Source organism: Burkholderia sp. FW306-1C-G01B, assembly GCF_058781685.1.
The window spans coordinates 115,344-171,593 of sequence record NZ_JBYSWZ010000007.1 but is presented as its reverse complement, the minus strand read 5'-3'; the positions used below and the strand labels follow the sequence as shown (position 1 = coordinate 171,593).

The window sequence follows — 56,250 nt, the reverse complement described above, 5'->3', positions numbered from 1 at the left end:
GGTACAGGATCCCGCGGCGCAGCCGCGAGCACAGCGAGCAGGTCGTCTTGCCTTCGGGCACGAGCCGCTTGACGATGCTGTAGGTGTCCTGGTTCTCGATGTGGAACGGCACGCCGACCTGCTTCAGGTATTCGGGCAGCACGTGCTCGGGGAAGCCCGGCTGCTTCTGGTCGAGGTTCACCGCGACGATGTCGAAGTCGATCGGCGCGCGCTCGCGCAGGCGCAGCAGCACGTCGAGCATCGCGTAGCTGTCCTTGCCGCCCGACAGGCAGACCATCACCTTGTCGCCGTGCTCGATCATGTTGTAGTCGCCGATCGCCTGGCCGACCTGGCGCACGATCCGCTTGAACAGCTTGTTGTTCTCGTACGCTTCCTTCTGCTCGCGGCGCGTCAGCGCCTGGCGGCCGGCCGGGGCGGCCGCGTCGAGGGTGGCGGCGTCGGCCGCCGTGTCGTTCATGTGGGGGGCGTTCATGCGCGCTCCTCGTCCTTGATGCGAAAGACTTCGACGCCGACGGCGTCGCAGTCCGGATAGGCGTCCGGTTTCTCGGTACAGACGCGTACCGCGCGCACGGCGTCGTGCGCCAGCAGGTGCGCGGCGATCGCGTCGCACAGCGTTTCCTGCAGGTGGATGTGGCCGCGCGCCATGCATTGCGCGACGCTCTGCTTCATCAGGTCGTAGTCGACGACTTCATGGAGACGATCGTCGACGGGGGTGGACAGCGCGAGCGGCACGAACAGGTCGACGTTGATGACGACGCGCTGCTCGCCGCGCTTCTCGTGTTCGAAGGCACCGATGTTGATGTGCACCTCGTAATCGCGCAGGTAGAGCCTGCGGCAATCCGCGAGGCGGGGGTGCAGGAGAGCGGAAAACATGGTCGTCCCAGTCAAATTGGCGTGCGCGCACGCAAAGCGGCGCGGGCGGCGGCAGTCAGGCCGCGCGCCCGCGGTTCATTCATTCGGGCCGGCGGCGGGCGGCACGAGGTGCTCGCCGCCGTCGACGGTCAGCGTCGCGCCCGTGACGCCGGGCGCGCTCGCGAGATAGCAGGCGGCCGCCGCGATGTCGTCCGCGTGTGCCGCGTGGCCGCGCACCAGTGCCGCGACCCGCACCTTCGGCGCGAGCGCCAGCGCCAGCGCCGACGTCGCGCGGTTCAGCGCGGCCTGCATCAGCGCGTGCGACAACTGCGCCGGCGCCGGGTGAAACAGCGCCTGGTCCAGCACGTGGATCGCGCACGCGCGCAGCGCTTCGTGCTCGCGCGCGGCGTCGGGCGTCGCATCGGCGAGCGCGCGGGCCAGCGCGAGCGGCGCCGTCACATTGCGCGCGAGCGCGCCGGCGAGCGACGCGCCGTCCACCGTGTGCGCGTCGTCGGCGCCCGCACTGGCGCTCACGAACACCGCGCACGCGGGCCGGCCGAGCGCCGCGCCGCACGCGGCGACCAGCGCGGCCGCGTCGGCTTCCAGGGCCAGATCGGCGTCGAGCACGGCCGCATGGCGGCCGAGCGCCGCGACTTCGGCGACGATTGCATCGGCGGCCGCGCGCGGCGCGCCGTGGCTGCGCTGCAGCGCGACGTCCCAGCCGCGGCGCGCGAATTCCGTCGCGAGCGCACGACCGATCGACGCGGCGTCGGCCGCGCTGCCCAGGGCGCCCGCGACGAGCACCACGCGCAGGGTCGACGTATCGGCTGAAACGGTCATTTACAATGCCGGGATGAACCCGAAAGCTCACGAACCCGCTAGTTTACCTGCTCCCGGCCCTGACGCGCTCGCGCAGTCCGAAACCCTTGCCGCGCAACTGCGCGACGAGATTGCGGCGGCCGGCGGCTGGCTGCCGTTCGACCGCTTCATGGAGCGCGCGCTGTACGCGCCGGGCCTCGGCTATTACAGCGGCGGCGCGCGCAAGTTCGGGCGCCGCGCCGACGACGGCAGCGACTTCGTTACCGCGCCCGAGCTGTCGCCGCTGTTCGCGCAAACTCTGGCGCAACCGGTCGCGGAAGCGCTCGCGGCGAGCGGCACGCGCCGCGTGATGGAATTCGGCGCCGGCACGGGCAAGCTCGCGGCCGGGCTGCTCGCGGCGCTCGACGCGCTGGGCGTCGAACTCGACGAATACCTGATCGTCGACCTGTCCGGCGAGCTGCGCGAACGGCAGCGCGATACGATCGCGGCCGCCGCGCCGGCGCTCGCCGCGAAGGTGCGCTGGCTCGACGCGCTGCCCGAGCGGTTCGAGGGCGTCGTGGTCGGCAACGAGGTGCTCGATGCGATGCCGGTGCGGTTGTTCGCGAAGGCGGACGGCGCGTGGCACGAGCGCGGCGTCGCGCTCGACGCGCGGCACGCGTTCGTGTTCGAGGACCGGCCGGCCGCGCCGGCCAGCCGGCCGCCGGTGCTCGCGGCGCTCGACGCCGAGGTCGCCGACGGCTACGTGACCGAGACGCACGAGGCCGCGCTGGCGTTCACGCGCACCGTCTGCACGATGCTCGCGCGCGGCGCGGTGCTGCTGGTCGACTACGGTTTTCCCGCGCACGAGTACTACCATCCGCAGCGCGACCGCGGCACGCTGATGTGCCACTACCGCCACCACGCACACGACGACCCGTTCCTGTACCCGGGCCTGCAGGACATCACCGCGCACGTCGAATTCACCGGCATCTACGACGCGGCCGTCGCCGCCGGCGCCGACCTGCTCGGCTACACGTCGCAGGCGCGCTTCCTGCTGAACGCGGGCATCACCGACGCGCTGGCCGCGATCGACCCGTCCGACATCCGGCAGTTCCTGCCGGCCGCGAACGCGGTGCAGAAGCTGATCTCCGAAGCCGAGATGGGCGAGCTGTTCAAGGTGATCGCCTTTTCGCGCGGCATCGACGGCACGCTCGACGCGTTCGCGCGCGGCGACCGCTCGCACGTGCTCTGAGGCCGGCATGCTGCGCTGGCTGATGGCGTCGTTCGTCGCGGTGATGATCCTGACGCGCTGCTGGCCGTGGCTCGGCAAGCTCGGCATCGGGCGGATGCCGGGCGACGTCACGCTGACGCTCGGCGGGCGGCGCTACCCGTTCCCGTTCATGTCGACGCTGGTGCTGACGATGCTGGTATCGATGGTGGCGCGGCTGCTCTGAGCCGCGCCGGAAAGGGCGGTGCGCGTTACAGCTCGATCTCGCCGAGGATCCGGTGCGCGAGCGCCTTCGCCTCGTCGAACGCTTCTTCCTCGCTGGGGCTCGTCGAGTGGACGTCGTAGCGCGTGTTCTCGGTGTCGTCCCCGTCGTCCTTCGAGAGAATCACGTAACCCTGGAACTGCCCGTTGGCCGAATGCTGGGTATGCGCCTTGGCCGTGTAGATGCCCTTCGTGAACGTGTTGGTGTCCATCGTGCCTCTCCCGCAAAAGGACACTTCATCGTAGCACTGCGGCGCAGCATGTACAGCGCGGCTTATCGGTGACCGAACGGTGTCCGGTCGCGGCGCTCGGTCACCGTTCGATCAGCCCTCGACGATCAGCCCTCGATCAGCGCGACGACTTCGTCGAGCGTCGGCGCGTGCGCGCCCGTGTGCCGGCATGCGGCGGCGCCGGCCGCCAGCGCGAACGCGAGATGCTCGCGCCACGCTCGCTGCGGCGCGGCCATCAGGCTGAACAGCATGCCGCCGATCGACGCGTCGCCCGCGCCGACGGTATCGACCACCTCGACGCGCGGCGGGCTGGCCTCGTGCACGTCGCCGTCCGCGTAGAGCGTCGCCGCCTGCGCGCCGCGCGTGACGAGCACGGACGCGCGCGGGTTCAGCGCGCGCACCGCCGCGACCGCGTCGGGGCCGTCGCCGCCGAACAGGTGCCGCAGGTCCTCGTCGGACACCTTGATCAGGTCGGCGAGCGCAGCCATCTTCGCGAGCGTCGGCCGGTACGCGGCCGTCATCAGGTTCCGGTAGTTCGGATCGAAGCTGATCTTCACGCCGCGCGCGTGCAGGTCGGCCGCGAGCGCGACGAGCGTGCCGGCGAGCGGTTCGCGCACGAGGCTGATGCAGCCGAAATGCGCCCATTTCACGTGGCCGGTCCAGCCGGCCGGCAGCCGCGCGGGATCGAACGCGAGATCGGCGCTCGCTTCGCCGATGAAGAAGTACGCGGGCGGGCGCGTCTCGTGGACGATCGCGAGCAGCGGCGGCCGTGCGACGCGCTGCAGGAAGCGCAGGTCGAGCCCGGCCGCTTCGCTCGTGCGCCACAGCACGTCGGAGAAGCAGTCCTCGCCGATCGAGCCCGCGAGCGCGCTCGGCACGCCGAGCCGCGCGACCGCGCGTGCGACGTTCCAGCCGGCGCCGCCAGGCACCGACGTCCACTGCGCATCGCCCGCGCGCACCATGTCGGTCAGGATGTCGCCCGCCGACACGAAAGCCGGAAACGTGCCGCCGCTCATTGCGTCGGCTCGCTGCGCGCCGTGCGCGCGAGGGTCGCGAGCACGTCGTAGCACGCGCCCATCGTGTGATAGTCGGTCTTGCCGGCCGGGCTCTTCTCGTCGCTGTACTTGCGGTTGTCGCAGGTGAGGATCCGGTACCACGCGCCGTAGCGGTGGTCGACGAAATGCGCCCAGCTATAGCGCCAGATCTCGTCGTACCAGTCCCAGAAGCGCTCGCTGCCGGTGCGCGCGCCGAGCATCGCGGCCGCCGCGAAGGTTTCCGCCTGCACCCAGAAGTACTTGTTGTGGTCGCAGATCGTGAAGTCGGGGCCGAAGCCGTAGTACAGGCCGCCGTGATCGGCGTCCCACGCGTGCGCGAGCGCCGCGTCGAACAGCTCGGCCGCGCGCGGCACGAGCCAGTCGAGCGGGCGGTGCCGCTCGAGGATCAGCAGCAGCTTCGCCCATTCGGTCTGGTGCCCGGGCTGGAAGCCCCACGGACGGAAGATGTTCGAGCTGTCTTCCTTGTTGTAGTCCCAGTCGACCGACCAGTCCGCGTGGTAGTGCTCCCATACGAGCCCGCCCGACAGCGCGGCCTGGCGCTGCGTGATGTGGCTTGCGAGCTTTTCCGCGCGATCGAGGTACGTGAGGTGGCCGGTCGCCTCGTAGGCCGCGAGCAGCGCCTCCGTCATGTGCATGTTCGCGTTCTGGCCGCGGTATGACGACACGATCCAGTTCGGCGTCGCGTCGTCCGCATACAGGCCCGCGGCCGCATCCCAGAAGCGGTGCTCGGCCAGCTCGTAGGTCGCCGCGATCAGCGGACGCGCCTCGTCGATGCCGGCCATCGTCGCGTGCGCGGCTGCGAGCAGCACGAACGCGAGCCCGTAGCAGTGGCGCGTGCCGTCGAGCGTCGCGCGCTTCGCGCCGTCGCGCCAGTCGAGTTCCCAGTCGTAGCCCTGCAGTTCGTCGTCCCAGTGCGCGTCGCGCAGGAAGCGCAGCCCGTGGCGCGCGTAGTCGAGATGACGCGGGTCGCCGAAATGCCGGTACGCCATCGCGTAGTTGAAGACGAACCGGCAGCTGCTGACGAGGTGGCGCGACGTGCGGTTGTAGATGCTGCCGTCATCGCGGAAGTAGTGATAGAAGCCGCCCGTCGGGTCGTACGCATTCGTCGCGTAGAAGCGCAGCGTGTCTTCGATATGCGACAGCAGGAACGACGGATCGCGGAAATTCGCGACGAGCGGCGCGGCTTGCGTGTGGGCGGCCGGCGCGGCCGTGCAGGGTTGGACCGGGGGCATGTTCATGATTCGGTGACCGTGGCGGTATCGAGTGCCGGAGAGCCGGCGGGCTGGCTGCTGGCCCGCACGATCAGCTCGACGGGCAGGGAGATCTCGGTGCGCTCGGGCGCTTCGGCGAGCAGCAGTTCGACGCCGCGGCGGCCGAGCGCTTCCTTGTCGACCGCGAGCGTCGTGAGCGGCGGGCTCGCGTGCGCGGCGGCCGGGATGTTGTCGAAGCCGACGATCGCGATGTCGTCCGGAATCCGCAGGCCGCGCGCGGTGCACACGCGCTGCGCGGCCAGCGCGGCCGCGTCGTTGTATGCGAAGACGGCGTCGGGGCGCGGGCCCGGCGCGTCGAGCAGTTGCTCCATCGCACGCGCGGCGCCGGTGTCGGGGTCGAGCCCCGCGTCGATCGTCACTTCGTACGCGGGATCGAACAGCCGCCCGGCCTCGAAGAACGCGCGCCGGTAGCCGATCGCGCGCTGCGCGATGCTGTAGTGCGCGGGCGAGCCGCCGATGAACGCGATCCGCGAGCGGCCGGTGGCGAGCAGGTGGCGCATCGCGAGTGCGGCGCCCGTCGCGTTGTCGATGTTGACCGAGCGCAGCCCGGGCGCCCACAGGTCGATCAGCACGAGCGGCCGGCCGGTCGCGGCGAGCGCCTCGATCGTCTCGGGCTCGATGAAGCCGGCGACCGCGATCGCGTCGGGCGCGTGCGGGCGCATCTGGCGCAGCACGTCGTCGTTCGGGCCGACCGTGAGCAGCGTCGGCACGATGCCGCGCTCGCGGCATGCGTCCTCGACGCCGTGCAGCACGTGCGAGAAGAACGGGCTCGCGGGAAAGCGGTTGTGCTGGCGGTGCAGCAGGAAGGTGAGCCGGCGGATGCGCGGCCGCAACTGCGCGGGATCGTAGCCGAGCTGCTGCGCGATCTCGACGATGCGCGCTCGCGTTGCTTCCGACAGGCCCGGCTGGTTTTTCAGCGCGCGGGAGACGGTGCCGATCGAGACCTCTGCCGCCCGCGCGACATCGCGAATGGTGGTGCCCATCGTTCGGGGTTCGGTTTGTTTAGGGTGAAAGCGATTGTATAGTAAAACATATCGCGAAATTCGGGCCGGATAACCGGGGAATACCCGTGAATAACGGCTTTTTAAGCGCTAATCTGCGAAAACGCCGTTACTAAAAATACTAAACAAAACGCGAAAAAGGCAAGGTGGTCGTGCGTGCGCCCGGCGGCGCGGGCGGCGGGCGGCAAAGGGGCGGGAATATGCTGGAAAACGGGCTGTTTCGAGCGTCCGCGCAGCGTACCCGGCGGCCTGCACGGGCGGCCGGCAGCCGATGCGCAACGATTCGGCTGGTTGACGGGCGGATGCCCGTCTCCGTCGCCCGGAGCGCAGCCGTATCCGCGCTCGACGATTGCCCGCCGTTCAGTCCGCCGCGACCGTCGCCGCCACCGTCGGCGGTTCGCCGCGATTGCGCAGCGCGGCGCGGCCCGCGTCGAGATCGACGACCGCGAGTCCGCCCGGCTGCTGTTTCGCGCGCCGCTTCGCGAGCGCCGCGACCGACGCGATCTCGTCGCTGCCGTAGCGCTTCGCGCCGTGCGCGCCGGCCGGCACGCCGACGGCACCGATCGCCATCGTCACGAAGCCGAAGAACGCCGGGTTGCCGTGGCGGTCCTCGCCGCGCAGCCCGCCCGCCTGCCGGTCGGCCTGCGTGTAGAAGCGCTGCGCGCCGTCGTTGAAGCGCGCGATCGCGTCGGTCGCGCGCAGGTGCCAGTCGTCGCGCTGGAACAGCACGAGGAAATCGTCGCCGCCGACGTGCCCGAGAAAGTCGCGCTGCGGGTCGCACACGCCGGCCAGCACCGTCGCGGCGAACTTCAGCACCTCGTCGCCCTGCCAGTAGCCGTACTGGTCGTTGAACGGCTTGAACTGGTTCAGGTCGACATAGCACGCATGAAAGCCGGCATCGCGCTGGAGCAGGCGGTCGATATGCGCGCTGATCGGAATGTTGCCGGGCAGGAACGTCAGCGGGTTCGCGTAGCGCGCGGCTTCGATGCGCATCTCGGTCACCGCGCGCACGAGGCTCTCGCCGGTGCCGAGCCCGACGTAGCGGCCGTGTTCGGTGATCACGAAGCCGTCCGCGAGGTAGCGCTGGTCGTGGCTCGCGAGCAGCATCGCGAGCTGCTCGAACGTCGTCGCGTTGTCGATCATCAGCGGTGCGTCGTTCGCGAACTGCAGGCACGGCTTCTTCCCGAACACCTCGCGGTGATACGGCAGCGCGAAGCGGTCGATGAAGCCGCGGCGATTCACGAGCGCGACCGGCCGCCCGCGTTCGACGAGCGCGACCGCGTGCAGGTCGGGCATCCGGTTGAACAGGTCGAGCACGTCGTTGCTGGTCGCGTCGCGCGGCAGTGCCGGCGCGGCGACGAGCATTTTCGAGGCGATCGTGCCGGCCGGCCGCACGGTGCGCGTCGCGCCGGGAAACACCGCGATGTGCGGCGCGCGGATCGCGTCGCGCGCGGCCGGCGCGACGACCCGCGACGGCTGCGCGTCCGGCCGGCCGAGCAGGAAGCCCTGCACGCAGCAGATGCCCATGTCGCGCACGACGATCAGGTCGCACTCGTTCTCGATCCCTTCCGCGATCAGTCGCGCGCCGCTCGCCTGCGCGAAGTGCTGCATCGCCTTCACGGCCTCGAACTTGAGCGGGTCGCGGGCGATGTCGTGGATGAAGAAGCGGTCGATCTTCACGACGTCCGGCTGCAGGCGCAGCCACAGGTTCATGCTCGCGTTCGCGGTGCCGTAGTCGTCGAGCGCGAACTGGATGCCCGCATCGCGCAGCGACGCGACCGCCGGCCCGAAGTGCGCGACATCCGGTATCGCGTTCTGCTCGGTCAGCTCGATCACGATGCGCTCGGCGCCGATCCGCGCGCGGCCGAGAAAATGGCGCGCGCGCTCGCGTTCGCTGGCGAGCTGCAGGATCGTGCCGGCGCTGAAATTGAGGAACAGCTTGCCGTCGCAGCCGAGCGCCGCGAACGCGTCGAGGCAGGCGAGCGCGGCGGCCTGTTCGAGCGCGATGGTCGCGCCTTCGCGCGCGGCCTGCGCGAACAGCGCGGCGGGCGCCTCGAGGTCGGTGCCGCGCGGGCCGCGGATCAGTCCTTCGTAGCCGACGACCGTCCCCGACCCGAGATCGACGATCGGCTGGAAAACGGCGGCGAGCGCGCGATCCGCGATCAGGCGCGCGGTACTGGCGGCAGCGGAGTCGGAGTGGAGCGCGGGCATGGGCGAGGGCAGCCGAATCGACGGGATATCCGGCTTAACGGCACCGATCGCGGGGAATTGAATGAAGATTTCATGACGCGATGGGCGCTGATGGTGCATCGCGTCGGGCGCGCCTCGGTGCGCGTTTGGAAGGCGGGAAGGCGGGAAGGCGGGAAGGCGGAAAGGCGGAAAGGCGGAAAGGCGGAAAGGCGGAAAGGCGGAAAGGCGGAAAGGCGGAAAGGCGGAAAGGCGGAAAGCGCCACCATCCAGTGACCGTCCCGCCTCCCGTCCCGTCAGCGCTTGCCCGCGTTCAGCGCGCCGGGCGCCGATGCCGCGCCATCCTGCCCGCCGCGCTCGCCGCTCGTGTCGCGCGCGCCCCAGCGCTGCGCGAGCGCCGCGCACGCCATCAACTGGATCTGGTGGAACAGCATCAGCGGCAGCACGATCGCGCCGACCGCGTTCGCCGAGAAGATCACCTTCGCCATCGGCACGCCGGCCGCGAGGCTCTTCTTCGATCCGCAGAAGATGATCGTGATCTGGTCGGCCCGGTTGAAGCCGAGCCGCTTGCCGACGAACGCGGTCAGCAGCAGCGCGATCGCGAGCAGCACGAGGTTGGCGATCAGCAGGCCGCCGAGCGCGCGCGCCGGAATCTGGTGCCACAGGCCCTCGTTGACGGCTTCGCTGAACGCGACGTAGACCACGAGCAGGATCGAGCCCTGGTCGACGAAGCGCAGCACGCCGCGGTTGCGTTCGATCCAGCGGCCGATCGCGGGCCGCAGCAACTGGCCGGCGATGAACGGCACGAGCAACTGCATCACGATGCTGCCGACGGTGCTCCACGGCGACGCGGCGGCGGCCGACTGCGACGTGATCATCAGCCCGACGAGCGCCGGCGTGACGAAGATCCCGAGCAGGCTCGACGCCGATGCCGCGCACACGGCGGCCGGCACGTTGCCCTTCGCGATCGACGTGAACGCGATCGACGACTGGACCGTCGACGGCAGCGTGCACAGGAACAGCACGCCCGCGTAAAGCGCCGGCGTGACGAGCGGCTGCAGCACGGGTTTCAGCGCGAGGCCGAGCAGCGGGAACAGTGCGAACGTGCTGAGCAGCACGACCGCGTGCAGCCGCCAGTGCGTTGCGCCCGCAACGACCGCTTCCCGCGACAGCTTCGCGCCGTGCAGGAAGAACAGCAGGCCGACGGCGATGTTGGTCGCCCAGTTGAACGCGTGGGCGGCCGGGCCGCGGCACGGCAGGAGGCTCGCGAGCACGACGGTGCCGACCAGGGCGAGCGTGAAGTTGTCGGGAAGAAAACGGGGACGGGCCATCGGGAACTCGATTCGGAAACGACGGAGGCGCGCGTCGCGCGCGCGGATGGCGCTATTGTCCCGGTTGGCCATTCACTACACAAATTCATTGTGAGAATCGATTGATGAATCGACTGCATGCGACAACGGCCGCCGCACCCACCACGGCCATGCGCAAAACGGCAGAAGAATGTTCTGTCGCGTTCGCGCCCTGAAGTGAAAAAACCTAGCAGTAACATGGTGTTACACCGATGCCGGCGACCTAACACTTTTTGGCTCGACACAGTTTCGGGCCGCTCATAAATTACTGCTGAAAGCCTTGCGTCGGCCGAAAGGAGCCGGCGGCAGGCGTGGACAGGCACTGAACGATGACGGAACGTGTGAAACGGAAGATCGGACGATGGGTGGCAGGCGTGCTCGGCGCGCTGCTGATGCCGCTTGCGCTCGCGCAGCCGCCGCACGGCGGTCATGGGTTCGGCGGCCACGGTTTCGGTGGCGGCGACATGCGTGCGTACGGTCAGCAGGCTGGCGGCGGGTTCGGTGGCGGGCCCGTCTGGCGCCGCGTTCCGCCCCCCGCCGGTGCACGCGCCGGCGGCGTGAGCAGCTACGGCTCCCGCTGGGGGCTGCGGCCGACGCCGTCGTACGGTCATTACGCCGCGCAAAGCCCGTATCGCCCGATCAGCGCCGACGCGCGCCAGATGCCGCGCCCGCCGGGCGGCGGCAACGTGCCGCTGCGCGCCGGTTCGATCCGAGCCGACGTCGCGCGCTACAACGAGGAGCGCGGCGGCCGTCCGATGCCGCCGCCCCGTTCGCAGGAAGAGCCCTCGCACTCGCCGTATTTCTCCCCGTTCTATCGAAACTGAGCGCCCGCGCGCTCGTCCCCCGCCGGCTGATGCGAATTCGCCACAGTCGCGCGCAGATTTCCGCTGATTTTCCCGTCGCATTGCGCTATCTTTCGCGCCCGGCTCGCGTGCACCACGCCGCCGTCCCGTCGCGCAACCGCTTTTGCGCGGGGCCACCGCGGTGCATCCCGCCACGTATCGATTCCGCGAAGTTAATGCTGGCGCTATACCGGCAATAAGTGTGCGCAATTTTGACCGGACAAATGATCCGTAAAGATGGCTGCGCCCCATACGACGCAAGCACTCGGCTCCAAAAAACAACGCTCGCGCCACTTATCGACCATTCGACAAAACCTGGAGATCCCATGAAAGCATTCGCTCGCCGTACGTCGCGCACGTCCGTCAAGCTGATCGCCGCGGCCGCCTGTGCGGCGGCTGCCGCACCCGTTTATGCGCAATCGAGCGTGTCGCTCTACGGTCAGGTAGACGAATGGGTCGGCGCGACCAAGTTCCCGGGCGGCGATCGCGCATGGAACGTGTCGGGCGGCGGGATGTCGACGTCGTACTGGGGCCTGCACGGCGCAGAGGATCTGGGCAACGGCTACAAGGCGATCTTCACGCTGGAAAGTTTCTTCCGCGCGCAGAACGGCCAGTTTGGCCGCTTCCAGGGCGACACGTTCTTCGCCCGCAACGCGTACGTCGGCATCAGCTCGCCGTACGGCACGGTGACGGCAGGCCGCCTGACGACGCACCTGTTCCTGTCGACGATCCTGTTCAACCCGTTCTACGATTCGTACACCTTCTCGCCGATGGTGTACCACGTGTTCCTCGGCCTCGGCACGTTCCCGACCTATCCGAGCGACCAGGGCGCGGTCGGCGATTCGGGCTGGAACAACGCGGTGTCGTACACGTCGCCTTCGTTCGGCGGGCTGAATGGCAGCGCGATGTACGCGTTCGGCAACCAGGCCGGCGACAACGGCTCGAAGAAGTGGAGCGCGCAGTTCAACTATGCGAACGGCCCGTTCGCGGCGACTGCCATGTATCAGTACGTGAACTTCAACAACGGCCCGCGCGACCTGAGCGCACTCGTCGCCGGGATGAAGAGCCAGGGCATCGCGCTGGTCGGCGCGACCTACGACCTGAAGGTCGTGAAGCTGTTCGGCCAGTACATGTATACGAAGAATGACCGGGTCGCGGGCAGCTGGCACGTGAACACCGCGCAGGGCGGCGTGTCGGTGCCGCTCGGCGTCGGCAACGCGATGGCGTCGTATGCGTATTCGCGCGACGCGGGCGGCCTCGACCAGACTCGCCAGACCTGGGCCGTCGGCTACGACTACCCGCTGTCCAAGCGCACGGACGTCTACGCCGCGTACATGAACGACCACATCAGCGGCCTGTCGACCGGCAACACGTTCGGCGCAGGTATCCGCGCGAAGTTCTGACGCGCACACGCGATCGGCGCGCCGGACGCGCGCGGAAATCGCGCGTTCCGGCTACATGTTGTCCCGCCCGAAACGGCGCCGCCTCCCCGCGGCGCCGTTCGTTTTGCCTTTGTTGACCTTTCTGTTTCCTCGCCTTTGTTACCCTATCTCGTAATTGGACCATTCCCCCGTCATTACGAGCTAGTTCGATGGATACCCTCGTCAGCATGAATGTGTTTCGCTACGTCGTCGAAGTGGGCAGCTTCGTCGGCGCGGCCGAGCGCATGCAGATGTCGGCTGCGATGGCGAGCAAGCACGTGATGCATCTCGAGCAGCAGCTCGGCGCGCGGCTGCTGCATCGCACGACACGCCGCGTCGCGCCTACCGAGGCGGGACGCGAATATTACGAGCGCCTCGTGCAGGCGCTGTCTGAACTCGACGAAGCCGGGCAGGCCGTCGGCGCCGCGAGCGTGGTGCCGCAGGGCCGCCTGCGCGTGACGTCGCTGTCCGCGTTCGGGCTGCGGCACGTGATGCAGGCCGTCACCGATTACGCGGGCCGGTTCCCGGACGTGACCGTCGACATGACGCTATCCGATCGCGTGGTCGACCTGATCGAGGAAGGCTACGACGTCGCGGTGCGCGCGGCGCCGAACGGATTGAAATCGTCGTCGCTGGTCGCACGGCAGATCGCGACCGCGCACATCCTGCTCGTCGCGTCGCCCGAGTATCTCGACAAGCACGGCACGCCCGCGACGATCGCCGATCTCGCGCATCACAACTACCTGCGGCGCGACTCGAATTCGACGATGCTCGACTCGCTCGTGATCGACGCGGCGGCCGCGTCGCGCGTGACCCTCAACGGCAACCTGATCGTGAACCATCTCGAAGGGCTGCGCGCGGCCGTGCTCGCGGGCGCGGGCATCGCGCTGCTCGGCACCGAGGTGGTCGGCGACGACATCGAATCCGGCCGGCTCGTACCGGTGCTGCTCGATTCGGTGCCGCCGCACGAGGCGCCGATCTATGCGGTGTACGCGAGCCGCCGTCACGTATCCGCGAAGGTGCGTTCGTTCGTCGATTTCCTCGCGGCGCGTTTCGAAGGCCAGTCGCTGTGCCCGTCGATCGAGTCGCGCCTGCGCGTGCTGCCGATCACACGGATCAAGCGCGCGGGCTGAGCCGTGTCCCGCGGCGGCGGGGCGATGAAACAAAAAGCGCGAACCGTTCGGTTCGCGCTTTTTGTTTGGTCCGACGGGATTGGCGGCGGCGGCGGCGGCGAATGCGGCCGCAATGGCCGCCGCATCCGTCAGCGTGCGATGCCGAGCCGCGCCTTTGCTTCGTCGTACTCGCGCTTCAGGCGCTCGACGAGCGCACCCACGCTCGGCAGGTCGTCCATCAGCCCGACGCCCTGGCCGGCGCCCCAGATGTCCTTCCACGCCTTCGTCTTGTCGCCGCCGAAATTCATCTTCGTCTTGTCGGATTCCGGCAGCGCTTCCGGATCGAGGCCGGCTTTCTCGATGCTCTCGCGGATGTAGTTGCCGTGCACGCCGGTGAAGAGGTTCGTATAGATGATGTCGGACGATTTCGCGTTCAGGATCGCGTGCTTGTAGTCGTCGATCGCGTGCGCTTCCTGCGTCGCGATGAAGCGCGTGCCCATGTACGCGAAATCGGCGCCCATCGCCTGCGCGGCGAGGATCGAGCCGCCGTTCGCGATCGCGCCGGACAGCACGATCGGACCGTCGAAGATCTTGCGGACCTCGCCGACGAGCGCGAACGGCGACGTCGTGCCCGCGTGGCCGCCCGCGCCGGCCGCGACGAGGATCAGCCCGTCGACGCCGGCTTCGAGCGCCTTCTGCGCGTGGCGCAGGTTGATCACGTCGTGCAGCACGATGCCGCCGTAGCTGTGCACTGCGTCGACGATCTCGCGCGCCGGCGCGCGCAGGCTCGTGATGAAGATCGGCACCTTGTGCTCGACGCATACGCGCACGTCGTGCTCGAGCCGCGCGTTCGACTGGTGGACGATCTGGTTGACCGCGATCGGGCCGATCACCGCATCGGGGTGTTTCGCCTTGTGGTCGGCGAGCTCCGACTGGATCTGCGTGAGCCACTCGTCGAGCAGTTCGGCCGGACGGGCGTTGAGCGCGGGGAACGAACCGACGATGCCCGCCTTGCATTGCGCGAGCACGAGTTCGGGGTAGCTGACGATGAACATCGGCGACGCGATGACGGGCAGCGTCAGGTTCTGCAGGACGGTGGGCAATGCCATGTGATGTCTCCAGTCTCCAGGGAGGGCCGGCGCCCGCGCGGTCGCGTTGACGCCGACACCATGCTTTGCGGTCGAACGATGATTCGAGTGTAGCTGCGGAACGAGATCGTACATATTAATACGAACGGTCGTGCGATTCTACGCGAGCTTAACAAAATGCGCGGTGTGGCCGCAATCGAGTGAGTGTTCTCTTTCTACGGATTCTGGCTGCTGCCCCGCTGTGAAGATGCGCGAGCGCTCCTAAAATAGCCGCCATAACAAACCAACGAGAAATAAACCATGTCGTTTGAGGCGTTTGCACCGTTTCGCGTGACGGTGCAGGACACCGACATCTTCGGTGTCAAAGGAGGCGCGGGCCCGCCGCTCCTGTTGCTGCACGGGCATCCGCAAACCCACATGATCTGGCATCGCGTTGCCGCGACGCTCGCGAATCACTTCACGGTGATCGCCACCGACCTGCGCGGATACGGCGCATCGGGCCGGCCGCCGAGCGACGCGCGGCACGCGCCGTATTCGAAACGCGCGATGGCGGCCGATCAGGTCGCCGTGATGCGGCATTTCGGCTTCGAGCACTTCCATGTCTGCGCGCACGATCGCGGCGCGCGTGTCGCGCACCGGCTCGCGCTCGATCACGCGGATGCCGTCGAGCGGATGATGCTGCTCGACATCGCGCCGACGCTCGCGATGTACGAGAAAACCGATCGCGCGTTCGCGACCGCGTACTTCCACTGGTTCTTCCTGATCCAGCCGGAGCCGCTGCCCGAGACGCTGATCGGCGGGCATACCGATGCGTACATCGAGCGCGTGATGGGCAACCGGTCCGCCGGGCTCGCGCCGTTCGCGCCCGAGGCGCTCGACGCGTACCGCGCCGCGCTCGCGCAGCCGGGCGCCGTGCACGCGATGTGCGAGGACTACCGCGCATCGGCGACGATCGACCTCGAGCACGACCGTGCGGATCTCGAGCGCGGCAACAAGGTCGCGTGTCCGCTGCGCGTGCTGTGGGGCGAGCACGGGATCGTCGGTCGCTGCTTCGATCCGCTCGACGAATGGCGTCGCGTCGCGCGCGACGTCAGCGGCCGCGCGCTCGAATGCGGGCACTACATTCCGGAAGAGGCGCCCGTCGCGTTGATCGACGAACTGCTTGCGTTCTTCGAGGCGCGCGACCCGTCCGCATAAGGGCGCGCGGGCGGCGCACGCCGGCCGCTCAGCGCTGTGCGCTGTCGTCGTCGGCGAGCGGCGGCAGGCGGCGCGGCACGGGCGTCGATTTCACGATCGCGGTGCTCGTCTCAGCGCGCTCCGTCACCTTCGACAGGATGTCGTCGAGGTGCGCGATCGTGCGCAGGTAGAGCCGGCAGATGAAGCAGTCGTCGCCGGTCACCTTGTCGCATTCGACGAATTCGGGGATCCGCCGCAGCAACTCCTCGACCAGATGCAACTGGCTGGGCAGCGGCTTCACGCGGACGATCGCCTGCAGCGTGTAGCCGAGCGCGCGCGGGTCGAGCTCGACGGTGAACGCGGCGATCACGCCTTGCGCCTCGAGCCGCCGCACGCGGTCGGCGGTCGCGGGCGCCGACAGCCCGATCTGCCGCGCGAGCTCGCTGGTCGCGATGCGCGCGTCGTCGGCCAGCGCGGCGAGGATCGCGCGGTCGGTCGCGTCGAGCGACGCGACGGCGGGTGGGGAAAGGCGTTTCGGCATGATCGCTTTGCTTTCGAAGGTAAATCGGCTGATTCACTTCAGTTTAGCCGTGGTTTCGGCGAAAGCAAGTTTCTAGAATCGAAGTCATCCACTCTCATCAACGGAGTTCAAGATGGCCTCGAATGAAATTCGCCGCGGTGCCGCCGAGATGGTCGTCGCGATGATGATGTCCGGCACGATCGGCTGGCTCGTGATGTCGTCGCGGCAGCCGCTGACGAACGTCGTGTTCTTCCGCTGCCTGTTCGGCGCCGCGACGCTCGCGATCGTCTGCGCGGCGTTCGGCTTCCTGCGCCGCTCGCTGTTCTCGCCGCGGATGCTCGCGCTCGCGACGCTCGGCAGCGTCGCGATCGTCGCGAACTGGCTGCTGCTGTTCGCCGCCTATTCGCGCGCGTCGATCTCGATGGCGACCGCCGTCTACAACACGCAGCCGTTCATGCTCGTCGCGCTCGGCGCGATCGTGTTCCGCGAACGGATCACCGCGTCGACGATCGCGTGGCTCGCGCTCGCGTTCGCCGGGCTCGTCTTCGTGGTGCGCGTCGAGCCGGCCGTGCTCGCGGTGCCGGGCGAATATCTGGAAGGCGTCGCGCTGTCGCTCGGCGCGGCATTCCTGTATGCGATCTCGTCGATCGTCACGAAGCATCTGAAGGGTACGCCGCCGCATCTGCTCGCGCTGCTGCAGGCCGGCCTCGGGATCGTGCTGCTCGCGCCGTTCGCGCACTTCGATACGCTGCCCGCGACTGCCGGGCAATGGCTCGACCTCGTCGTGCTCGGCGTCGTGAACACGGGCCTGATGTATGTGCTGCTGTACGGCGCGATCCAGAAGCTGCCGACCGCGATGACCGGCGCGCTGTCGTTCGTGTATCCGGTCGTCGCGATCGTCGTCGATCGAGTTGCGTTCGGGCAGACGCTCGCGTGGACGCAGGTGTTCGGCGCGCTGCTGATCCTGCTCGCGGCGGCCGGCGTGAATCTCGGCTGGCGCATCGTGCCCGCGCGTCGCACGGCGGTCGGCAACTGAAACAGTCGTACGATTCGGCGCCGCGACGGGGTACCGCCGCGGCTCGCCGGGGGATTTCAGGAACGCGGATTGCGCTTGGATTGCGTTCGAAATGGGCCCGCGCGCACGTGCGAAAGACGCTGTAAGAAGTTGTAGGGAAACACCCGATGCGATGCGGCCGCGTCGCTCGTATCATGCGGGCTGTGACGTTGATCACGTTCACTGGATTCCGATCTCGACGCCGTTCGCCCGTGAGGCTGAACGGCTCTTTTTTTATGTGCCGCTCCCGGCGAGCATGCGCCGCCGCGCATCGAGCCGCGCGAGCAGCGCGCGCCTCGCGTCGTCGTCCGACGCACGCCATCCCTTGATCTCGTCGCGCGTGCGCAGGCAGCCCGCGCACCAGTCGGTGCGCGGATCGATCCTGCAGACGTCCGTGCACGGCGATGCGACTGTGCCGACCGGCACCGACACCGGTACGTCGCTCATGCGTTGTCCCGCAATGCGACGTCCGCGACCGGCGCACCCGTCAGCGACACGAGTTCGTGCGGAGACAGGTTGAACACCGCGTGCGGATGGCCGGCGGCCGCCCACAGGCTGTCGAGCTCGAGCAGGTCGGCGTCGATCAGCGTGACGGGTTCGACGAGATGGCCGATCGGGCAGACGCCGCCGATCGCATAGCCGGTGTTGTCGCGCACGAACTTCGCGTCCGCGCGGCCCACTGCGCCGACCTGCGCGGCGACCTTCTTCTCGTCGACGCGGTTGACGCCGCTCGCGACCACGAGCACGGGCGCGCCGTCCGACTGCCGGCGAAACAGGATCGACTTCGCGATCTGCGCGACCGAGCAGCCGAGCCCGGCTGCCGCCTCGGCCGACGTCTTGCCGGTTTCGGCGAGCATCACGATGCCTTTCGCATGGCCGCGCTCGCGCAGCAGCAGCGCGACTCTTCGCGCGGAATCGGGGAGGGAATCGAATGAAGCAGGTGTCGTCATATTGAGGAATCCATGAAATGCCGGGGTCAGACGCAGGTCGCGGCGTCGTCCGCGCTCTGCGCCTTGGCGAGCAGTGCGCGACCGGCGCGCGACACGTTCGTGCGGCCGATCGCGTTCGAGATGAAGTCGCCGGCGGCGACGACTTGCGCGAGATCGACGCCGGTGTCGATGCCGAGGCCCTGCATCAGGTACAGCACGTCCTCGGTCGCGACGTTGCCGGTTGCGCCCTTCGCGTACGGGCAGCCGCCGAGGCCGGCGACCGACGCGTGGAAGATCTCGATCCCTTCGAACAGCGCAGCGTAGATGTTCGCGAGCGCCTGGCCGTAGGTGTCATGGAAATGGCCCGACAGGCGTTCGCGCGGGAACACGCGCGTGACGGCCGAGAGCACTTCGCGCGTGCGCTTCGGCGTGCCGACGCCGATCGTGTCGGCGATGTCGATTTCGTCGCAGCCGAGCGCCGCGAAGCGTTCGACGACGTCGACGACCGACGCGACCGGCACCTCGCCCTGGTACGGGCAGCCGAGCGTGCACGACACGCTGCCGCGCAGTCGCAGGCCCGCGTCCTTCGCGGCCTTCGCGACGGGCTCGAAGCGCGCGATGCTCTCGGCGATGCTGCAGTTGATGTTCCGCTGGGAGAATGCCTCGCTCGCCGCGCCGAAGATCACGACTTCGTCGGCGCGCGCGGCGAGCGCATTCTCGAAGCCCTTCAGGTTCGGCGTGAGCACCGAGTAGACGGTGCCCGCGCGGCGCTCGATGCCGGCCATCACGTCGGCGCCGTCGGCCATCTGCGGCACCCATTTCGGCGACACGAACGACGCGGCCTCGATGTTGCGGAAGCCGGCGCGCGACAGCCGGTCGACGAGCGCGATCTTCACGTCGGTCGGCACGAAGGTCTTCTCGTTCTGCAGCCCGTCGCGCGGGCCGACTTCGACGATCTTGACGGCGGTGGGGAAGCTCATGGTTGTCTCCGGTTTTGTCTGTATTCAGTAGCCGCGCGCGTAGTCGACGATGCCGCCGACGCGCTCGCCGCGCTCGAATGCGCGGATCTTGCCGGCGATCTGCTCGACGGCCTCGGCGCGCAGCGTTTCGGCCGAGCTGTGCGGCGTGATCGTGATGCGCGGCGCGCGCCAGAACGGATGGTCGTCCGGCAGCGGTTCGTGCTGGAACACGTCGAGCGTCGCCGCGGCGATCCGGCCGCTCGCGAGCGCGTCGAGCAGGTCGGCCTCGACGAGATGCGCGCCGCGCGCGACGTTGACGACGTACGCGCCGGGCGCGAGCCGCGCGAACGCGCGCGACGACAGGATGCCGTCGGTGTCGGGCGTGCTCGGCAGCAGGTTGACGAGCACCTTCGCACCGTCGATGCACGCGTCGAACGCACCGTCGCCGGCGAAGGTCGCGATGCCGTCGAGCTGCTTCGCGCCGCGGCTGTAGCCGCGCACCGGCAGGCCGAGCGCGGCGAGCGCGAGCGCGACCTGCGCGCCGAGCACGCCGAGGCCGAGCACGGCGACGGTGAACGTTGCGCGCGGATGCGGTTCGAGCGGGTGCCAGCGGCGCTCGCGCTGCTGCGCGTCGTATTCGTCGAAACGGCGCAGGTAGCGCAGTACCGCGTGCGTCACGTATTCGACCATCTGCCGTGCCATGCCCGAATCCTCGAGCCGCACGAGCGGCACGTGCGCGGGCAGCGTGCCCGGATGCGCGCGGTCGAGCGCGAGCAGCGCGTCGACGCCCGCGCCGAGGTTGAAGATCGCGCGCAGGCCGTCGCGCGGCGCGAAGAATTCGCGCGGCGGGCGCCATACGAGCGCGTAGTCGGCGGCGGCCGTGTCGCCCGGCTGCCATGCGCGCAGTTCGGCTTCCGGCAGCGCGTGCGCGATCTCGTCGCGCCATGCGGCGGCTTCCTGGTGCGGGGAGTAGAACAGGATCTTCATTGCGTGACTTCGCGCGTGCCGGCGAGGCTCGTCACGGGAACGGCGAGAGGGGCCGGGCGCAGCGTGCCGGCGGGCGTAGCGGACATCGGGCGTCTCCTGACGACCGGGCCCGGCGCGTCGACGCCGGGCCCGGTTCCGTGTGAAGCTGACGGGAAGCCCACATTCTACGGTTTCGACGCGAATTGCGCCGTCGCGCGGGCCGGCGCGCGCAAAAGCAAAGCACAAAATATTGGTTCGGCCGCCGGGCGCCGCGCGCCACAATCGAAACTCGTCTTCAAGCAAGCGAGGGCAATCATGCGCGCATGCAGCAAATCGGCGTGGCCGCCGCGGCTCGTCACCGTACCGGGCCTGCACGGCAGCGAGGGCGCTCACTGGCAGACCTGGCTCGAGCGGCAGTTCCCGCGCTCGCTGCGCGTCGAGCAGGACGACTGGGATGCGCCCGATCTCGCGCGCTGGGCGCAGTCCGTGCGCGCGCTGCTCGACCGCGAGCGCGGCCCGTTCGTGCTCGCCGCGCACAGCTTCGGCTGCCTTGCGGCCGCGCATGCGCTTGCGCAGTGGCCGCATACGGGCGATGTCGCGGGCGTGCTGCTCGTCGCGCCCGCCAGTCCGAAGAAATTCACGTTTGCCGGGCCGTTCGACGCGCGCCGGCTCGCGGCGCCGTCGATCGTGATCGGCAGCGAGACCGATCCGTGGATGCCGCTCGCCGATGCGCGCACGCTCGCGCAGCGCCTGGGCAGCGCGTTCGTGAACCTCGGCGACGCCGGGCACATCAATACGGCGGCCGGCTTCGGGCCGTGGCCGCGCGCGAAGTACTTCGTCGACACGCTCGTCCATTGCGCGGCGCCGCTGCGCTTTCGCGAAGCGGACGACGGCTTCGACGCCGCGCTTGTCGACCGCGCGCTCGCGCATGCGGTCTGACCACCTCGGTTCTGCGGTCGGGGGCGGAATCGGCGCGATCAGCCCGGCGATGATGCAGTGGTGGCCGACGCGGCCGCGTTCGACGCGGGCTTCGCATCGTCGTCGTCATCGGGCGGGTAGTGCACGACGGGCGGTGCGAGCGGTGCGGCATCGGACGCGGCGGCATTCGCGGTCGCATTGCTGTTGAACGCGCTGGCGGAGCCGCTCGATGCGCCGGCCTGCTGCGAGGCGTCGGCCGCGTGCGCGTCGTGCGGCGCGTCGTCGCTGCAGGCGGCGACCAAAGCGGCGGCACAAAGAACGACGACGGCGGAAACGCGACGCATGACTTCTCTCCTGGCAGGCTGATCGGGAAACGTTTTCGAGTATGCCGATACGATGCGACGTTTCGGTGAATCGTTTGCGATCGGTGTGTGATCGCGAAACGCTTTCGTCAAATTAACGGATTACTTTCGCGTGCGTGCGGCCATCGCCGACCGCCGACCGTCGTCTGTCAGCGCCGCGGTGTCCTGCGGCGCACTTCGCTGCGCAGCCAGTCGAGCCAGGTGCGGATCGCCGCTTCGTGCGGATGGCCGGGGCGCCACACGACGTAGTGCGCATACACGTCGGTCACGCGCACCGTCGACACGCGCACGAGCGTGCCGGCCGCGAGTTCGGGCTCGATCAGCGAGCGGCGTGCGAGTGCGACGCCGCGCCCTCTCAGCGTCGCGTCGATCAGCGCGTTCGCATCGGTGAAGCGCGGCGCGCGCGCGGATTCGGTGAGGTCGAGCCGCGCGGCCTGGAACCACGGTTCCCACGGCTGCGCGGGATGGCGCAGCAGCGTCGCGCGCACGAGATCGGCCGGCGCGCGCGGCGCGACGCCGTCGCGATTGCGGTACACGGGGCTCGCGACCGGAAAGATCGTCTCGTTCATCAGTTTCTCGGCGACGACGCCCGGCCACGTGCCGGGCCCGTAGCGCAGCGCGACGTCGATGCGGTCGCGCTTGCGCAGCGGCGCGAGCGCCGCGTCCGGGTGCAGCGCGATCGCGATGTGCGGATGTGCGGCCGAGAAGCGCGGCAGGCGCGGCGCGAGCCAGCGCTCGGCGACGCTCGGCAGCACGCTGACGTTCAGCGTGACGTCGCAGGTGCGCGGGCGGCTGCGCACGGCGAGCGTCGGCTCGAATGCGCGTTCGAGCACGCTCAGGCCCTGGCGCACCTGCAGCGCGAGCGCGTGCGCGGCGTGCGTCGGTGTCGCGCCGTTGCGCTCGCGCGTGAAGAGCGGATAGCCGAGCTGCGCCTCGAGCGTGCGGATGTGCTGGCTGACCGCGCCTTGCGTGAGTGCGAGTGCGTCGGCCGCGCGCGTGAAGCTCTGCAGCCGCACGGCGGCCTCGAACGCGCGCAGCGTCTGCAGCGGAGGGAGGTGGATGCGTCGCATGCGGGTATTAGTAACACTAATGTCCGAGCACGACAATTCATCGTTTGCGGTGCCCGGCCACGCGTTCCTACACTCGGTTCCGTCTTCCACCCCCCGGTCGGGCCACACCATCATGAACGCATACCGTCTCTATCTTTCGCCGGGCGCCTGCTCGCTTGCCGCTCACATCGCGCTGGAGGAAACCGGCGCGCCGTTCGACGTCGAGATCGTCTCCCTGCAGAAACGGCAGAACCTCGAAGCGCGCTATCTCGCGATCAACGCGAAGGCGCGCGTACCCGTGCTCGCGATTCCGGGCGAGCCGCGCGTGCTCACCGAAACGCCCGCGATCCTCACGTATCTCGCGCGCCGTTATCCGGATGCGCGATTGCTGCCGCTCGACGATCCGTTGCGCGAGGCGCGCTGCCACGAATGGCTCGCCTGGCTGGTCGGCTGGGTGCATGGCGTCGGCTACGGCGCGCTGTGGCGGCCGGGCCGCTTCATCGGCGACCCGGCCCTGCACGGTGCGGTCAGCACGCACGGGCGCGGCACGATCGATGCCGCGAACGAGAAGATCGAAGCCGCGCTCGCTGACGGCCGCACATGGGCCGAACCGGGCGGCCATTCGATCGTCGATCCGTTCCTGTTCGTGCTGTATCGCTGGGGTGTCGCGATCGGGCTCGACATGACGCGGCATCCCGCGTGGGCCGCCCATGCGCAGCGCGAGGCCGAACGGCCGGCCGCGCGGCGTGCGCTGGCGCGCGAGGCGGGCTGACCGCGCGAGCCCGCCCGATCGATCGCGCGCCGGTTTCGTCTCCGGGTTCATTCGCATAACGAAATTCGAACATGTCCAATTGCCATGCCGTGTTCATTCATATTGAATGAGAATCATTATCGTCAATGAGGTGGAATGAACATGAGCCGTTGCATTGTGTCGAGCGCGACGCCGCCGCGTCGCGCGACTGCTTCCGTTGCGTTCGCGATGATGACCTGTGCGGCCGCACCAGCGTGCGCGGAAGAGGTGGACTCGCGGCAGGCGCCGCACCTGAGCCCGATCTTCGTGCAGGGCGACCGCGACACCGGTTCGCGCGTCGACCGCTCCGGCTCCGCGAAATACGCGACGCCGCTGCTCGACGTGCCGCAGACGATCACCGTCGTGCCGCGCGCGGTGCTCGACGAGCAGCAGGCGCTGAGCCTGCGCGAAGCGCTGTCGAACGTTGCTGGCATCACGTTCAACGCAGGCGAGGGCGGTGGCGGATCGGGCGACATGTTCAACATCCGCGGCTTCGGCGCGAACGCGAACCTGCAGCTCGACGGTCTGCGCGACAGCGCGCAGAACAATCGCAGCGACCTGTTCAACGTCGAGGCGGTCGAGGTGATCAAGGGGCCGAACTCGGTGTTCGGCGGCGCGGGCACCACGGGAGGTTCGGTGAATCTGGTCAGCAAGGCGCCGAAGGCCGGTGCATTCACGGAAGCCGGTGCGATGCTCGGCACGTCCGACTACCGGCGCGTGACGCTCGATGCGAACCGGCCGCTGCCGGGTACCGACGGCAGGGCCGCGTTCCGCCTGAACGCGATGGCGCACGTCAACGACGTGCCGGGCCGCGACGACATCCGCAAGCGGCGCTGGGGCGTCGCGCCGTCGCTCGCGTTCGGCCTCGGCACGCCGACGCGCGTCATGCTCGGCTATTTCCACCAGGACGACAACAACCTGCCCGACTACGGATTGCCCGCGCACAACGGGCAGGTGCTGGGCGGCGTGTCGCGCGACAGCTATTTCGGCTGGCGCAACCTCGACCGCGAACGCATCACGTCCGACGCGTTCACCGTGAAGGCCGAGCACGACGTGTCGTCGAACCTGAAGCTGCAGAACCTGAGCCGCTATGCGCACCTGCATCGCGATACGGTGATCTCCGCGTCGCACGTGAACCTGCAGGGGTTGCCGCCCGGGCGCTACAAACCGGCCGGGCCGCAGGGTTACGGCCGCGATGCGTCGACGGCGATGTGGGCGAACCAGACGAACGTCACGAGCACGTTCGGCACGTTCGGGCTCGGGCACACGCTCGTTGCCGGCTTCGAGATCTCGCGGGAAACGTACGACCGCACGACCTATTCATATGGGCTCAACCGGTTCTATCCGGCCGGCGGTTTCCCGCTCGCCGCGCCGCCCGGCGACTGGCGCGGCCCCGCGCAGCGCCAGGACAGCGCGCACAACGACACGGCGCTGGTCGTGAAGGCGCTCTACGCGTTCGACACGATCGCGCTCGGCCGGTACTGGGACGTCGACGTCGGGCTGCGGCACGACTGGATCGACGGCCGCTCGGAAGGCACGCCGGCCGGCAAGCCGACCGAGCGCGCGGACAGCGCCGACCGTCACCTGAGCACGCGCGCCGGGCTCGTGTTCAAGCCGACCGACAACGGCCGTGCGTATTTCGCGTACGGCACGTCGTTCAATCCGTCCGCCGAGTTTCTCGTCACGACGGGCTCGGGCGTGACCGCGGCGACGGGCGCGCTCGCGCCCGAGAAGAACGAGAGCTTCGAACTCGGCGCGAAATGGGAGGGACTTGCCGGCGTCGCGCTGAACGGCGCGCTGTTCCAGACCGAAAAGAAGAACGCGCGCGAACGGATGGCCGACGGCAGCTACGCGCTCGTTGGCCGGCAGCGCGTGCGCGGCATCGAGCTCGGTGCCGCCGGCAAGGTGACGCCGCGTTGGGACGTGTTCGCGAACTACACGTATTTGGCGAGCGTCACGCTGAGTTCGCCGTCTTCGCCGCGCCGCGACGGGCAGGCGCTCGGCAACACGCCGCGGCACGCGTTCAATCTGTGGACGACCTATCGGCTGCCGGCCGGCTGGACGGTGGGCTATGGTTCGCATTTCGTCGGCCGGCGCAACGTGACGTCGCAAGGCGACGGCCAGCTTGGCGCGTACTGGGTGCACAACCTGATGGCCGGTTACGACGTGAGCCGCCGGCTGCGTTTCCAGCTGAACGTCGACAACCTGTTCGACCGCGCATATGTCGAGCGCGTGCGGCAGGTGTCGGGAAGCGAATCGCGATCGTCCGCGGTCGAGTTCGGCGACGGTCGCTCGGCGATGCTGTCGGCCGTGTACAAGTTCTGACGGTTTGCGCGTGCCCGCTACCGCGAGAACAGCGGATAGGTCGCGCCGGCGACCAGCGCGGCCGCGAGCCAGACCATGCTCCACGAACTGACGGCGAGCAACGGCGGAATCGCGAGCGGCGTCGCGAACAGCCCGAGGTAGACGATCGTGTTCGCCATCCCGAGCGCGGTGCCCGCGTGGTTCGCGCCGGCGAGCGTCGCGAGCTCCGTATACGCGACTCCGTGCCATGCCGATACGCAGACGCCCGCGAACACGAGAATCGCGACGATCGCTGCGAGCGGCACGTGCGGGCTGCCGGCCGTCGCGGCTGCAAGCAGCGCGAACGACCCGGCGGCGACGAGCACCGAACCGCGCAGGTACGCGCGGCGGTTGCCGTGCCGGTCGGTATGACGGCCGCTCCAGACGCGCATCACCATCGCGCCGAGCTGCAGCGCGACCATCGCCGCGCTGATGCCGGCGAGGCCGAGCCGGCCGAAGTCGTGCAGGAACACCGTCGCGAACGTGAGCACCGCGAACTGCGGCGTGCACAGCAGGCCCATGCCGAGCACGATGCGCCACACGCGGCCGCTCGCGAGCGGGCCGCGCGCATGCCGAGCGGGCTGCTGCTGCTCGACGGAGCGAGGCACGGAGCCGTGCTCTGCGGCCGCCGCGGCGGGCGGCTCGTGCAGCCAGCGCCAGGTCAGCGCGGCCGATGCCGCGCACAACAGCATCAGCACACCGAACACCGCGGCGAAACCCAGGTGTGACGCGAGCGACGGCAGCAGTGCCGCGCCGATGCCGCCGCCGAGCGGTACGGCCGTCTGGCGGATGCTCATCGCGAGGCCGCGTTCGCGCTCGCCGAACCAGCGCATCACCGCGCGCCCGCTCGACCCGTTCACGCTGCCGCCAAGCAGGCCGACGCAGCTCATCATCGCGACGACGCGCATCAGCGGCGGCACCGCGTGCGCGGTCGGGACGATCGTGCACACCATCAGCGCGAGCATCGCGGCCGTCGCGACGAGCCCGGTCAGCAGCACGCGGCGATCGCCGAAGCGGTCGGCGGCGATCCCCCAAGGCAGCTCGGACAGCGCGACGCCGAAGCCGAGCGCACCGAGCACGAGGCCGAGCGCGCCGTTGTCGAGGTGATAGGCCGTGCGCATCCACACGGCGGTGGTCGGAATGCCGGCCGCGGCGGCCGAAAAGCTCATGTTCGCGGCGACGCCGGCCGCCAGCACGCGCCAGCGGTGGGCGGGCCCGCGCGCGTCGCGGGCGGGCGAGGAGGGGGAAGCGATGCAGGTGGTATCCATGGCGGCAGGCCCGGTTGGAAATTGACATCGACAGTCTGGCGGCCTACATTCATCCTGAAAATCGGAAAGTTTTTGATGAATCGTTCGATAGAACAGGATGATTGACGTGCCCGGACAAGACCTTCCCCGTGGCGGCGGCGAGCCGCCCGCAATGGCCGATGCCGCGCAGGCCCGGCCCAATTTCGACGTGGCGGCGCTGCGCAGCCTCGTCGCGGGCGTGGATCTCGGCAGTTTCGCGAAGGCGGCCGACCGTGTCGCGCGCTCGTCGTCGGCAGTGAGCGCGCAGATCCGCAAGCTCGAGGAGCAGGCCGGCACGCCGCTGTTCGTGAAAGCCGGGCGCGGGCTCGCGCTGACCGACGCCGGCGACGCGATGCTGCGCTACGCGCGGCGGATGATCGAGCTGAACGACGAGGCGGCCGCGGCCGTGCGCGGCGTGAATCTCGACGGCTGGGTGCGCGTCGGGCTGCAGGAGGATTTCGGCGAGGCGATCCTGCCCGACGTGCTCGGGCGATTTGCGCGCGCGCATCCGAAGGTGCGGATCGAGGCGCGCGTGGCGCGCAATGCCGATCTGCTCGACCGGCTCGATGCGAACCAGCTCGATCTCGCGCTCGTATGGGGCGACCCGGCGTCGGCGGCGCTCGTGTCGCGGGCAGGGATCGACAGCGAAGCGATCGCGCAGGTGCCGATGCAATGGATCGGCGCGGCGGGCGCGGGCGGTTTCGGGATGCCGGACGGCGGCGGGGAGGGGGCGGAATACGGTGCGGCACCGGTTGCGCGCGGCGAAACGGGCCGCGAAACGGGCGGAGAAGCGGGCGGAGAAGCGGGCGGAGAAGCGGGCGGCCGTGCCGTGCGCGCGCCTGGCGAGCCGCTGCCGCTCGTCGTGTTCGACCGGCCGTGCCGGTTCTTCGGCGCGGCAACCGATGCGCTCGACCGCGCGGGCGTGCCGTGGCGCGTCGCGTTCACGACGCCGAGCCTCGCCGGGCTATGGGCGGCGGCGGCGGCCGGCCTCGGGCTGACGGTGCGCTCGCACTACGGGCTGCCCGCGTCGGTGCGCGTGCTCGACGCGGCGTCGTCCGGGCTGCCGCAACTGCCGAGCCTGCCGCTGATCCTGCTGCGGCGCACGTCGTCGGCGACGCCGACCGTCGACCGGCTCGCGCGGATCGTGACGCAGGCGGTGCGGGATGCGACGGAGGGGGCGGTGGCGGCGCTAGCGGCCTGACGAGACGTTCGATTGTCGCGGCGGGCTGCGACTCGGCAGCCCCTCTGTCGATCGGCCGAATGGATCGATCGGCCGAATGGATCGATCGGTCGAACGTGACTACAGTGATGGTCACCCAGTAACGGAGGTCATCATGCGAAACGCGAACATTCCCGACGCCGGCGCTTTCGATTCATCGCAACGGGCTGATGCCACGATCCGCGGTGACGGGGCGTCAGCCGATCGATTCGCGCCTGCCAGGCAACCCATTCGGTTTGGAGTCCTGCAAGGGCAGGCCTGGATCGCGGACGACTTCGACGCTCCGCTGCCCGATTACCTGCTGGATGCTTTCGAAGGGCGCTGATGCGGCTGTTGCTCGATACGCACATCTTTTTGTGGATCGTGACCAATGACCCCAAGCTCAGCGCACGGGCGCGCAGACTGATCTCGGCCGCCGACGAACGTTTCGTCAGCAGCGCGAGTATCTGGGAGGCCGCCATCAAGGCCGGCTTGGGAAAGCTCGACATCGACGTGGGCAAGCTGGTCCGCTCGATCGGCGCCACGCGGGATTCGCGAGCTACCGGTTCGGGCCGTGCATGGGGCCGCAGTCCGTGATTTGCCTCACCACCATCGCGATCCGTTCGATCGCTTGCTGGTCGCGCAGGCACGGCACGAACCGCTTCAGCTTGTGACTGCCGACGCCCTTCTTGCACGGTATGGCCTGTCTCTGGTTTTGACAGTTTGAAATAATCCGTCGGGTTGAAATTCATCTGTCGCCAGCGCCTCACGCGGCGTAGAGGCCTATGCTGCCGCGACGTCCGGCTCGATTTCTTCGAGTGCCGCGCAGATGGCTGCCAGCCTTTCCCGCAACCCGTCGCTCGCCGGCACGAACGGCAGCCGCAACCCGTCCTCGAACCATCCTTGCGCGGCCAGCACGGCCTTCACCGGCGCCGGGTTCGGCTCCGCGAACAGCGCCGCGACGAGCGGCTGCAGCGCGACCGACAGGCGCCGCGCATCGGCGAGCCGCCCGTCGCGCAGCAGCGCATGGATGCGCACATGCCATTCGGGCAGCACGTGCGCGCTGCTGGCAATCGCGCCGTGCGCACCGGCGCACAGTGCCGCGAAGTTCTGGTTGTCGTCGCCGGACAGGATCGCAAGCGGCGTGTCGTGCACGAGCCGGCTCATCCGGTCGAGCGTGCCGCCGCATTCCTTGATGCCCGCGACGCGCGGGTCGCGCGCGAGCGCCTGCAGCGTTTCCAGTTCGACGTTCACGCCGGTGCGGTACGGGATGTTGTAGACGAGCACGGCCAGGTCGGCCGCGTCGACGATCGCCTCGACATGGCGGCGGATGCCGTCCTGCGTCGGCCGCACGTAGACGGGCGGCGTGACGAGCAGCCCGTCGGGCCGCAGCGCGGCGAGTTCGCGCGCGCGAGCCGCCGCGACATGCGTCGCGCTCGCGGTCAGCCCGACGACGATCGGCAGGCCAGGCGCCGCGTCGCGCAGCGTCGCGAACACGGCGTCCTGTTCGCGCGCGTCGAGCAGCACGCCTTCACCGGTCGTCGCGCCCGCGACGAAACCCGCGATGCCCGCGGCCGCATAGTGGCGCGCGAGCCGCGCGAGCGGCGCATGATCGACTTCGCCGTGGTGGAACGGCGTGACGATCGGCAGCCAGATACCTTCGAAACGTGTGTGCATGCAAAGCCTCATGGTGGAAACGGAGTGGGAAGGAACCGTTCCGCCGGCGGAGTGCCGGAACGAGGCATGCGGGCAAGGAGAAAGAAACGACCTGCGGGCATCCCGTCCGGCATTCGCCTGACGGGACGCGACGTCCCCGTCAGTCGAGGAGTCGTTTTTTCAGTTTCAGCCCGGCCGCGCGCGCACCTGCCGCGACGGCGGCGAGGATCGGGAGCGAGCGCAGGGCAGCGGACATGGATGAACCGTGAAGTGGGCTGAACGGCGATCTTAACACCGGATCTGGCGCGCGCGCGAGCGTCCGCCGCCGTTTAGCAGGATTCGAGATTTGCTTTCCACGACTGATTGGAAAGCGCGCCGCGGCCGGCCGCTAGAATGCCCGCTTACGTTTCGATGACAGCGCGTACGCGTGCCGTCACGCACATTCACCACCACTGGAAACGGGGCATATCACGATGGCAAGCATCAAGGGAATCGGCCGCTGGCTGCACACGGGCGCGGCGGCGGCGCTGGTCGTGGCGGCGACGGTTGCGCACGCGGACACGTCGATCCTGAACGTGTCGTACGACGTGACGCGCGAGCTGTACAAGGACATCAATGCGAGCTTTGCCGCCGCGTACAAGCAGAAGACCGGCGAGACGGTCGCGCTCAAGCAGTCGCACGGCGCGTCGAGCGCGCAGGCGCTGTCGGTACTGCAGGGGCTGCAGGCCGACGTCGTGACGATGAACCAGCCGAACGACATCGACCTGCTCGCCGAGCGCGGCCAGCTGCTGCCGAAGGACTGGCGCGCGCGCTTCCCGGACAACAGCTCGCCGTACTCGACGACGATGGTGTTCCTCGTGCGCAAGGGCAACCCGAAGGCGATCAAGGACTGGAGCGATCTCGCGAAGCCGGGCGTCCAGGTGATCATCGCGAACCCGAAGACGTCGGGCAACGGCCGCTACGCGTATCTCGCCGCGTGGGGCTTCCAGAAGCAGAAGGGCGCGACCGACCAGCAGGCGCTCGACTTCGAGAAGGCGATCTTCCGCAACGTGCCGGTGCTCGACTCGGGCGGCCGAGGCGCCACGACGACGTTCACGCAGCGCGGCATCGGCGACGTGCTGGTCACGTTCGAGAACGAAGTCGCGCTGATGGATACCGGCGCGTCGGGCGCGCAGTTCGACGCCGTGTATCCGTCGGCGAGCATCCTCGCGGAGCCGCCCGTCGCCGTCGTCGACAAGGTCGTCGACAAGAAGGGCACGCGCAAGGTCGCGCAGGCGTATCTCGACTACCTGTACACGCCGCAAGCGCAGGAGATCATCGCGCAGCATCATCTGCGCCCGCGCGACGCGAACGTGCTGAAGAAGCATGCGGCCGAGTTCAAGTCGCTGAAGACGTTCAGCGTCGAGCAGGTCTTCGGTAGCTGGGCGAACGCGCAGAAGACCCATTTCGCCGACGGCGGCACGTTCGACCAGGTGATCGTCGACCGGAAGTGATAACGGCGCGCACCGCGCGCTTGTCCGCACGATGACGATGCAGCCGGCCGCTTTCATGCGGCCGTTTTTTTTTTCGACGCTGCGCGTCCGCACGCGTCCGGCGGCGCGGCAAATTTCCATTCCGAATCGGCACGCATTCCCGGCCGCCGCCGCGCGTGCTACGCTCATCGCCTTTCTGCAACCGGCACCGCGCGATGAACGTCGATTCGTCCTCCCCCGCCTCCCGCGGCCGTGGCCGCAAGATCTGGTCGGGCACCCGCCCGGTGATCGCGTACGGGATGCCGCCGCTCGGCTGGCGCGACTTCTATCACCGCGCGCTGACGGTGAGCTGGCCCGTGTTCTTCCTGTCGCTCGCGGTGCTGTTCCTGCTGCTCAACAGCGGCTTCGCGACGCTCTACATGCTCGGCCACGCGCCGATCGCGAACCAGTCGCCGGCCGGGTTCGGCGGCGCGTTCTTCTTCAGCGTCGAGACGCTCGCGACCGTCGGCTACGGCGACATGCATCCGCAGACCCTCTATGCGCACCTGGTCGCGACGTTCGAGATCTTCGTCGGGATGTCGAGCATCGCGCTGGCCACGGGGCTCGTGTTCGCGCGGTTTTCCAGGCCGCAGGCGAAGATCCTGTTCGCGCGCTATGCGATCGTGCGGCCGCTGAACGGCCGAATGACGCTGATGGTGCGCGCCGCGAATGCGCGCCAGAACGTGATTGCCGAGGCGCAGGCGAAATTGCGGCTGATGCGTGTCGAAGGCACGCACGAGGGCTACTCGCTGCGCAAGATCCACGACCTGCCGCTCGTGCGCAGCGAGCATCCGATCTTCCTGCTCGGCTGGAACCTGATGCATGTGATCGACGAATCGAGCGCGCTGTTCGGCGAGACGCCCGAATCGCTCGCCGCGCGCGACGCGTCGCTGCTGATCACGATCGAGGGCTCGGACGAGACGACCGCGCAGGTCATGCAGGCGCGTCACTCGTGGGCGCATGGGGAGATCCGCTGGCGTCACCGCTATGTCGACCTGATGCACGACGAAGACGGCATCACGCACATCGACTACACGCATTTTCACGACATAGTGCCGGTCGACGCCGACACCGACGAGCGCGGTTCGCCGGGCGTGGTGGTCGACGCGGGCGCGGCGGCGCAGGGGCCGGCTGCGTAGGTGTGCTCGCGGGGCGGCGGGCGCCGCCCCGCATGCGTCACGCGTGCAGCAGACGCGCCGCTTCGCGTTGTTCGATCGCGACCGCGCGGCGGAACGCGTCGCGGTCCTCGGCTCGCGCGACGTAGTCGCCGAGCACGCCTTCGTGCGGCAGCAGATGCGCGTCGAACGCGATCTTCAGCGTGCTGGCGAGCAGCAGGTCGGCTGCGGTGAAGCGGTCGCCGACGAGCCAGGGGCTATGGGCGAGCGTCTGCGCGAGTGCGCGCTGCACGCGTGTGATGTTGCCCCAGCCGAACGCGACCGGATTGCCCGACGCGCCCGTGAATTTCTCGGCCATCGCCGGTTCGAGGCAGGTCGGCGTGAAGAACATCCATTGGAGGAAGCGGCCGCGCAGCGGATCGTCGGGCGCGACGCCGAGGCCGGCGCCCGGGCAGCGGTCGGCGAGATAGAGCAGCACGGCGCCCGATTCGGCGAACGGCGCGCTGCCGTCGTCGAGCGCGGGCAGCTTGGCCATCGGGTTGACCTGCACGAACGCGTCGCTGCCCTGTTCGTGCGAGCGCAGGTCGATCGGCACGAGTTCGTACACCACGCCGATTTCCTCGAGCATCCACAACGCCCGGAATGCCCGGGTCTTCGGCCAGTAGTAGAGCTTCATCGCGCCTCCGCGTTTGGGTGCAGGCAGGGTCCGGTGGATGCTCAAGCGTACCCGAGCGCAGGAGGTTCGGACAGGGGCGCCCGGCCAGGGGCGCCCGGCGAGGGGCGGCCTGCTGCGCGCGTCTCGTCCGGTGTGTTGTGTCGGACATGAATCGGGTGGAAGGCCGGGCGAAGCCCGCTGTTACAAGAGTTCTTCTAATAACTAGTTATATTTAAACTAGTTATGAATAACGTCGAAAAATCCCGGTGTAAGCCTGCGTCACTACAATGCACCGCCTCTCCCGCTGCACTCGTGCACATGGCAGTGCAGGCATTCATCCGCGATCGCGACGCTTCGCGCAACGCGGGAATCTTCAACCCGGCACCGCTGCCGCGCACCCACCGCCGGTTCGACCGCGCATGGAGACAAGCAACGAATGGCAAACGACGATCGCACCACGATCATTCCGCGAAGAACGCCGGAATCGGCGGCCATGGTGGCCGAGGTCAAGCGAGCGATGGCGATTACCGCGCGGCTCAACCGCCTGACGTTCGACGATGCGGCAGAAGTTCGCGCGTTGTTCAGTGAGCTGATCGGCACGCAGGTGGACGACGGCTTCGTGCTGATCCCGCCGTTCCATGCGACGGGCGGCGCCGGCATGAAGATCGGGCGCAACGTGTTCGTCAACCAGAACTGCACGTTCTACGACCTGGGCGGGCTCGAGATTGGCGACGACGTGATGATCGGGCCGAACGTCAGCCTCATCACGTCCGGCCATCCGGTCGAACCTTCCCGGCGGCGCGACTTCGTCGTCGCGAAGCCGATCGCGATCGAACGGAACGTGTGGGTCGGCGCGGGTGCGACGATCATCGGCGGCGTGACGGTGGGCGAGCATTCGGTCGTCGCGGCCGGGGCCGTCGTTACCAGGGACGTTCCGCCGAATACGCTGGTCGGCGGCAATCCGGCAACGGTCATCCGTTCGATTGCCGAGTGAGGTTGCCCGGAGTGCGTGTCGGCTTGAGTCGGCGCAATGGGCCGGATGTGGACAACCCACCCTCAAGGCGACTCGAAACGCTGTGCATTTGAATGGTGATGTGCCGCCAAGGCTGTCTGGACAAGGCTTTCCGGCTATGCCCGATTGCCGCGCGTCGATGCGCGGACCGCTTCCGCCGATGTGCCGATGCACGTTCCTTCGCGCGATCCGTTGTGGATATCCGCGCACCGAAACGACTCGCAGCCCTGTGCATTTCACCGGTGAGGGTGACCGGATGCCACGTAATGCATGAAGAGGGTTGTGGATAACCAATCCACGGAACGACGCGAAATGCTGTGAAATTCAGCGGTGAGTGTCGGCGCCGGATCGCGCGACGCGCCTGCTCCGGCGCGGCTTCCCGATCTCCAGCGTGGTTCTGGGCGCCGCGCATTCTAGCCGAACGCGCGCATGCGTGACCGAACGTCGAGTGCGTGGCGACGTGGATATCCGGCTCGGGAAGCCAATCGAAGGGCTGTGCATTTTAACGGTGAGCGCGGGTAAGTGGTCCGCAGCGAGCGGATTTCATTGCGCGTATCAACCTTCTCAAGCGACTCGAAGCGCTGTGTAATTCAATGGTGAGCGTGAGTGCGCTATCGGCGGACAGCCGGTCAAGACGCGGCCGTTCTGCCGACAACGTCGTCTGAAGCGCCGTGCATTTCGGGCTCGGGAGCGAGTACGCTACCGAGGGCAACGCGGATTCTCGTGTGGATATCCGGCCAGCCAAACGACTCGCGGCACTGTGTATTTCGAAGGTGAGTGTCGACGCCCGATTGGACAGCGTGCCGATGCCGGCGTGGACTTCCGGTCGTCGTGGCCCTCGGAAACGCACTTCGCCGGCCGACTCACGGATTCTCGTCCATGTGGATATCCGCCTCTCAAAGTCACTCGAAGCGCTGTGGTTTCCAACGGTGAGGGTGCGCGCGAGACCGGACGACAGGGTCGGTTCGAGCGTGGATAACTGCCACCGCAGCCACTCGAAGCGCTGTGGTTTTCAACGGTGAGGATGCGCGCGAGACCGGACGACAGGGTTGGTTCGGGCGGTGGATAACCACCACCGCAGCCACTCGAAGCGCTGTGTATTTCAACGGTGAGAGCGCCTCTGCGATTGCGCAGCGTACGTGTTCCGATGTGAATATCCGGCCAACAAACCCACTCACGATCCTGTGTATTCGATCGGTGAGAGTGAACCTCGGATCGACGAAACGAGCCGATCCCGATGTGGATATCCACCGCCGAAATCCACTCGCCGCGCTGTGAATTTCAACGGTGAGCATCGGCGCCCGAGCGAACCGGATACCGATTTCGGATGTGGACATCCCTCCCCCAACGCCACTCGAAACGCTGTGCGTTCGAACGGTGAGCGCGCGAGCCCGATCGGCTGAAGGGCGCAGCATTGTGGACATCCCGCGCCCCCGGCCAATCGGAATGCTGTGCATTTCAATGGTGAGGGTGACCGCCTCCGACAGCTGAAACCCTTATCACACGAGGCGTGAGCGCCCGCCGCCGCGCCGGCCGGTTGCGTTCGGGCCCGCACCGGTTGTTCCACCAAACCACCCGGCCGTCCCGACACCCCGCCCATCCCGCCCATCCCGCCCATCCCGCCCATCCCGCTCCGCCGCCGCGCGCGAAAACTCTCTCAAATCCCGATAAAAAGCTGTGCAGTTTTTCTCGCTGCGGGCCCGCCCGAGCAAGAAGAGAAAAAACATTCTCGTCTGCGCGCGAAAAAATAGAGCCATTCGCTGCCGCCGATCACGCGTCGTCCGACGCCCCGCCGCGCAGCCCAGAACAGCACAGCACAATCAGGAGACTTCCCCCATGACCGCCCGCTTGCCCATCGACGGCACGCCTGCCTTGTCCGACTACCGCTTGACCGACAACCTGACCGCGACGCGCGGCCGGATCTTCCTGACCGGCACGCAGGCGCTGGTCCGCCTGCTGCTGATGCAGCGCACGGTCGACACCGAACAGGGGCTCAACACGGCCGGCTTCGTCAGCGGCTATCGCGGCTCGCCGCTCGGCATGGTCGATCAGCAGTTGTGGAAAGCGCAGAAACTGCTCGACGCCGGCGGCGTGCGCTTCCTGCCCGCGATTAACGAGGAACTCGGCGGCACGGCCGTGCTCGGCACGCAGCGTGTCGAAGCCGATCCCGAGCGCACCGTCGAGGGCGTGTATGCGATGTGGTACGGCAAGGGCCCGGGCGTCGATCGCGCCGGCGACGCGCTGAAGCACGGCAATGCGTACGGTTCGTCGCCGCACGGCGGCGTGCTCGTCGTCGCGGGCGACGACCACGGCTGCGTATCGTCGTCGATGCCGCACCAGAGCGACTTCGCGATGATCGCGTGGCACATGCCGGTCGTGAACCCGGCGAACATCGCCGACATGCTCGAATTCGGCCTGTACGGCTGGGCGCTGTCGCGCTATTCGGGCGCCTGGGTCGGCTTCAAGGCGATTTCGGAAACGGTCGAGTCGGGCTCGACCGTCGATCTCGACGCGCTGCAGACGCAGTGGCCGGCGCCGGCGGGCTTCACGCCGCCGGCGGGCGGCCTGCACAACCGCTGGCCCGACCTGCCGAGCCTCACGATCGAGGCGCGTCTCGCCGCGAAGCTCGACGCGGTGCGCCATTTCGCGCGCACCAACAGCATCGACAAGTGGATCGCGCCGAGCGCGCAGGCGAACGTCGGCATCGTCACGTGCGGCAAGGCGCACCTCGACCTGATGGAAGCGCTGCGCCGTCTCGACCTGACGGTGGCCGACCTCGACGCGGCCGGCGTGCGGATCTACAAGGTCGGCCTGTCGTATCCGCTCGAGATGACGCGCATCGAGACCTTCGTCGACGGGCTAGCCGAAGTGCTCGTGATCGAGGAGAAAGGCCCGGTCATCGAGCAGCAGATCAAGGATTACCTGTACAACCGCACGGAAGGCGCGCGTCCGCGCGTGCTCGGCAAGCACGACGCTGCCGGCGCCTGCCTGCTGTCCGAACTCGGCGAGCTGCGCCCGTCGCGGATCCTGCCGGTGTTCGCCGAATGGCTCGCGCGGCACAAGCCGGCGCTCGACCGCCGCGAACGCGTCGTCGATCTCGTCGCGCCGCAGATCCTGTCGAACGAGGCCGACGCGGTGAAGCGCACGCCGTACTTCTGCTCGGGCTGCCCGCACAACACGTCGACGAAGGTGCCGGAAGGCTCGATCGCGCAGGCCGGCATCGGCTGCCACTTCATGGCGTCGTGGATGGAGCGCGACACGACGGGGCTGATCCAGATGGGCGGCGAGGGCGTCGACTGGGCCGCGCACGCGATGTTCACCAACACGAAGCACGTGTTCCAGAACCTCGGCGACGGCACCTACTTCCACTCGGGCATCCTCGCGATCCGCCAGGCGGTCGCCGCGAAAACGAACATCACGTACAAGATCCTCTACAACGACGCGGTCGCGATGACGGGCGGCCAGCCGGTCGACGGCAGCATCTCGGTGCCGCAGATCGCGCGGCAGGTCGAGGCGGAAGGCGTGTCGCGCTTCGTCGTCGTGTCCGACGAACCGGAGAAGTACGACGGCCATCACGGGTTGTTCCCGAAGGGCACGACGTTCCACCACCGCAGCGAACTCGACACGGTGCAGCGCGAGTTGCGCGAGACGCCGGGCGTCACCGTGCTGATCTACGACCAGACCTGCGCGGCCGAGAAGCGCCGCCGCCGCAAGAAGGGCGAATTCCCCGACCCGGACAAGCGCCTGTTCATCAACGAAGCGGTGTGCGAAGGCTGCGGCGACTGCGGCGTGCAGTCGAACTGCCTGTCGGTCGAGCCGCTCGAGACGCCGCTCGGCCGCAAGCGCCGCATCGACCAGTCGTCGTGCAACAAGGACTATTCGTGCGTGAACGGCTTCTGCCCGAGCTTCGTGACGGTCGAAGGCGCGGCGCTGAAGAAGGCCGCGGGCGCCGCGTTCGACGAGGCGGCGCTCGCGGCGCGCGTCGACGCGCTGCCGGTGCCCGCGACGCGCCTCGATGCGGCGCCGTTCGACATGCTCGTGACGGGCGTCGGCGGTACCGGCGTCGTGACGGTCGGCGCGCTGATCAGCATGGCCGCGCACCTTGAAGGCAAGAGCGCATCGGTGCTCGACTTCATGGGCTTCGCGCAGAAGGGCGGCTCGGTGCTGTCGTTCGTGCGGATCGCCGCGAGCGACCGATGGCTGAACCAGGTGCGCATCGACACGCAGCAGGCCGACGTGCTGCTCGCGTGCGACATGGTCGTCGGCGCGAGCGCCGAAGCGCTGCAGACGGTGCGTCACGAGCGTTCGCGGATCGTCGTCAACACGCACCGGATCCCGAACGCGTCGTTCGTGCAGAACCCCGATGCGAACCTGCATGCGGACGCGCTGCTCGAAAAGATGCGTCACGCGGCCGGCGACGGCTACCTGTCGAGCTGCGACGCGCAGGCGCTCGCCGCGAAATTCCTCGGCGACTCGATCGGCGCGAACATCCTGATGCTCGGCTACGCGTGGCAGCTCGGCCTCGTGCCGGTGTCGCTCGCGGCGATGATGCGCGCGATCGAGCTGAACAACGTCGCGGTGCCGATGAACAAGCTCGCGTTCTCGATCGGGCGGATGGCGGCCGGCGATGCGGCGGGGCTCGATGCGTTGTGGAACGCGCGTCACGCGGTGGCTACGCACGCCGCGCCGGAAACGCTTGCCGAACTGATCGCCGATCGCGAAGCGCGTCTCGATGCGTACGGCGGCGCGCGCTACGTCGAGCGCTACCGTGCGCTCGTGAACGCGGCGGCCGCGAAGGGCGACGACGCGCTGACGCGCGCGGTCGCGACGACGTTCTACCGGCTGCTCGCGGTGAAGGACGAATACGAGGTCGCGCGGCTCTACGCGGACGAGGCATTCCGCACCGCGCTCGAAGCGCAGTTCGAAGGCGTGCCGGGTCAGGCCTATCGCGTGAAGTTCAACCTCGCGCCGCCGACGGTCGCGAAGGCCGGCCGCGACGGCAGCGTGCCGAAGAAACGCGTGTTCGGCCAGTGGATGTGGCCGGTGTTCGGCATGCTGGCGCGCGTGCGCAGCCTGCGCGGCACGTGGCTCGATCCGTTCGGCTGCACCGTCGAGCGCAGGATGGAGCGCGCGCTGGCCGACGACTACGAGACGACGCTCGCCCGTGCGCTCGCCGCGACGACGGCCGGCAATGCGGCGCAGGTCGTGCAGCTGGCCGACCTGCACGCACGCGTGCGCGGCTTCGGTCACGTGAAGGTGCGCAACCTGGCCGGCGTGAAGCGCGCGGAGCGCGAGCTCGCGCTGCAGCTCGGCATCGACGCGGCGACGAGCGCGGCGGTGCAGCACGCGCTCGACGAAATGAAGGGCGCTGGCATGCTGAAGGGGATTCCGGTCGTCGTCGCGAAGTAACGCGAACGCGGGCGGATGCGAAAACGGCGACGCTTCGGCGTCGCCGTTTTTTAGGGGCGGTTGCTTCCGGGCATCGAACGGCCCGTCAGAGAATGCCTTTCTTGCGCGTCGACAGCGCGGTTTCCGACAGGTCGATCTCGCGGATCAGCTTCGTCAGCGTCTCGTCGGAAATCCTGCTCTCGCTGCGCAGCCGGTACAGCACCGAGCGTTCCGCGCGCACGGCCGCGATCCGCATCTGCAGCTCCATCGTCTCGGACTGCTTCGCTTCCGCGCGCGGCGTGGGGCCGTCCTCGGCGAGCGCGGTGAGCCGGCGGCGATACTGGTCCATCACGCGCGCCGAGATGTCCGCGCAGCGCGCGGCGCCCGATTCGTCGAGATCGGCCGAGATCGCGTCGTGCGACGAGTCGATCGCGCGGATCGCGGCCTGCGCGGCGGCGGCACGCGCGGAGCGCTCCTCGTCGGCGAGCGGGTTGCGCGACGAGCGCACGCCGCGCAGCAGCAGCGGCAGGCCGATCACCGCGACGACGAGCGAGCCGAGGATCACGGCCGACGCGACGAAGACCGCGGTGTCGCGCCCCGGCAGCGGCGCGCCGTCGGCGAGCGCGACCGGGATCGACAGCACGCCGGCGAGCGTGACCGCGCCGCGCACGCCGCCGACCGTCATCACCGCGATCGTGCGCACGCCGGCCATCGTGCCCGCGAGGCCCTGGCGCGCCGCGCGGCGGCTCGCGAACCAGCGCAGCAGCCAGACCCACAGGAAGCGGATCGCATACAGCGCGATCATCATCGCGCACACGTTGAAGATCATCCGGCCGACCAGCGCGTCGCTCGTATGGTGCGCGTCGACGAGCGCGCGGCCGATGATGTGCGGCAACTGCAGCCCGAGCATGATGAACACCATGCCGTTGAACACGAACTCGATCATCGCCCACGTGCTTTCGGCGCGCACGCGCGACGCGACGGTGCTTTTGCGCGAGAAGCTCGTGTAATTCATCATCATCCCGGCCGACACGGCCGCGAGCACGCCCGACAGGTCGAGATGCTCGGCGAACAGGTAGGCCGCGAACGGCACGAGCAGCGTCATCACGATGCCGGGGGCCGGGTCGCCTTCCTGCTCGGCGTTCAGGAAGCGCGTCGACAGCGCGCTGAACACCCACGACACGATCGCGCCCGTCGCGAGCCCGCCGGCGGCGACGATCACGAACGTGACCGACGCGGCGCGCAGCGAGAACACGCCGGTCAGCGCGGCCGCGATCGCGAACTTCAGCGCGACGAGGCCCGACGCGTCGTTCATCAGCGCCTCGCCTTCGAGGATGTGCATCAGTTGCGGCGGGATCCTGCCACGGCCGGCGATGCCCGACAGCGCGACCGCGTCGGTCGGCGACAGCACGGCCGCGAGCGCGAACGCGATCGGCAGCGGCAACTCGGGAATCAGCCAATGCGCGAAGTAGCCCACTGCGAGTACCGTCATGAACACGAGCCCGAATGCGAGCATCAGGATCGCGCGGCGCTGCAGGTAAAGCTCGCGTTTCGGAATCCGCCAGCCGTCCGCGAACAGCAGCGGCGGAATGAACAGCAGCATGAAGATTTCGGGATCGAACGTGACGTGCAGGTTGAACTTCGGCCACGCGAGGATCGCGCCGAATGCGATCTGCATCAGCGGCAGCGGCAGTTGCAATGGCAGGTTGCGCGTGACGGCGCCGGACAGTGCGACGGTCAGCAGCAGGATCAGGACTGTGAAGACGATTTCCATCGATACGGCGAATGCGGGGAATGAAACGATCGTACGGAGTGTAGCGTGCCGCAGTGACGGCTGCGCTCAAGCGGCCGGTGCGTGCGCACGAAAATGGTGCGTCGGACGCGCGCCACGCTGGTGCGGCAGCCCCGCGCACCCGCGCGGCGCATGGGTTGTTCGCTCCTTGCACGGAGCTTGCTTGATGCTGGTCAGCCGTCCGGCACCGACCGGACAACCGAGGGTCCAACCAAGACATTGCACGCGCCGTCCGTTTCGTCGGTCGGCGCGTTCGAGTGCTTCACCAGGAGGAAGGTATGACGATCGTGCAACAGGAGCGTCCGGCCGCCGCGTCGCCGTACCGGTTCGAGCGGGAGATGAGCTCCGGCCTCGAACGTCTGGCGACGCAGCATCGCGACCTGACGCTCACGACCGTGTTCCAGCCGATATTCAGCCTGTCGCACCAGCGTGCGATCGGCTACGAGGCGCTGTTGCGCGCGCACGATGCGCTCGACCGCCCCGTGTCGCCGCTCGACGTGTTCGGCGAAGCCGCGCGCCAGGGCGAACTGCTGCAGCTCGACCGGCTCGCGCAGGCGCTGCATCTCGAGAACTTCGCGCTGTTCGGCGCCGAGCGCGAGTGGCTGTTTCTCAACGTCCATCCGGGCGTGCTCACCGACCCGTTCCAGGCGGCCGCGCTGCTGGCGAACCTGAAGCGGCTCGGCATGCCGCCGCGCCGCGTCGTGCTCGAAGTGCTCGAACAGCGCGCGGACGACGTCGAGCGGCTCGCCGAGGCCGTGCGCGAATTCCGCACGCACGGCTTCCTGATCGCGCTCGACGATTTCGGCGCCGGCCACTCGAACCTCGAGCGGATCTGGCAACTGAACCCGGACATCGTGAAGCTCGACCGCATCATGCTGTCGCACGCGGCCCACCGCACGGGGCTCACCGCGATCCTGCACGGGCTGGTGACGCTGCTGCACGAGGCCGGCAAGCTCGTGCTCGTCGAGGGGATCGAGACCGAGCACGAGGCGCAGATCGCGCTGTCGTGCGAGGCCGATTTCGTGCAGGGCTACTACTTCGGCCGCCCGGCGCCGGGGCTGCCCGACAGCGCGGCCGCGACGAGCTGCATCGGCGAGCTGACCGAGCGCTTTCGTCAGCAAACCGAAGCGCGCGAGCGGCGCGACGCGCAGCGAATCGCGCCGTACCTGCGCGCGTTCGAGCGTGCGGCCGAGCGCCTCGCGGCCGGCGAACCGCTCGACGAGGTGTGCTGGAACTTCCTCGCGCTCGACGCGGCCGCGCGCTGCTTCCTGCTCGACGCGCACGGCCGGCAGTCGGGCCGCAACGTCGTGCTGCGCGCCGATCGCGCGCTGAGCGAGGCGCGCTTCTCGCCGCTGGCGGACGCGCAGGGCGCGAACTGGCTGCGCCGGCCGTATTTCCGCTCGGCGATCGCCGAGCCGGGGCGCGTGCAGGTCACGCGGCCGTACCTGTCGATCAACGAGGCGCAGCCGTGCGTGACGCTGTCGGTGGCCGTGCGCGTCGGCGATGCGCAGCGCGTGCTGTGCGGCGATATCGACTGGGTCGACGGCGAGGCGGACGCCGGCTAGCATCGCGTGCGCACCGCATGCGGCGATCCGGACGATCGGCACGCATCGGCCCGGGCGGCCGTTGCGTTCCCCGCGTGCTTCCCCGAAAATGGCGCGATCGCGGCCGTCGTGACCGCGATCGCGCCGCCCCGGGGGCCACCATGGCGGCGAATAAAAGGACAACACAATGAAAAGGCCGATTTCGCTGACCATCCTCGCATGGATCATCATCGTGACCAACGCGATCACGTGCGTCTATACGCCGTTCTCGATCGGCATGCCGACCACCCAGGCGCTGCTGTCGCACTACCTGCTGCCCGTCTGGGCGACGCTCGGCATCAGCGTGATCATCGAAGCCGCGAACGTCGTGATCGGCATCGCGATCCTCAAGGGCCGCGAGTGGTCGCGCAAGGCGTACGTCGCGACATCCGTGCTCGGCTTCGCGTTCTCGTTCGTCAACATGCCGCCGTCGATGTTCGCGGTGCTGATTCCCGGCTTCCTGCTGTTCGCGCTGTTCGTCTACCTGCTGTTCCGGCGCCCCGCGACCGCGTATTTCCGCCAGGCACTCGCGTGAGCTTCGTGCGCAACGCGCTGGCGGTCGTGCTGTTCACGATCGCGGGCATGTGCGTGATCGCCGCGCAGATGGTCGCGTTCATGAAGATCGGGCATACGGCGGCGATGCTCGTTTTCGTCGCCGTGCTGTTCGTGTTTTCGGCCGCGCTCCTCGCCGCGGGCGCGTTCGCCGGCGCGTTCCGGCCGCGTGCGCGGGGCGCGGGCATCGCGCTGCTCGTCGCGACCGCGGCCACCGCGTTCGGGATGATGGGCTGGGCGTCACTGCTGCTGTCGCCCGGGATCGTCGACGTGATGCAGCAGCAGGGCGTGGACGTGAACGCGCGGATGTTCCGGTTCGCGCCCGGTGCCGTGGCGACGGCGTTGTCCGCGCTGGCCGGCGTCTGGCTCATGCGGCGCGGCTGATACGCGCGGCGGCCGGCACGCTGGCGCCCGTCGCGCCGCTCGGCTAGGATGCGCGAATTGTCCTGACGAATCGCGAGCCGCCGATGAACCGAAACGCCGCTTCCTCCGTCCTCCTCGAAGTGATCGCCACGACCGTCGGCGATGCGAAGGCCGCCGCCCGCGCGGGCGCCGACCGCCTCGAACTCGTGACCGCGATCACCGAAGGCGGGCTGACGCCGAGCGTCGGCCTGATCGAGGCCGTCGTGGCCGCCGTGCCGATTCCCGTCAACGTGATCGTGCGTCCGCACAGCCGGTCGTTCGTCTACGACGCCGACGACCTGCGCGTGATCGAACGCGACGTGCGCGCGGCCGTCGCGGCCGGCGCGAACGGCGTCGTGTTCGGCGCGCTCGATGCGCGCGGCGACGTCGATCTCGGCGCGCTGACCCGCATCGCGGCGGCCGCGGATGGCCGCGCGCTGACGTTCCACCGCGCATTCGACGTGTCGCGCGACCTGAACGCCGCGTTCGACGCGCTGCTGCGCGTGCCGGCCGTCACGTCGGTGCTGACGTCGGGCGGCCATCCGTCGGTGCTCGACGCGGCCGCGACGATCACGCGGATGGTGCGGCAGGCCGAAGGGGCGACGTGCACGGTGCTGGCCGGCTCGGGGCTCACCGTCGATGCGGTCGGCGATTTCGTCCGGGCCACCGGCGTGCGCGCGGTGCATTTCGGCTCGGGCGTGCGGCCGCGCGGCGAGGTGCTGGCGCCCGTCGACGCACAGCTCGTCGAGCGGGTGCGCGCGGCGCTCGACGGCGCGGCGTCGCACGTATGACACGCGTGTAGCGCGCGTGTAACGTGCACGGCGGCCGCCGCGCATACGCGGCGCGACCGTCGAAGGCGGCACGCTGGCGCGTCGGGGAGACCGCGATCCGCAAGGCGCAGGGCCACGCGGCGCAGACGATCGGGCGAAGAAAAGCCGGGGCACGCCCCGGCTTTTTTCGCTCGCAGGCGCGGCCCGCCGGCCGTTTCGCTTACGCGTTGCCCGACAGCGCGTCGGCCTGGCTCGCGCGGATGCCGAGGCGCTCGAACAGTGCGCGGTCGCGCTGCGTCTGCGGGTTGCTGGTCGTCAGCAACTGGTCGCCATAGAACATCGAGTTCGCGCCGGCGAGGAAGCACATCGCCTGCATCGCGTCGTCGAGCTGCTCGCGGCCGGCCGACAGGCGCACGACGGCCTTCGGCATCGTGATGCGCGCGACCGCGATCGTGCGCACGAACTCGAACGGGTCGAGCGGCGCGGTGCCTTCGAGCGGCGTGCCTTCGATCGCGACGAGGTTGTTGATCGGCACCGATTCCGGATACGGGTTCAGGTTCGCGAGCTGCGAGATCAGACCCGCGCGCTCGCGGCGCGATTCGCCCATCCCGATGATGCCGCCGCAGCACACGTTGATGCCCGCGTCGCGCACGCGGTCGAGCGTGTCGAGGCGGTCCTGGTACGTGCGCGTCGAGATCACCTGGCCGTAGAACTCCGGCGACGTGTCGAGGTTGTGGTTGTAGTAGTCGAGGCCCGCGTCGGCGAGCTGCTGCGCCTGTTCGTCCTCGAGCATGCCGAGCGTCATGCAGGTTTCGAGGCCGAGCTCCTTCACGCCGCGCACCATCTCGGTCAGCGCCGGCATGTGGCGCTCCTTCGGGTTACGCCACGCGGCGCCCATGCAGAAGCGGCTCGCGCCGTTCGCCTTTGCCGCGCGCGCGGCGTCGAGCACCGTGTCGACGTCCATCAGCTTCTCGGCCTTCAGGCCCGTGTCGTGATGCGACGACTGCGAGCAGTAGCCGCAATCTTCCTCGCAGCCGCCCGTCTTGATCGACAGCAGCGTCGACAACTGCACCGCGTTCGCGTCGAAGTGCTCGCGATGCACCTGCTGCGCGCGGAAGATCAGGTCGTTGAACGGCAGCGCGAACAGCGCGACGACGTCGGCGACGCGCCAGCGCTGCGGGGCCGGTGCAGCCACGGGAATCGCGTCGGGTTGCACGGCGGCGGTCTGGGCTTGGGTCATTTCGTTTTCCTGTCCTGGGCGGGATTGGGGGATCGGTTGGGTCAATGCTGCGCGGCGCGCAGCGACTCGACGAGCGCGGCGATGTCGAGCATCGCCACGGCGGATTCGGGAGCGGCCGGCGCCATGTGCGGGATGCGGCCGATGAGCGGCGCGCGGTGCTCGCGCGCGAGCCAGTCGCGGATCGTTGCGACGTTTTCGTCCGGATACGACATCGTGGGGTCGACGTGGTTCGCGACCCAGCCCGCGAGCGTGAGGCCGCGTTGGCGAATCGCGTCGGCGGTCAGCAGCGCGTGGCTGATGCAGCCGAGCCGTACGCCGACCACCAGCACGACCGGCACGCCGAGCGCGACCGCGAGGTCGGCCATGTCCTGCGTGTCGTTCAGCGGCACGCGAAAGCCGCCGGCGCCTTCGACGACGACGATATCCGCGCGCGTCAGCGCTTCACGATGGCACGCGACGATCGTGTCGATGTCGAGCGTCACGCCTTCCTGCGCGGCGACGATGTGCGGCGCGGCAGGCGCCTTCAGCAGGAACGGTGTGCGCAGTTCGGGCGGCAGCACGACGTTCGCTGCCGCGTCGAGCTGGTCGGCGTCCTCGTTGTGCCAGACGCCATCCCGTTCGTACGCGCCGGCCGCGACCGGCTTCAGCGCGGCCGCGCGCAATCCGTGCCGCGCGAAGCCGTGCAGCATCGCGGCCGACACGAAGGTCTTGCCGATTTCGGTGTCGGTGCCGGTGACGAAAAGGGAGAGCGGGGCCGTCATGCTGCTGCCTCGCTGGCCTCGATCAACGCGGTTTCGAGCCGTGCGAGATCGTCGAACGAATGCGCGGCCGACAGCGACACGCGCAGCCGCGACGTGCCGGCGGGCACCGTCGGCGGCCGGATCGCCGGCACCCACAGGCCGTGCGCGTCGAGCGCGCGCATCGCGGCGAGCGTCGCGTCGTTGCTGCCGATCACGAGCGGCTGCACGGCCGTGTGCGAATCGACCGGCTGCCAGCGCGTGTTGCGCAGCAGCGCGCGCGTGCGCTCGATCAGCGCGGCGAGGTGCGCGCGGCGTGCGTCGCCTTCGTCGCCCGCGATCACCTTCAGGCTGGCCGATACCGCATGCGCGACGGCCGGCGGCGCGGCCGTCGTGAAGATGTAGCTGCGCGCGCGCTGGATCAGCCATTCGATCACGGTCTCGTGCGCGATGACGAACGCGCCCGCGACGCCGGCCGCCTTGCCGAGCGTGCCGACGTACACGAGATGCGGCGAACGCAGCGCGGCGGCCGCGAGCGCGCCGCGGCCCTGCGGGCCGAGCACGCCGAAGCCGTGCGCGTCGTCGACGACGAGCCATGCGCGGTGGCGTTCGGCCAGCGCGACGAGTTCGGCGAGCGGCGCGACGTCGCCGTCCATGCTGAACACGGTGTCGCTGACGATCAGTTTCGTTTCGGCATCCGATGCTTCGAGCAGCGCGGCGAGCGCGGCGGTGTCCGCGTGCGGATAGACCTGCACGTTCGCGCGCGACAGCCGCATGCCGTCGATCAGCGATGCATGGTTCAGCGCGTCGGAGAAGATCGTCGCGCCTTTGCCGGTGAGCGCCGTCATCGCGGCGAGGTTCGCCATGTAGCCGGTGCTGAAGTACAGCGCGCGCGGCGCGTCGCAGAAGCCGCCCGCGAAGCCCGCGAGCTCGTCCTCGAGCTTTGCATGCGCGCGCGAATGGCCGCCGAGCAGATGCGAGCCGCCGCTGCCGGAACCGTAGCGCTGCGCGCCTTCGGCGAACGCGGCGACGAGCACCGGGTGCGCGGCGAGGCCGAGGTAGTCGTTGCTCGCGAAACCGACGATCTCGCGGCCGTCGACGGTCATACGCGCGTCGCACGCGGTGTCGGCGATGCGGCGCACGCGGCGCAGCCCTTGCGCGTCGAGATCGGCGAGGCCGCGCTGCAGCGTGTCGAGCAGGGGCGTCGTCGCTGCCTCCCGCCGGGCCGCGCCAAGGGGCGTAGCGGGGAATTCGCGGAGCATCGCTCCGCGCCCGTGCAGCCGGTCGGCTTTGCAAAGCCGACCGTGGACGGCTGCCGCCCCCTCGGGGGGCAGCGAACGCAGTGAGCGTGGGGGCTGTTTCATCACGTGATCTCCGCGAGCGTGGCGTCGAGCGTGTCGCGCGTGCGCTGCGCGAGCCACGCGATGTCATCGTCGCTCATCACGTACGGCGGCATCAGGTACGCGGTCGTGCCGATCGGGCGCAGCAGCAGCTCGCGCTCGAGCGCGCGTTCGAAGAAGCGCCGCGAGAAGCCGCGCGCCGCGTCGCCGTCGAGCGCGACGTCGAATGCGAACAGCGTGCCGCGTTCGCGCAGGTGGCGCACCTGCGGGTGCGCATCGAGCGGCGCGAGCGCGGCGCGCATCGCGGCCGACTTGCGCACGTTTTGAGCGAGCACGTCGTCGCGCGCGAACAGGTCGAGCGTCGCGACCGCCGCGCGGCACGCGAGCGGGTTGCCCGTGTACGAATGCGAGTGCAGGAAGCCGCGCGTCGTATCGTCGTCGTAGAACGCCGCGAACACGTCGTCGCGCGTGAGCACGAGCGACAGCGGCAGGTAGCCGCCGCTGATGCCTTTCGACAGGCACATGAAATCGGGCCACACGCCGGCCTGCTCGCACGCGAAGAAGGTGCCGGTGCGGCCGCAGCCGACCGCGATCTCGTCGGCGATCAGGTGCACGCCGAATTCGTCGCACAGCGCGCGCAGCCCGCGCACGTACGACGGATCGTGCATCGCCATGCCGGCCGCGCACTGCACGAGCGGCTCGACGATCAGCGCGGCGATCCGGTCGCCGCGTTCGACGAACAGGCGCCGCACGTCCGCGAGCGCGCGGCCCGCGACATCGGCGGCCGTCTCGCCCGGCAGCGCGCCGCGCGCATCGGGCGACGCGACGACGTGTGCATGGCGGATCAGCGGGTCGTACGCATCCTTGAACAGCGCGACGTCGGTCACGCCGAGCGCGCCGATCGTCTCGCCGTGATAGCTGTTCGCGACGCAGACGAATTCCTGCTTGTTCGCGCGGCCGCGGTTGCGCCACGCGTGGAAGCTCATCTTCAGCGCGATCTCGACGGCCGACGCACCGTCCGACGCGAAGAACGCATGGCCGAGCGTGCGCGCGGTGAGCGCATGCAGCCGCTCGGCGAGCTCGATCGCGGGCTCGTGCGTGCAGCCGGCGAGCATCGCGTGCTCGAGCGTGTCGAGCTGGTCCTTCAGCGCCGCGTTGATGTCCGGGTTCGCATGGCCGAACAGGTTGACCCACCACGAACTGATTGCGTCGAAGTAACGACGGCCGTCGCGGTCGTACAGCCACACGCCCGCGCCGCGCGCGACCGGGATCAGCGGCAGGCGCTCGTGGTGCTTCATCTGGGTGCAGGGATGCCAGACCGCGCGCAGGCTGCGCGCGACCCAGTCGTCGGTGGCTGGCGTACTCAAGGCTACTCCGGAGGGTAAAACGGCCGCGCGGCATCGACGGGATGCCGCGCGGCAGATTCGAAAACGCGCTGAGATTAGCGTGTTCCGCGACACGTTGCACTAGCGGTTACAAACGCCGCAAAGCCTTGCTGGGCGGGAGTTCGGCGCAGTTCGGGGCTGCTCGGGACGGTACGGTTCAGATGCCCTGAAATGAGCGCAGATAACGACGTTAGAGTGACACCCCCCGACAGAAAAAATCGCGGGACGGGCACGGTGCGATCGCGAAAAATCGGGGATCGAAGCGGCCGGCAAAGCTGGGCGATGCCACGCGCGAACCGCGGCGGCGGAATGGTCTGCGGAATCCGGGGGCAGGCTGCCGGAACGGCAGGCGATGGCGCGAACGCGCGAATACGGCGCGATGCGATCGCGCACGGAAGAACGAGGCGGGAAGCGGGAAGGGAGGCGAAAAAGGCGCGGCGTACGGCCCGCCGCGCGTCAGCGCGAAGCCAGCGCGTGCGTATCGGCGTCGTGCGTGCTGCCGTCGCCGTTGTCGGCCGTCTGCGTCGTGTTTGCGTTCCACACGACGCGGTCGTTGACCGCATACAGCCGGCACGCGCCCGCGCCCTGTTTCGCGCAGTTGTCGAGCGCGAGCGCCATCGGGTCGTCGCCGCCTTCGGCCCACGACCACGCACCTTCCGACGACACCGCGAACGCGCGGCTAGGATGCTGGTTCAGGAAGCGGCGATAGCCTTCGCGGCCGGCTTCGTCGACATACGGCACCGCGTTGACCGCGTCGATGGCCGCATAGCCGGTGGCCTTCGGTTCGTGCGGGTTCGCGACCGCGTAGCGCACCGAGGTCGGCAGGTTCAGCTTCTCGAGGAACGCGTTGACGGCCGGCCACCAGACCGGCACGCCGTCGCGATCGACGATCAGCCGGTGCGCGTCGTCCTTGTAGCGGCCGAAATCGATGAACTGGGCTTGCGTGCCGTGCGACACGTACGCGTCGTGCATTTGCGCGACGAGCCCGGGCGTCCACACCGAATCGTTGTCGCCGTACAGCCACAGCGACCGCACGGCCGTGCGTGCGCCGTACTGGTCGAATGCGTCGACCAGGTTGCGCTGCCAGCCGTCGCAGAGATCCTGGCGCAGCCCGCCGGAGAAGTTGATGATGCCGCGCACGCCCGGTGCGGCTTCGGTGCCGTACGCAACCGATACGAGGCCGCCGTGCGACGTGCCGGCGACGACGATGCGCGACGCATCGACATACGACTGGCGCGACATGTAGCGCACCGTCGCGTCGACGTCGGCGGCCTGCGCGAGGCCGTTCTTGCCGACGTTGCAGCCTTCCTGCTGATAGGTGCCGCCCGAGCCGGCGAAGCCCTGGCGGTTCGGCGCGATCACCGCATAGCCGCGGCGCACGAATTCGCGGGCGAACGCGAGCGGCCGGCTGCGCGGCTGCAGATGGAGATCGCCGGTGTTCTTGCCGTGGTTGAAGACGACGAGCGGGAATGGGCCGGGGCCGTCCGGCTTGAAGAGCGTCGCCTCGAGCGTGACGGCGCCCGAAGCATCGGCCGGAATGCGGAGGATCTGTTCGTTGAGGCCGGCTGCGACCTGCGGCAGGTTCGAGCCGCCGTAGTCGAAGCGTTCGGCGTGGGCGAGCGACCCGCTTGCGGTGCCGGCACCCGTATTTGCGTTCGGCAGCGTACCGGCCTGAGCGGCCGACAGCGCACCGGCCGCCATCCATCCCACCAATACCTTGCTGAACGCCATTCGTAAGCCCTGCCATGCAACATGACCAATCTGACGGCCATCCTAGCCTGACAAAATCAGGTTGTGCAATGCGGGAATTACCCGGCGTCTGACACAGCAACTATTTGTCAGCGTTCGCTTACTTCGCCGTCGACATAGCGCCAGAAACCGTGCTCGTCGCGCTCGAAACGGCTCGTCTCGTGGAGCCGGTAAGCACGTCCGCCAACCTTGTAGCGGGCCACGAATTCGACCTCCGCGTGCCGTTCGTCGAGCGGCACATGGCGTTTTACCGCGAGGCCGAGCCAGCGCGGCGCGTCGGGCGCTTCGGGATCGGTGTCGAGATCGGGCGGGCAGGTGCGCGCGGCCCACGTCGCGCGCAGGTAGCCGGTCGCGCCGAGCACGTACGCGCTGTACCGCGAACGCATCAACTCGAGCGCCGTCGGCGCGGCTTCGCCGCCGTCGATGAAGCGGCCGCAGCAGGCCGCATAGCGCGGGGCCGGCGCTTTGCCGGCGGGAGCAGGGGACGCGCCGCCGCACGGGCACGCGTCAGGTCGGTTCAAATTCATGCGAAACGGGAATTAACGACGCTCGGTTGTGACCGCGGCTCACCAGCTCAGCTCGATGCCGTCGTACTGGAAGAAACGGCCGTTTGCCTGCGACACGTCGGCGCCGGCTTCGGCGATCACGCGGCGCATGCCGGTCACGCTGGTTTCCGGATCGATCGCGGCCTGCGCGCCGCCCATGTCGGTGCGCACCCAGCCGGGATGCAGCGAGATGCACGCGGCGTGGCGCGTCTGCAGCGACGCGATGCGCAGCACGTCGTTCAGCGCCGCCTTGCTCGCGCGGTACAGCCAGCCGGTCGTGCCGGTCGCCTCGGCGATGCTGCCCATCCGGCTCGACACGACGGCCAGCACGCCGCGCGCATCCTCGACGAGCGGCAGCAGGATCGGCAGCAACTGCATCGGCCCGCGCACGTTCGTGTGCATCACCGCGTCGAAATCCTCGGCGGCGATCGTCTCGACGCCTTCGGTGCGCGGCCCGTAGACGCCCGACACGAGCACGGCCGCATCGAGCCGTTCGCCGTCGAGCTTCCAGCCGAGCGCCGCGATCTGCTCGGGCTGCGCGATGTCGAGCGCATGCGCTTGCGCGCCGAGCGCGCGCAGCGCGGCGAGCGACGCTTCGTCGCGCGCGGTGGCGATCACGTTCCAGCCGTCGCGCCGGTATTGCCGGACGAATTCGCGGCCGAGGCCGCGCGATGCGCCGACGATCAGTACGGTTTTCATGTTCGCCGCTCCTTTGCAGTGCCGTGGTGACGGCGTCAGGTCAGTTCGATGCAGGTTGCCATTGCGTTTCCGCCGACGCGGAACGCGCGCTTACTCCGCGTCCGTGCAAGGCTTCAGGGTATCGACCACCGCCTGCGCGACTCCGTTCATTTGCGCGGCATCGGCGGCGACCATGTCGTTGTCGGGCGCATGCTGGCCGCCAGCGGTCAGCGCGGCGACGCAGCGCTTGTAGGTTTCGTCGAGCGCTTCGAAGTTCGACACGGCCATCCCGAGGTTGCGCATCCGGCCGTCGTGCACGCCATACACGAGCCCGTGCACGGTGAGCGACTGGCCGCGTGCCCATGCGTCGTTGACGATCGTCGTGCGGCACACGTTGACGACCTGCTCGATCGCGTTCAGCTCGATCAGGCGGCGATAGCGCGCCTCGCCCACCGGCCATTCGTCGAGCAGCGCCGCATGGCGCTCGCGCACGTCCTGCACGTGATGCAGCCAGTTGTCCGCGAGGCCGACGCGGCGGTTGTGCAGCGCCGCGTTCACGCCCGAGCAGCCGTAGTGGCCGACGACCATGATGTGCTTCACGCGCAGGATGTCGACCGCGAACTGGATCACCGACAGGCAGTTCAGGTCGCTGTGCACGACGACGTTCGCGATGTTGCGGTGGACGAACACTTCGCCCGGCGGCAGGCCGATGATCTGGTTCGCGGGCACGCGCGAATCCGAGCAGCCGATCCACAGGTATTCCGGCGCCTGCTGGTCGGCGAGGCGCGTGAAGAACTCGGGATCGTCGGCGAGCTTGCGCCTGACCCAGGCGTCGTTGTTGTCGAACAGGTGCGAGAGCGGGTTGACTGGGGTGTTCATCGGTGTGGATTCCGTTTTCGGAACTCGGGTCGATATCGGGTTTGGTGAAACCGGCGTCAGGCGGCGCGCTGCGCGTCGCCTTCACCGTCGTTCTGGTCCGTCGCGCCGAAGCGCGCGGGATAGCGCACGCAAAAACGCAGCGCCGCGTCGTATGGATAAAAATCGGGCAATTCGCCCTGCAGCAGCTTGTCCTTGCTCGTCTGCCACAGCACGGGATCGAAAAAGTCCGCGTGATGCTTCATGAATACGTCCCGCACGCGCGGGTCGCCGAGCAGGAACGGTCCGTAGGTTTCCGGAAAGATGTCGTGCGGGCCGACGGTATACCACGGTTCGCCGGACATCTCGTCTTCCTCGTTGCGCGGCGCCGGCACGCGGCGCACGTTGCAGTCGGTCAGGTACTCGATCTCGTCGTAGTCGTAGAACACGACGCGGCCGTGGCGCGTGACGCCGAAGTTCTTGTACAGCATGTCGCCGGGGAAGATGTTCGCCTTCATCAGCTCCTTCACCGCGTTGCCGTACTCCTTCACGCCGTGCTCGATGTCCGCGTCGGTGCCGTTCTGCAGGTACAGGTTCAGCGGCGTCATCCGGCGCTCGATGTACAGGTGCTTGATCACGAGATTGTCGTCCTCGTATTCGAGCAGCGACGGCACTTCCTTCTCGAGTTCGCGCACGAGCGCATGGTCGAGCCGCGCGAGCGGCAGCGCGACGCTCGAATACTCGAGCGTGTCGGCCATCCGCCCAAGGCGGTCGTGGCGCTTCACGAGCTGGTACTTCTCCATGATCTGCGCGCGCGTCGTTTCCTTCGGCGGCGGGAACTGATCCTTGATGATCTTGAACACGTACGGGAACGACGGCAGCGTGAACACGAGCATCACGAGGCCCTTGATCCCGGGCGCGACGATGAAGCGGTCGCTCGAGTGCGACAGGTGGTGCAGCAGGTCGCGGTAGAACAGGTTCTTGCCCTGCTTCTGCAGGCCGACCGACGTGTAGATTTCCGCCTTCGGCTTGCCTGGCATGATCGTGCACAGGAAGTCGACATACGCGGACGGCACGCCCATGTCGACGAGGAAATACGAGTGCGAGAAGCTGAAGATGATCTGCAGCAGGTCGCGGCGCAGCAGCACGGTGTCGAGCGCGAGCAGGCCCGGGCGCACGTGGCGGATCGGCACCGCGAACGGCAGCACGCGATCGGCATTGATGATGCGGCCGACGATGTACGCGCTCTTGTTGCGGAAGAACAGCGACGACAGCACGTGGATCTGGAAATTCGGTGCTGCATCGAAGTGGCCGAACTCGTCGTGGATCGCCTGCATCACGCACGCGATGTCGCGCTCGAGATCCTCGAACGGCGGCTCCAGCTGAAAATTCGTGACGATGCGCTCGAGCGTGACCGCGAGCCCGTCGGTGCCCGGGTAGTATGCGCGGTAGGTCGGTTTCGCGGCCGGCTCGTCGTTCTCGAGATACTCGGTCGAGATCGCCGGGCGCACGAAGATGAAATCGTTGTTGAAATACGAGCGGTGCAGGATCTTGCAGCACACCGAATTGAAGAACGTCTCCGCGCACTCGGGCTGGCGGTGCGACGTGAGCAGGCCGATATAGTGCAGCTTGATCTGCTGCCAGACCTCGTCGTCGATGTTCTCCGCGTCGTATTCGTCTTCCAGCACCTCGACGCACTCCTGCACGCGATCGTCGTACGACGTGATCCGCTCGCGCGCGAGCCGCTGCAGCCCGTGCCAGTCGGCGCGCTCGAACAGCGTCTTCGCGTCGACGGCCGCTTCGCGGAAGATCCGGTAGTGGCGGTCGAAGTTTTCGAGCATCGTCTGCGCGACGTCGAAACCGATCTGCGACGACAGCAGTTTGGGGAAGTGATTCATTGCGTGCAGGCTCGTTCGGGAGGGACTGTAAGCACTCGCCATTTTAGCGCCCAAGCGGGCGGATCAAAGACTTTGCGGCGACGCGTGGCCGGCCGGCAAGCGGCGGGTTATCCGTCGTTGGGTGCCGTTCGGTGCATCTTCGCGTAAAGATACGGGTACGGAACCGATTCTGACACGAACTTTTTTGACGGGCCGGCGGCTGCCGGGCACGCGTTTCGCGCGACGGCGATAGAATCGACGCACCGCCCGCCGCGGCCTGCCGCCGGCGCGCATTCGCACCGATAACGACGAGACGCCCCACCGATGAACGCACTGGAACACCAACTCGACTATCCCTTCGCCGACACGCTGCCCGCCGCGGGCGACACGTTCGAGGTCGCGCCCGGCGTGCGCTGGCTGCGCATGCCGCTGCCGTTCTCGCTCGACCACATCAACCTGTGGCTGCTGCGCGACGAGATCGACGGGCAGGCCGGCTGGACGATCGTCGATTGCGGGATCTCGTCGGACGCGATCCGCACGAACTGGGAGCAGATCTTCGACACGCATCTCGACGGCCTGCCCGTGCTGCGCGTGCTCGTCACGCACTGCCACCCCGATCACTTCGGCCTCGCGAACTGGCTGTGCGACGGCGGCGACAAGGGCCGCTGGAACGTGCGGCTGTGGATGACGCTCGGTGAATACCTGTTCGGCTGCCTGATGGCGGCCGGCAACGGCTCGAACGCGGGCGGCGCGGCCGCCGCCGATCATTTCGCGCGCCACGGGCTGACCGATCCGGCCGCGCTCGACAAGCTGCGCAACCGCCGCAGCTACTACTCGGATCTCGTGCCGGCCGTGCCGCCGCGCTATCGGCGCCTGCGCGAAGGCGATGCGGTGACGATCGGCGCGCGCACGTGGCGCGTCGTCACCGGCTACGGCCATTCGCCTGAACATTGCGCGCTGCACAGCGAAGCGGACGGCGTGCTGATCTCCGGCGACATGGTGCTGCCGCGCATCTCGACGAACGTGTCCGTGTTCGACCTCGAGCCGGAAGCGAACCCGCTCGCGCTGTACCTGCAGTCGCTCGGCCGCTACGAGACGATGGCGCCCGACACGCTCGTGCTGCCGTCGCACGGCAAGCCGTTCCGCGGTGTGCGCACGCGCAT

Annotated in this window: 51 protein-coding genes and 1 pseudogene (2 of these 52 running past the window's edge); 22 read left to right on the top strand and 30 right to left on the bottom strand. The window is 68.7% G+C overall.

Translation table 11 applies throughout. The annotated features are described in order from the left end of the window. The 3 genes from ttcA to AC3WLY_RS15925 form a co-directional block, all read right to left on the bottom strand. A protein-coding gene (gene ttcA, locus AC3WLY_RS15935; RefSeq protein WP_034179228.1) for a tRNA 2-thiocytidine(32) synthetase TtcA crosses the window boundary here: on the bottom strand, positions 1-472 show its beginning. 521 nt of this gene lie to the left of the window's left edge; the window shows 472 of its 993 coding nt (coding positions 1-472); it begins with the start codon at positions 470-472; its stop codon lies off the left edge, out of view. Then, positions 469-873, bottom strand: a complete 405-nt coding sequence (locus AC3WLY_RS15930) for a dihydroneopterin aldolase (protein WP_072437480.1) — start codon at positions 871-873, stop codon at positions 469-471. Before AC3WLY_RS15930 ends, ttcA begins: the two co-directional genes overlap by 4 nt. Positions 874-948: 75 nt before the next feature. Then, positions 949-1,692 (bottom strand): SDR family oxidoreductase, encoded by a 744-nt coding sequence (locus tag AC3WLY_RS15925; protein ID WP_175963752.1) that lies wholly within the window; start codon positions 1,690-1,692, stop codon positions 949-951. Positions 1,693-1,705: 13 nt separating this feature from the next. Between AC3WLY_RS15925 and AC3WLY_RS15920 the strand changes: the two genes are divergently transcribed. Both AC3WLY_RS15920 and AC3WLY_RS15915 read left to right on the top strand, forming a co-directional pair. Then, a complete protein-coding gene (locus AC3WLY_RS15920; protein ID WP_175963753.1) occupies positions 1,706-2,902 on the top strand; it encodes a class I SAM-dependent methyltransferase in 1,197 nt (398 codons plus the stop codon). 7 nt (positions 2,903-2,909) lie between these two features. Further along, the gene (locus tag AC3WLY_RS15915; RefSeq protein WP_006484654.1) at positions 2,910-3,104 is read left to right on the top strand and encodes a DUF2905 domain-containing protein; all 195 of its coding nucleotides are present in this window, start codon (positions 2,910-2,912) and stop codon (positions 3,102-3,104) included. A gap of 25 nt (positions 3,105-3,129) precedes the next feature. Here AC3WLY_RS15915 and AC3WLY_RS15910 read toward each other — a convergent pair whose 3' ends face one another. The 6 genes from AC3WLY_RS15910 to AC3WLY_RS15885 form a co-directional block, all read right to left on the bottom strand. Then, complete coding sequence (locus AC3WLY_RS15910) at positions 3,130-3,351, bottom strand: hypothetical protein (RefSeq protein WP_072437474.1); 222 nt, start codon at positions 3,349-3,351, stop codon at positions 3,130-3,132. A 125-nt stretch (positions 3,352-3,476) separates the two neighbouring features. Then, on the bottom strand, positions 3,477-4,385 hold the full coding sequence (locus AC3WLY_RS15905) for a carbohydrate kinase family protein (protein ID WP_492310209.1): 909 nt from the start codon (positions 4,383-4,385) through the stop codon (positions 3,477-3,479). Beyond that, complete coding sequence (locus AC3WLY_RS15900; protein ID WP_175963755.1) at positions 4,382-5,662, bottom strand: AGE family epimerase/isomerase; 1,281 nt, start codon at positions 5,660-5,662, stop codon at positions 4,382-4,384. Before AC3WLY_RS15900 ends, AC3WLY_RS15905 begins: the two co-directional genes overlap by 4 nt. After that, positions 5,659-6,678, bottom strand: coding sequence for a LacI family DNA-binding transcriptional regulator (locus AC3WLY_RS15895; protein WP_072437468.1), 1,020 nt, complete (start codon positions 6,676-6,678; stop codon positions 5,659-5,661). Before AC3WLY_RS15895 ends, AC3WLY_RS15900 begins: the two co-directional genes overlap by 4 nt. Before the next feature lie 378 nt (positions 6,679-7,056). Further along, positions 7,057-8,907 (bottom strand): EAL domain-containing protein, encoded by a 1,851-nt coding sequence (locus AC3WLY_RS15890; RefSeq protein WP_492310210.1) that lies wholly within the window; start codon positions 8,905-8,907, stop codon positions 7,057-7,059. Positions 8,908-9,179: 272 nt separating this feature from the next. Next, on the bottom strand, positions 9,180-10,214 hold the full coding sequence (locus AC3WLY_RS15885) for a bile acid:sodium symporter family protein (protein WP_175963758.1): 1,035 nt from the start codon (positions 10,212-10,214) through the stop codon (positions 9,180-9,182). A 347-nt stretch (positions 10,215-10,561) separates the two neighbouring features. Between AC3WLY_RS15885 and AC3WLY_RS15880 the strand changes: the two genes are divergently transcribed. From AC3WLY_RS15880 to AC3WLY_RS15870, 3 genes are all read left to right on the top strand, one after another. Next, positions 10,562-11,056 (top strand): hypothetical protein, encoded by a 495-nt coding sequence (locus AC3WLY_RS15880; RefSeq protein WP_034179218.1) that lies wholly within the window; start codon positions 10,562-10,564, stop codon positions 11,054-11,056. Between the two features lie 344 nt (positions 11,057-11,400). Then, complete coding sequence (locus AC3WLY_RS15875) at positions 11,401-12,477, top strand: porin (protein WP_492310211.1); 1,077 nt, start codon at positions 11,401-11,403, stop codon at positions 12,475-12,477. A 188-nt stretch (positions 12,478-12,665) separates the two neighbouring features. Beyond that, a complete protein-coding gene (locus AC3WLY_RS15870; RefSeq protein ID WP_034179216.1) occupies positions 12,666-13,628 on the top strand; it encodes a LysR family transcriptional regulator in 963 nt (320 codons plus the stop codon). A gap of 128 nt (positions 13,629-13,756) precedes the next feature. Here the strand turns inward: AC3WLY_RS15870 and AC3WLY_RS15865 are convergent, their stop codons facing one another. Beyond that, positions 13,757-14,716, bottom strand: coding sequence for an NAD(P)H-dependent flavin oxidoreductase (locus AC3WLY_RS15865; RefSeq protein WP_492310212.1), 960 nt, complete (start codon positions 14,714-14,716; stop codon positions 13,757-13,759). 279 nt (positions 14,717-14,995) lie between these two features. Here AC3WLY_RS15865 and AC3WLY_RS15860 point away from each other — a divergent pair, with 279 nt between their 5' ends. Next, positions 14,996-15,892, top strand: a complete 897-nt coding sequence (locus tag AC3WLY_RS15860; RefSeq protein WP_072437460.1) for an alpha/beta fold hydrolase — start codon at positions 14,996-14,998, stop codon at positions 15,890-15,892. Positions 15,893-15,920: 28 nt separating this feature from the next. Here the strand turns inward: AC3WLY_RS15860 and AC3WLY_RS15855 are convergent, their stop codons facing one another. After that, on the bottom strand, positions 15,921-16,412 hold the full coding sequence (locus AC3WLY_RS15855) for an Lrp/AsnC family transcriptional regulator (protein ID WP_492332691.1): 492 nt from the start codon (positions 16,410-16,412) through the stop codon (positions 15,921-15,923). A 112-nt stretch (positions 16,413-16,524) separates the two neighbouring features. Between AC3WLY_RS15855 and AC3WLY_RS15850 the strand changes: the two genes are divergently transcribed. Further along, positions 16,525-17,427 carry a DMT family transporter gene (locus AC3WLY_RS15850; protein ID WP_175963761.1) on the top strand — a complete coding sequence of 301 codons (903 nt, stop codon included), beginning with the start codon at positions 16,525-16,527 and terminating at the stop codon, positions 17,425-17,427. Between the two features lie 252 nt (positions 17,428-17,679). Here the strand turns inward: AC3WLY_RS15850 and AC3WLY_RS15845 are convergent, their stop codons facing one another. From AC3WLY_RS15845 to AC3WLY_RS15830, 4 genes are read right to left on the bottom strand one after another with little or no spacing between them, the layout of a single operon-like run. Then, positions 17,680-17,892 (bottom strand): DUF1289 domain-containing protein, encoded by a 213-nt coding sequence (locus AC3WLY_RS15845; protein WP_072437453.1) that lies wholly within the window; start codon positions 17,890-17,892, stop codon positions 17,680-17,682. Next, entirely contained in the window at positions 17,889-18,395 is a 507-nt protein-coding gene (locus AC3WLY_RS15840; RefSeq protein WP_425131643.1) for a YbaK/EbsC family protein, read from the bottom strand. Before AC3WLY_RS15840 ends, AC3WLY_RS15845 begins: the two co-directional genes overlap by 4 nt. Before the next feature lie 26 nt (positions 18,396-18,421). After that, positions 18,422-19,354 carry a hydroxymethylglutaryl-CoA lyase gene (locus AC3WLY_RS15835; protein WP_425131642.1) on the bottom strand — a complete coding sequence of 311 codons (933 nt, stop codon included), beginning with the start codon at positions 19,352-19,354 and terminating at the stop codon, positions 18,422-18,424. Between the two features lie 24 nt (positions 19,355-19,378). Beyond that, on the bottom strand, positions 19,379-20,320 hold the full coding sequence (locus tag AC3WLY_RS15830; RefSeq protein WP_492310214.1) for a 2-hydroxyacid dehydrogenase: 942 nt from the start codon (positions 20,318-20,320) through the stop codon (positions 19,379-19,381). A gap of 294 nt (positions 20,321-20,614) precedes the next feature. Here AC3WLY_RS15830 and AC3WLY_RS15825 point away from each other — a divergent pair, with 294 nt between their 5' ends. Further along, complete coding sequence (locus tag AC3WLY_RS15825) at positions 20,615-21,238, top strand: RBBP9/YdeN family alpha/beta hydrolase (protein ID WP_425131640.1); 624 nt, start codon at positions 20,615-20,617, stop codon at positions 21,236-21,238. Positions 21,239-21,276: 38 nt separating this feature from the next. On the opposite strand, the gene AC3WLY_RS15820 is transcribed toward AC3WLY_RS15825, so the two are convergent. Together AC3WLY_RS15820 and AC3WLY_RS15815 are read right to left on the bottom strand one after the other, a co-directional pair. After that, the gene (locus AC3WLY_RS15820; protein ID WP_310135448.1) at positions 21,277-21,561 is read right to left on the bottom strand and encodes a hypothetical protein; all 285 of its coding nucleotides are present in this window, start codon (positions 21,559-21,561) and stop codon (positions 21,277-21,279) included. A 167-nt stretch (positions 21,562-21,728) separates the two neighbouring features. Beyond that, complete coding sequence (locus AC3WLY_RS15815) at positions 21,729-22,649, bottom strand: LysR substrate-binding domain-containing protein (protein ID WP_310135447.1); 921 nt, start codon at positions 22,647-22,649, stop codon at positions 21,729-21,731. A gap of 112 nt (positions 22,650-22,761) precedes the next feature. Between AC3WLY_RS15815 and AC3WLY_RS15810 the strand changes: the two genes are divergently transcribed. Further along, the gene (locus tag AC3WLY_RS15810) at positions 22,762-23,400 is read left to right on the top strand and encodes a glutathione S-transferase family protein (RefSeq protein WP_492310215.1); all 639 of its coding nucleotides are present in this window, start codon (positions 22,762-22,764) and stop codon (positions 23,398-23,400) included. A gap of 141 nt (positions 23,401-23,541) precedes the next feature. Continuing rightward, positions 23,542-25,743: a TonB-dependent receptor gene (locus AC3WLY_RS15805; RefSeq protein ID WP_492332690.1), complete on the top strand. Its 2,202-nt coding sequence runs from the start codon at positions 23,542-23,544 to the stop codon at positions 25,741-25,743. A 17-nt stretch (positions 25,744-25,760) separates the two neighbouring features. Here AC3WLY_RS15805 and AC3WLY_RS15800 read toward each other — a convergent pair whose 3' ends face one another. Next, complete coding sequence (locus AC3WLY_RS15800) at positions 25,761-27,029, bottom strand: MFS transporter (RefSeq protein WP_492310217.1); 1,269 nt, start codon at positions 27,027-27,029, stop codon at positions 25,761-25,763. A gap of 106 nt (positions 27,030-27,135) precedes the next feature. Here AC3WLY_RS15800 and AC3WLY_RS15795 point away from each other — a divergent pair, with 106 nt between their 5' ends. The 3 genes and pseudogenes from AC3WLY_RS15795 (at position 27,136) to AC3WLY_RS15785 (ending at position 28,972) form a co-directional block, all read left to right on the top strand. Then, positions 27,136-28,248, top strand: coding sequence for a LysR substrate-binding domain-containing protein (locus AC3WLY_RS15795; protein WP_492310218.1), 1,113 nt, complete (start codon positions 27,136-27,138; stop codon positions 28,246-28,248). A gap of 133 nt (positions 28,249-28,381) precedes the next feature. Then, positions 28,382-28,591 (top strand): hypothetical protein, encoded by a 210-nt coding sequence (locus AC3WLY_RS15790; RefSeq protein WP_492310219.1) that lies wholly within the window; start codon positions 28,382-28,384, stop codon positions 28,589-28,591. Next, a pseudogene (locus tag AC3WLY_RS15785) lies at positions 28,591-28,972 on the top strand (type II toxin-antitoxin system VapC family toxin). Before AC3WLY_RS15790 ends, AC3WLY_RS15785 begins: the two are co-directional and overlap by 1 nt. A 56-nt stretch (positions 28,973-29,028) precedes the next feature. Here the strand turns inward: AC3WLY_RS15785 and dapA are convergent. Beyond that, positions 29,029-29,922 (bottom strand): 4-hydroxy-tetrahydrodipicolinate synthase, encoded by an 894-nt coding sequence (dapA, locus tag AC3WLY_RS15780; RefSeq protein ID WP_492310220.1) that lies wholly within the window; start codon positions 29,920-29,922, stop codon positions 29,029-29,031. Between the two features lie 452 nt (positions 29,923-30,374). Here dapA and AC3WLY_RS15775 point away from each other — a divergent pair, with 452 nt between their 5' ends. After that, positions 30,375-31,394, top strand: a complete 1,020-nt coding sequence (locus AC3WLY_RS15775; protein WP_310135433.1) for a sulfate ABC transporter substrate-binding protein — start codon at positions 30,375-30,377, stop codon at positions 31,392-31,394. A gap of 194 nt (positions 31,395-31,588) precedes the next feature. Beyond that, complete coding sequence (locus AC3WLY_RS15770; protein ID WP_492310221.1) at positions 31,589-32,551, top strand: ion channel; 963 nt, start codon at positions 31,589-31,591, stop codon at positions 32,549-32,551. A 37-nt stretch (positions 32,552-32,588) separates the two neighbouring features. Here the strand turns inward: AC3WLY_RS15770 and AC3WLY_RS15765 are convergent, their stop codons facing one another. Beyond that, positions 32,589-33,203 carry a glutathione S-transferase family protein gene (locus AC3WLY_RS15765; RefSeq protein ID WP_152858577.1) on the bottom strand — a complete coding sequence of 205 codons (615 nt, stop codon included), beginning with the start codon at positions 33,201-33,203 and terminating at the stop codon, positions 32,589-32,591. A gap of 415 nt (positions 33,204-33,618) precedes the next feature. Between AC3WLY_RS15765 and AC3WLY_RS15760 the strand changes: the two genes are divergently transcribed. Together AC3WLY_RS15760 and AC3WLY_RS15755 are read left to right on the top strand one after the other, a co-directional pair. Continuing rightward, a complete protein-coding gene (locus tag AC3WLY_RS15760; protein ID WP_204424773.1) occupies positions 33,619-34,176 on the top strand; it encodes a sugar O-acetyltransferase in 558 nt (185 codons plus the stop codon). 1,854 nt (positions 34,177-36,030) lie between these two features. After that, positions 36,031-39,603 (top strand): indolepyruvate ferredoxin oxidoreductase family protein, encoded by a 3,573-nt coding sequence (locus tag AC3WLY_RS15755; RefSeq protein WP_492310222.1) that lies wholly within the window; start codon positions 36,031-36,033, stop codon positions 39,601-39,603. 85 nt (positions 39,604-39,688) lie between these two features. On the opposite strand, the gene AC3WLY_RS15750 is transcribed toward AC3WLY_RS15755, so the two are convergent. After that, a complete protein-coding gene (locus AC3WLY_RS15750; protein ID WP_492310223.1) occupies positions 39,689-41,356 on the bottom strand; it encodes a Na+/H+ antiporter in 1,668 nt (555 codons plus the stop codon). Between the two features lie 296 nt (positions 41,357-41,652). Between AC3WLY_RS15750 and AC3WLY_RS15745 the strand changes: the two genes are divergently transcribed. The 4 genes from AC3WLY_RS15745 (at position 41,653) to AC3WLY_RS15730 (ending at position 44,702) form a co-directional block, all read left to right on the top strand. Then, positions 41,653-42,939 carry a sensor domain-containing phosphodiesterase gene (locus tag AC3WLY_RS15745; protein ID WP_175963778.1) on the top strand — a complete coding sequence of 429 codons (1,287 nt, stop codon included), beginning with the start codon at positions 41,653-41,655 and terminating at the stop codon, positions 42,937-42,939. Positions 42,940-43,105: 166 nt separating this feature from the next. Beyond that, entirely contained in the window at positions 43,106-43,492 is a 387-nt protein-coding gene (locus AC3WLY_RS15740) for a hypothetical protein (RefSeq protein WP_425131628.1), read from the top strand. Beyond that, positions 43,489-43,893 carry a hypothetical protein gene (locus tag AC3WLY_RS15735; RefSeq protein ID WP_492310224.1) on the top strand — a complete coding sequence of 135 codons (405 nt, stop codon included), beginning with the start codon at positions 43,489-43,491 and terminating at the stop codon, positions 43,891-43,893. Before AC3WLY_RS15740 ends, AC3WLY_RS15735 begins: the two co-directional genes overlap by 4 nt. An 83-nt stretch (positions 43,894-43,976) precedes the next feature. Further along, positions 43,977-44,702 carry a copper homeostasis protein CutC gene (locus AC3WLY_RS15730; RefSeq protein WP_175963781.1) on the top strand — a complete coding sequence of 242 codons (726 nt, stop codon included), beginning with the start codon at positions 43,977-43,979 and terminating at the stop codon, positions 44,700-44,702. A gap of 199 nt (positions 44,703-44,901) precedes the next feature. On the opposite strand, the gene bioB is transcribed toward AC3WLY_RS15730, so the two are convergent. The 9 genes from bioB to aceK form a co-directional block, all read right to left on the bottom strand. Beyond that, complete coding sequence (bioB, locus tag AC3WLY_RS15725; RefSeq protein WP_425131627.1) at positions 44,902-45,921, bottom strand: biotin synthase BioB; 1,020 nt, start codon at positions 45,919-45,921, stop codon at positions 44,902-44,904. Positions 45,922-45,962: 41 nt separating this feature from the next. Beyond that, entirely contained in the window at positions 45,963-46,682 is a 720-nt protein-coding gene (gene bioD, locus AC3WLY_RS15720; protein WP_492310225.1) for a dethiobiotin synthase, read from the bottom strand. Beyond that, on the bottom strand, positions 46,679-47,920 hold the full coding sequence (gene bioF / locus AC3WLY_RS15715) for an 8-amino-7-oxononanoate synthase (RefSeq protein ID WP_492310226.1): 1,242 nt from the start codon (positions 47,918-47,920) through the stop codon (positions 46,679-46,681). Before bioF ends, bioD begins: the two co-directional genes overlap by 4 nt. A 101-nt stretch (positions 47,921-48,021) precedes the next feature. Then, positions 48,022-49,365, bottom strand: a complete 1,344-nt coding sequence (gene bioA, locus AC3WLY_RS15710) for an adenosylmethionine--8-amino-7-oxononanoate transaminase (RefSeq protein WP_492310227.1) — start codon at positions 49,363-49,365, stop codon at positions 48,022-48,024. A 474-nt stretch (positions 49,366-49,839) separates the two neighbouring features. Continuing rightward, positions 49,840-51,114, bottom strand: a complete 1,275-nt coding sequence (locus AC3WLY_RS15705; protein ID WP_175963785.1) for a dienelactone hydrolase family protein — start codon at positions 51,112-51,114, stop codon at positions 49,840-49,842. A 107-nt stretch (positions 51,115-51,221) separates the two neighbouring features. Continuing rightward, positions 51,222-51,659 carry a YchJ family protein gene (locus AC3WLY_RS15700; protein WP_175963786.1) on the bottom strand — a complete coding sequence of 146 codons (438 nt, stop codon included), beginning with the start codon at positions 51,657-51,659 and terminating at the stop codon, positions 51,222-51,224. Positions 51,660-51,698: 39 nt separating this feature from the next. Then, entirely contained in the window at positions 51,699-52,376 is a 678-nt protein-coding gene (locus AC3WLY_RS15695; protein WP_175963787.1) for an SDR family oxidoreductase, read from the bottom strand. Between the two features lie 90 nt (positions 52,377-52,466). Continuing rightward, the gene (gene can, locus AC3WLY_RS15690) at positions 52,467-53,234 is read right to left on the bottom strand and encodes a carbonate dehydratase (protein ID WP_175963788.1); all 768 of its coding nucleotides are present in this window, start codon (positions 53,232-53,234) and stop codon (positions 52,467-52,469) included. Positions 53,235-53,290: 56 nt separating this feature from the next. Next, a complete protein-coding gene (gene aceK, locus AC3WLY_RS15685; RefSeq protein WP_425131624.1) occupies positions 53,291-55,108 on the bottom strand; it encodes a bifunctional isocitrate dehydrogenase kinase/phosphatase in 1,818 nt (605 codons plus the stop codon). A 303-nt stretch (positions 55,109-55,411) separates the two neighbouring features. Here aceK and AC3WLY_RS15680 point away from each other — a divergent pair, with 303 nt between their 5' ends. Continuing rightward, positions 55,412-56,250 carry the 5' portion of an MBL fold metallo-hydrolase gene (locus AC3WLY_RS15680; RefSeq protein WP_492310228.1) on the top strand. Its footprint extends 238 nt past the window's final position, so the window shows 839 of its 1,077 coding nt (coding positions 1-839); its start codon is at positions 55,412-55,414; its stop codon lies beyond the right edge, outside the window.

Coding starts and splice junctions, on each gene's coding strand:
- AC3WLY_RS15930 (WP_072437480.1), bottom strand. CDS start 873: ATGTTTTCCGCTCTCCTGCACCCCCGCCTCGCGGATTGCCGCAGGCTC.
- AC3WLY_RS15925 (WP_175963752.1), bottom strand. CDS start 1,692: ATGACCGTTTCAGCCGATACGTCGACCCTGCGCGTGGTGCTCGTCGCG.
- AC3WLY_RS15920 (WP_175963753.1), top strand. CDS start 1,706: ATGAACCCGAAAGCTCACGAACCCGCTAGTTTACCTGCTCCCGGCCCT.
- AC3WLY_RS15915 (WP_006484654.1), top strand. CDS start 2,910: ATGCTGCGCTGGCTGATGGCGTCGTTCGTCGCGGTGATGATCCTGACG.
- AC3WLY_RS15910 (WP_072437474.1), bottom strand. CDS start 3,351: ATGGACACCAACACGTTCACGAAGGGCATCTACACGGCCAAGGCGCAT.
- AC3WLY_RS15905 (WP_492310209.1), bottom strand. CDS start 4,385: ATGAGCGGCGGCACGTTTCCGGCTTTCGTGTCGGCGGGCGACATCCTG.
- AC3WLY_RS15900 (WP_175963755.1), bottom strand. CDS start 5,662: ATGAACATGCCCCCGGTCCAACCCTGCACGGCCGCGCCGGCCGCCCAC.
- AC3WLY_RS15895 (WP_072437468.1), bottom strand. CDS start 6,678: ATGGGCACCACCATTCGCGATGTCGCGCGGGCGGCAGAGGTCTCGATC.
- AC3WLY_RS15890 (WP_492310210.1), bottom strand. CDS start 8,907: ATGCCCGCGCTCCACTCCGACTCCGCTGCCGCCAGTACCGCGCGCCTG.
- AC3WLY_RS15885 (WP_175963758.1), bottom strand. CDS start 10,214: ATGGCCCGTCCCCGTTTTCTTCCCGACAACTTCACGCTCGCCCTGGTC.
- AC3WLY_RS15880 (WP_034179218.1), top strand. CDS start 10,562: ATGACGGAACGTGTGAAACGGAAGATCGGACGATGGGTGGCAGGCGTG.
- AC3WLY_RS15875 (WP_492310211.1), top strand. CDS start 11,401: ATGAAAGCATTCGCTCGCCGTACGTCGCGCACGTCCGTCAAGCTGATC.
- AC3WLY_RS15870 (WP_034179216.1), top strand. CDS start 12,666: ATGGATACCCTCGTCAGCATGAATGTGTTTCGCTACGTCGTCGAAGTG.
- AC3WLY_RS15865 (WP_492310212.1), bottom strand. CDS start 14,716: ATGGCATTGCCCACCGTCCTGCAGAACCTGACGCTGCCCGTCATCGCG.
- AC3WLY_RS15860 (WP_072437460.1), top strand. CDS start 14,996: ATGTCGTTTGAGGCGTTTGCACCGTTTCGCGTGACGGTGCAGGACACC.
- AC3WLY_RS15855 (WP_492332691.1), bottom strand. CDS start 16,412: ATGCCGAAACGCCTTTCCCCACCCGCCGTCGCGTCGCTCGACGCGACC.
- AC3WLY_RS15850 (WP_175963761.1), top strand. CDS start 16,525: ATGGCCTCGAATGAAATTCGCCGCGGTGCCGCCGAGATGGTCGTCGCG.
- AC3WLY_RS15845 (WP_072437453.1), bottom strand. CDS start 17,892: ATGAGCGACGTACCGGTGTCGGTGCCGGTCGGCACAGTCGCATCGCCG.
- AC3WLY_RS15840 (WP_425131643.1), bottom strand. CDS start 18,395: ATGACGACACCTGCTTCATTCGATTCCCTCCCCGATTCCGCGCGAAGA.
- AC3WLY_RS15835 (WP_425131642.1), bottom strand. CDS start 19,354: ATGAGCTTCCCCACCGCCGTCAAGATCGTCGAAGTCGGCCCGCGCGAC.
- AC3WLY_RS15830 (WP_492310214.1), bottom strand. CDS start 20,320: ATGAAGATCCTGTTCTACTCCCCGCACCAGGAAGCCGCCGCATGGCGC.
- AC3WLY_RS15825 (WP_425131640.1), top strand. CDS start 20,615: ATGCGCGCATGCAGCAAATCGGCGTGGCCGCCGCGGCTCGTCACCGTA.
- AC3WLY_RS15820 (WP_310135448.1), bottom strand. CDS start 21,561: ATGCGTCGCGTTTCCGCCGTCGTCGTTCTTTGTGCCGCCGCTTTGGTC.
- AC3WLY_RS15815 (WP_310135447.1), bottom strand. CDS start 22,649: ATGCGACGCATCCACCTCCCTCCGCTGCAGACGCTGCGCGCGTTCGAG.
- AC3WLY_RS15810 (WP_492310215.1), top strand. CDS start 22,762: ATGAACGCATACCGTCTCTATCTTTCGCCGGGCGCCTGCTCGCTTGCC.
- AC3WLY_RS15805 (WP_492332690.1), top strand. CDS start 23,542: ATGAGCCGTTGCATTGTGTCGAGCGCGACGCCGCCGCGTCGCGCGACT.
- AC3WLY_RS15800 (WP_492310217.1), bottom strand. CDS start 27,029: ATGGATACCACCTGCATCGCTTCCCCCTCCTCGCCCGCCCGCGACGCG.
- AC3WLY_RS15790 (WP_492310219.1), top strand. CDS start 28,382: ATGCGAAACGCGAACATTCCCGACGCCGGCGCTTTCGATTCATCGCAA.
- dapA (WP_492310220.1), bottom strand. CDS start 29,922: ATGCACACACGTTTCGAAGGTATCTGGCTGCCGATCGTCACGCCGTTC.
- AC3WLY_RS15775 (WP_310135433.1), top strand. CDS start 30,375: ATGGCAAGCATCAAGGGAATCGGCCGCTGGCTGCACACGGGCGCGGCG.
- AC3WLY_RS15770 (WP_492310221.1), top strand. CDS start 31,589: ATGAACGTCGATTCGTCCTCCCCCGCCTCCCGCGGCCGTGGCCGCAAG.
- AC3WLY_RS15765 (WP_152858577.1), bottom strand. CDS start 33,203: ATGAAGCTCTACTACTGGCCGAAGACCCGGGCATTCCGGGCGTTGTGG.
- AC3WLY_RS15760 (WP_204424773.1), top strand. CDS start 33,619: ATGGCAAACGACGATCGCACCACGATCATTCCGCGAAGAACGCCGGAA.
- AC3WLY_RS15755 (WP_492310222.1), top strand. CDS start 36,031: ATGACCGCCCGCTTGCCCATCGACGGCACGCCTGCCTTGTCCGACTAC.
- AC3WLY_RS15750 (WP_492310223.1), bottom strand. CDS start 41,356: ATGGAAATCGTCTTCACAGTCCTGATCCTGCTGCTGACCGTCGCACTG.
- AC3WLY_RS15745 (WP_175963778.1), top strand. CDS start 41,653: ATGACGATCGTGCAACAGGAGCGTCCGGCCGCCGCGTCGCCGTACCGG.
- AC3WLY_RS15740 (WP_425131628.1), top strand. CDS start 43,106: ATGAAAAGGCCGATTTCGCTGACCATCCTCGCATGGATCATCATCGTG.
- AC3WLY_RS15730 (WP_175963781.1), top strand. CDS start 43,977: ATGAACCGAAACGCCGCTTCCTCCGTCCTCCTCGAAGTGATCGCCACG.
- bioB (WP_425131627.1), bottom strand. CDS start 45,921: ATGACCCAAGCCCAGACCGCCGCCGTGCAACCCGACGCGATTCCCGTG.
- bioD (WP_492310225.1), bottom strand. CDS start 46,682: ATGACGGCCCCGCTCTCCCTTTTCGTCACCGGCACCGACACCGAAATC.
- bioF (WP_492310226.1), bottom strand. CDS start 47,920: ATGCTCCGCGAATTCCCCGCTACGCCCCTTGGCGCGGCCCGGCGGGAG.
- AC3WLY_RS15705 (WP_175963785.1), bottom strand. CDS start 51,114: ATGGCGTTCAGCAAGGTATTGGTGGGATGGATGGCGGCCGGTGCGCTG.
- AC3WLY_RS15700 (WP_175963786.1), bottom strand. CDS start 51,659: ATGAATTTGAACCGACCTGACGCGTGCCCGTGCGGCGGCGCGTCCCCT.
- AC3WLY_RS15695 (WP_175963787.1), bottom strand. CDS start 52,376: ATGAAAACCGTACTGATCGTCGGCGCATCGCGCGGCCTCGGCCGCGAA.
- can (WP_175963788.1), bottom strand. CDS start 53,234: ATGAACACCCCAGTCAACCCGCTCTCGCACCTGTTCGACAACAACGAC.
- aceK (WP_425131624.1), bottom strand. CDS start 55,108: ATGAATCACTTCCCCAAACTGCTGTCGTCGCAGATCGGTTTCGACGTC.